52 protein-coding genes (2 of these 52 running past the window's edge) are annotated in these 55,390 nt (G+C 72.3%); 25 read left to right on the top strand and 27 right to left on the bottom strand.

Annotated elements, in window-relative coordinates:
* Positions 1–169: the final stretch of a DUF4239 domain-containing protein gene (locus ACIOC1_RS10230; RefSeq protein WP_401853209.1), read on the top strand. The gene continues 590 nt to the left of window position 1, outside the view; 169 of the gene's 759 nt are visible here — the last part of the coding sequence; its start codon lies beyond the left edge, outside the window; the stop codon is at positions 167–169.
* 137 nt (positions 170–306) lie between these two features.
* On the opposite strand, the gene ACIOC1_RS10225 is transcribed toward ACIOC1_RS10230, so the two are convergent.
* Positions 307–1,728 carry a family 2B encapsulin nanocompartment shell protein gene (locus ACIOC1_RS10225; protein WP_355349985.1) on the bottom strand — a complete coding sequence of 474 codons (1,422 nt, stop codon included), beginning with the start codon at positions 1,726–1,728 and terminating at the stop codon, positions 307–309.
* Between the two features lie 267 nt (positions 1,729–1,995).
* Here ACIOC1_RS10225 and ACIOC1_RS10220 point away from each other — a divergent pair, with 267 nt between their 5' ends.
* Positions 1,996–2,181 carry a hypothetical protein gene (locus ACIOC1_RS10220; protein ID WP_188285091.1) on the top strand — a complete coding sequence of 62 codons (186 nt, stop codon included), beginning with the start codon at positions 1,996–1,998 and terminating at the stop codon, positions 2,179–2,181.
* Between the two features lie 78 nt (positions 2,182–2,259).
* On the opposite strand, the gene ACIOC1_RS10215 is transcribed toward ACIOC1_RS10220, so the two are convergent.
* Entirely contained in the window at positions 2,260–2,940 is a 681-nt protein-coding gene (locus tag ACIOC1_RS10215) for a VTT domain-containing protein (RefSeq protein WP_355349989.1), read from the bottom strand.
* A 401-nt stretch (positions 2,941–3,341) separates the two neighbouring features.
* On the opposite strand from ACIOC1_RS10215, the gene ACIOC1_RS10210 reads away from it, so the two are divergent.
* Positions 3,342–4,115: an ABC transporter permease gene (locus ACIOC1_RS10210; protein WP_355350004.1), complete on the top strand. Its 774-nt coding sequence runs from the start codon at positions 3,342–3,344 to the stop codon at positions 4,113–4,115.
* A 314-nt stretch (positions 4,116–4,429) separates the two neighbouring features.
* Positions 4,430–5,011 (top strand): TMEM165/GDT1 family protein, encoded by a 582-nt coding sequence (locus ACIOC1_RS10205; protein ID WP_355349992.1) that lies wholly within the window; start codon positions 4,430–4,432, stop codon positions 5,009–5,011.
* A 154-nt stretch (positions 5,012–5,165) separates the two neighbouring features.
* Here ACIOC1_RS10205 and ACIOC1_RS10200 read toward each other — a convergent pair whose 3' ends face one another.
* The 3 genes from ACIOC1_RS10200 to ACIOC1_RS10190 all read right to left on the bottom strand — a co-directional run bounded on the left by ACIOC1_RS10200 (position 5,166) and on the right by ACIOC1_RS10190 (position 8,227).
* Positions 5,166–5,816, bottom strand: coding sequence for an HAD-IA family hydrolase (locus ACIOC1_RS10200; protein ID WP_401853207.1), 651 nt, complete (start codon positions 5,814–5,816; stop codon positions 5,166–5,168).
* A 109-nt stretch (positions 5,817–5,925) separates the two neighbouring features.
* On the bottom strand, positions 5,926–6,504 hold the full coding sequence (locus ACIOC1_RS10195; RefSeq protein WP_401853205.1) for a hypothetical protein: 579 nt from the start codon (positions 6,502–6,504) through the stop codon (positions 5,926–5,928).
* A 556-nt stretch (positions 6,505–7,060) separates the two neighbouring features.
* Complete coding sequence (locus ACIOC1_RS10190; protein ID WP_401853203.1) at positions 7,061–8,227, bottom strand: peptidoglycan-binding protein; 1,167 nt, start codon at positions 8,225–8,227, stop codon at positions 7,061–7,063.
* A gap of 183 nt (positions 8,228–8,410) precedes the next feature.
* Here ACIOC1_RS10190 and ACIOC1_RS10185 point away from each other — a divergent pair, with 183 nt between their 5' ends.
* The 3 genes from ACIOC1_RS10185 to ACIOC1_RS10175 all read left to right on the top strand — a co-directional run bounded on the left by ACIOC1_RS10185 (position 8,411) and on the right by ACIOC1_RS10175 (position 12,492).
* The gene (locus tag ACIOC1_RS10185) at positions 8,411–10,477 is read left to right on the top strand and encodes a DHA2 family efflux MFS transporter permease subunit (protein WP_391047316.1); all 2,067 of its coding nucleotides are present in this window, start codon (positions 8,411–8,413) and stop codon (positions 10,475–10,477) included.
* A gap of 110 nt (positions 10,478–10,587) precedes the next feature.
* The gene (locus ACIOC1_RS10180) at positions 10,588–11,340 is read left to right on the top strand and encodes a hypothetical protein (protein ID WP_355345432.1); all 753 of its coding nucleotides are present in this window, start codon (positions 10,588–10,590) and stop codon (positions 11,338–11,340) included.
* Positions 11,341–11,439: 99 nt separating this feature from the next.
* Positions 11,440–12,492 carry a hypothetical protein gene (locus ACIOC1_RS10175; protein WP_401853200.1) on the top strand — a complete coding sequence of 351 codons (1,053 nt, stop codon included), beginning with the start codon at positions 11,440–11,442 and terminating at the stop codon, positions 12,490–12,492.
* 76 nt (positions 12,493–12,568) lie between these two features.
* Here ACIOC1_RS10175 and ACIOC1_RS10170 read toward each other — a convergent pair whose 3' ends face one another.
* Entirely contained in the window at positions 12,569–13,816 is a 1,248-nt protein-coding gene (locus ACIOC1_RS10170; RefSeq protein ID WP_391116527.1) for a cytochrome P450, read from the bottom strand.
* Positions 13,817–14,038: 222 nt separating this feature from the next.
* Between ACIOC1_RS10170 and ACIOC1_RS10165 the strand changes: the two genes are divergently transcribed.
* A complete protein-coding gene (locus ACIOC1_RS10165; RefSeq protein WP_355345423.1) occupies positions 14,039–15,208 on the top strand; it encodes a steroid 3-ketoacyl-CoA thiolase in 1,170 nt (389 codons plus the stop codon).
* Positions 15,209–15,238: 30 nt separating this feature from the next.
* Here ACIOC1_RS10165 and ACIOC1_RS10160 read toward each other — a convergent pair whose 3' ends face one another.
* Together ACIOC1_RS10160 and ACIOC1_RS10155 are read right to left on the bottom strand one after the other, a co-directional pair.
* Positions 15,239–15,514, bottom strand: a complete 276-nt coding sequence (locus ACIOC1_RS10160) for a hypothetical protein (protein ID WP_355345420.1) — start codon at positions 15,512–15,514, stop codon at positions 15,239–15,241.
* Positions 15,515–15,543: 29 nt separating this feature from the next.
* Positions 15,544–16,584, bottom strand: coding sequence for an MBL fold metallo-hydrolase (locus tag ACIOC1_RS10155; RefSeq protein WP_401853195.1), 1,041 nt, complete (start codon positions 16,582–16,584; stop codon positions 15,544–15,546).
* A gap of 132 nt (positions 16,585–16,716) precedes the next feature.
* Here ACIOC1_RS10155 and ACIOC1_RS10150 point away from each other — a divergent pair, with 132 nt between their 5' ends.
* Both ACIOC1_RS10150 and ACIOC1_RS10145 read left to right on the top strand, forming a co-directional pair.
* On the top strand, positions 16,717–18,258 hold the full coding sequence (locus ACIOC1_RS10150) for an aldehyde dehydrogenase (protein ID WP_401853193.1): 1,542 nt from the start codon (positions 16,717–16,719) through the stop codon (positions 18,256–18,258).
* The gene (locus ACIOC1_RS10145; RefSeq protein ID WP_355345411.1) at positions 18,258–18,494 is read left to right on the top strand and encodes a ferredoxin; all 237 of its coding nucleotides are present in this window, start codon (positions 18,258–18,260) and stop codon (positions 18,492–18,494) included. Before ACIOC1_RS10150 ends, ACIOC1_RS10145 begins: the two co-directional genes overlap by 1 nt.
* A gap of 138 nt (positions 18,495–18,632) precedes the next feature.
* On the opposite strand, the gene ACIOC1_RS10140 is transcribed toward ACIOC1_RS10145, so the two are convergent.
* From ACIOC1_RS10140 to ACIOC1_RS10130, 3 genes are all read right to left on the bottom strand, one after another.
* Positions 18,633–18,818: a DUF397 domain-containing protein gene (locus tag ACIOC1_RS10140; protein WP_188285067.1), complete on the bottom strand. Its 186-nt coding sequence runs from the start codon at positions 18,816–18,818 to the stop codon at positions 18,633–18,635.
* A gap of 11 nt (positions 18,819–18,829) precedes the next feature.
* Complete coding sequence (locus tag ACIOC1_RS10135; protein ID WP_188285066.1) at positions 18,830–19,684, bottom strand: helix-turn-helix transcriptional regulator; 855 nt, start codon at positions 19,682–19,684, stop codon at positions 18,830–18,832.
* Between the two features lie 394 nt (positions 19,685–20,078).
* Positions 20,079–20,729: a TetR family transcriptional regulator gene (locus ACIOC1_RS10130; RefSeq protein ID WP_188285065.1), complete on the bottom strand. Its 651-nt coding sequence runs from the start codon at positions 20,727–20,729 to the stop codon at positions 20,079–20,081.
* Positions 20,730–21,005: 276 nt separating this feature from the next.
* Between ACIOC1_RS10130 and ACIOC1_RS10125 the strand changes: the two genes are divergently transcribed.
* From ACIOC1_RS10125 to ACIOC1_RS10115, 3 genes are read left to right on the top strand one after another with little or no spacing between them, the layout of a single operon-like run.
* Positions 21,006–22,505 carry a glycosyltransferase gene (locus tag ACIOC1_RS10125; RefSeq protein WP_401853190.1) on the top strand — a complete coding sequence of 500 codons (1,500 nt, stop codon included), beginning with the start codon at positions 21,006–21,008 and terminating at the stop codon, positions 22,503–22,505.
* Positions 22,505–23,287 carry a class I SAM-dependent methyltransferase gene (locus ACIOC1_RS10120; protein ID WP_355345403.1) on the top strand — a complete coding sequence of 261 codons (783 nt, stop codon included), beginning with the start codon at positions 22,505–22,507 and terminating at the stop codon, positions 23,285–23,287. The genes ACIOC1_RS10125 and ACIOC1_RS10120 overlap by 1 nt, the downstream gene beginning before the upstream one ends.
* Complete coding sequence (locus tag ACIOC1_RS10115) at positions 23,284–24,390, top strand: prenyltransferase (RefSeq protein ID WP_401853188.1); 1,107 nt, start codon at positions 23,284–23,286, stop codon at positions 24,388–24,390. Before ACIOC1_RS10120 ends, ACIOC1_RS10115 begins: the two co-directional genes overlap by 4 nt.
* Before the next feature lie 15 nt (positions 24,391–24,405).
* Here the strand turns inward: ACIOC1_RS10115 and ACIOC1_RS10110 are convergent, their stop codons facing one another.
* Positions 24,406–24,693, bottom strand: coding sequence for a hypothetical protein (locus ACIOC1_RS10110; protein WP_188285062.1), 288 nt, complete (start codon positions 24,691–24,693; stop codon positions 24,406–24,408).
* Positions 24,694–24,877: 184 nt separating this feature from the next.
* On the opposite strand from ACIOC1_RS10110, the gene ACIOC1_RS10105 reads away from it, so the two are divergent.
* A complete protein-coding gene (locus ACIOC1_RS10105) occupies positions 24,878–25,432 on the top strand; it encodes a hypothetical protein (protein ID WP_401853186.1) in 555 nt (184 codons plus the stop codon).
* Positions 25,433–25,542: 110 nt separating this feature from the next.
* Here the strand turns inward: ACIOC1_RS10105 and ACIOC1_RS10100 are convergent, their stop codons facing one another.
* The 5 genes from ACIOC1_RS10100 to ACIOC1_RS10080 form a co-directional block, all read right to left on the bottom strand.
* Entirely contained in the window at positions 25,543–26,553 is a 1,011-nt protein-coding gene (locus tag ACIOC1_RS10100; RefSeq protein ID WP_355345394.1) for an LLM class F420-dependent oxidoreductase, read from the bottom strand.
* Positions 26,554–26,790: 237 nt separating this feature from the next.
* On the bottom strand, positions 26,791–27,630 hold the full coding sequence (locus ACIOC1_RS10095) for a hypothetical protein (protein ID WP_355345391.1): 840 nt from the start codon (positions 27,628–27,630) through the stop codon (positions 26,791–26,793).
* Positions 27,631–27,768: 138 nt separating this feature from the next.
* Complete coding sequence (locus ACIOC1_RS10090; RefSeq protein ID WP_355345388.1) at positions 27,769–28,752, bottom strand: N-acetylmuramoyl-L-alanine amidase; 984 nt, start codon at positions 28,750–28,752, stop codon at positions 27,769–27,771.
* Positions 28,753–28,978: 226 nt separating this feature from the next.
* The gene (locus ACIOC1_RS10085) at positions 28,979–29,629 is read right to left on the bottom strand and encodes a class I SAM-dependent methyltransferase (RefSeq protein WP_401853184.1); all 651 of its coding nucleotides are present in this window, start codon (positions 29,627–29,629) and stop codon (positions 28,979–28,981) included.
* Between the two features lie 87 nt (positions 29,630–29,716).
* Positions 29,717–30,304, bottom strand: a complete 588-nt coding sequence (locus ACIOC1_RS10080; protein WP_401853182.1) for a hypothetical protein — start codon at positions 30,302–30,304, stop codon at positions 29,717–29,719.
* Positions 30,305–30,442: 138 nt separating this feature from the next.
* Between ACIOC1_RS10080 and ACIOC1_RS10075 the strand changes: the two genes are divergently transcribed.
* Entirely contained in the window at positions 30,443–31,897 is a 1,455-nt protein-coding gene (locus tag ACIOC1_RS10075; RefSeq protein WP_401304208.1) for an MFS transporter, read from the top strand.
* Here the strand turns inward: ACIOC1_RS10075 and ACIOC1_RS10070 are convergent.
* From ACIOC1_RS10070 to ACIOC1_RS10055, 4 genes are all read right to left on the bottom strand, one after another.
* Positions 31,848–32,807, bottom strand: a complete 960-nt coding sequence (locus ACIOC1_RS10070) for a helix-turn-helix transcriptional regulator (protein WP_401853179.1) — start codon at positions 32,805–32,807, stop codon at positions 31,848–31,850. The two genes, ACIOC1_RS10075 and ACIOC1_RS10070, sit on opposite strands and share 50 nt — an antisense overlap.
* Before the next feature lie 53 nt (positions 32,808–32,860).
* On the bottom strand, positions 32,861–33,433 hold the full coding sequence (locus tag ACIOC1_RS10065) for a hypothetical protein (RefSeq protein WP_401853177.1): 573 nt from the start codon (positions 33,431–33,433) through the stop codon (positions 32,861–32,863).
* An 87-nt stretch (positions 33,434–33,520) separates the two neighbouring features.
* On the bottom strand, positions 33,521–34,003 hold the full coding sequence (locus ACIOC1_RS10060; RefSeq protein WP_401853175.1) for an SRPBCC family protein: 483 nt from the start codon (positions 34,001–34,003) through the stop codon (positions 33,521–33,523).
* 70 nt (positions 34,004–34,073) lie between these two features.
* A complete protein-coding gene (locus ACIOC1_RS10055) occupies positions 34,074–35,072 on the bottom strand; it encodes an SDR family oxidoreductase (protein ID WP_401853173.1) in 999 nt (332 codons plus the stop codon).
* A 206-nt stretch (positions 35,073–35,278) separates the two neighbouring features.
* On the opposite strand from ACIOC1_RS10055, the gene ACIOC1_RS10050 reads away from it, so the two are divergent.
* Positions 35,279–35,878 (top strand): TetR/AcrR family transcriptional regulator, encoded by a 600-nt coding sequence (locus ACIOC1_RS10050; RefSeq protein ID WP_401853172.1) that lies wholly within the window; start codon positions 35,279–35,281, stop codon positions 35,876–35,878.
* 4 nt (positions 35,879–35,882) lie between these two features.
* Here the strand turns inward: ACIOC1_RS10050 and ACIOC1_RS10045 are convergent, their stop codons facing one another.
* The gene (locus ACIOC1_RS10045; RefSeq protein WP_355345359.1) at positions 35,883–36,557 is read right to left on the bottom strand and encodes a response regulator transcription factor; all 675 of its coding nucleotides are present in this window, start codon (positions 36,555–36,557) and stop codon (positions 35,883–35,885) included.
* A 134-nt stretch (positions 36,558–36,691) separates the two neighbouring features.
* Here ACIOC1_RS10045 and ACIOC1_RS10040 point away from each other — a divergent pair, with 134 nt between their 5' ends.
* From ACIOC1_RS10040 to ACIOC1_RS10030, 3 genes are all read left to right on the top strand, one after another.
* On the top strand, positions 36,692–37,057 hold the full coding sequence (locus tag ACIOC1_RS10040) for a nuclear transport factor 2 family protein (protein ID WP_355345356.1): 366 nt from the start codon (positions 36,692–36,694) through the stop codon (positions 37,055–37,057).
* A 591-nt stretch (positions 37,058–37,648) separates the two neighbouring features.
* Positions 37,649–38,317, top strand: a complete 669-nt coding sequence (locus tag ACIOC1_RS10035; RefSeq protein ID WP_401853168.1) for a hypothetical protein — start codon at positions 37,649–37,651, stop codon at positions 38,315–38,317.
* A gap of 360 nt (positions 38,318–38,677) precedes the next feature.
* Positions 38,678–42,385 (top strand): LamG-like jellyroll fold domain-containing protein, encoded by a 3,708-nt coding sequence (locus ACIOC1_RS10030; RefSeq protein WP_401853166.1) that lies wholly within the window; start codon positions 38,678–38,680, stop codon positions 42,383–42,385.
* Between the two features lie 27 nt (positions 42,386–42,412).
* Here the strand turns inward: ACIOC1_RS10030 and ACIOC1_RS10025 are convergent, their stop codons facing one another.
* The 3 genes from ACIOC1_RS10025 to ACIOC1_RS10015 are packed head-to-tail and all read right to left on the bottom strand — an operon-like array spanning position 42,413 to position 45,560.
* Entirely contained in the window at positions 42,413–43,780 is a 1,368-nt protein-coding gene (locus ACIOC1_RS10025) for a sensor histidine kinase (RefSeq protein ID WP_401853164.1), read from the bottom strand.
* On the bottom strand, positions 43,777–44,508 hold the full coding sequence (locus ACIOC1_RS10020; RefSeq protein ID WP_401853163.1) for an ABC transporter permease: 732 nt from the start codon (positions 44,506–44,508) through the stop codon (positions 43,777–43,779). The genes ACIOC1_RS10025 and ACIOC1_RS10020 overlap by 4 nt, the downstream gene beginning before the upstream one ends.
* Positions 44,505–45,560 (bottom strand): ATP-binding cassette domain-containing protein, encoded by a 1,056-nt coding sequence (locus tag ACIOC1_RS10015; protein WP_401853161.1) that lies wholly within the window; start codon positions 45,558–45,560, stop codon positions 44,505–44,507. The genes ACIOC1_RS10020 and ACIOC1_RS10015 overlap by 4 nt, the downstream gene beginning before the upstream one ends.
* A 318-nt stretch (positions 45,561–45,878) precedes the next feature.
* Between ACIOC1_RS10015 and ACIOC1_RS10010 the strand changes: the two genes are divergently transcribed.
* From ACIOC1_RS10010 to ACIOC1_RS10000, 3 genes are all read left to right on the top strand, one after another.
* Complete coding sequence (locus tag ACIOC1_RS10010; protein ID WP_401853159.1) at positions 45,879–46,754, top strand: MaoC/PaaZ C-terminal domain-containing protein; 876 nt, start codon at positions 45,879–45,881, stop codon at positions 46,752–46,754.
* Between the two features lie 120 nt (positions 46,755–46,874).
* Positions 46,875–47,960, top strand: a complete 1,086-nt coding sequence (locus tag ACIOC1_RS10005) for a Zn-dependent alcohol dehydrogenase (protein ID WP_401853156.1) — start codon at positions 46,875–46,877, stop codon at positions 47,958–47,960.
* Positions 47,961–47,974: 14 nt separating this feature from the next.
* The gene (locus ACIOC1_RS10000) at positions 47,975–48,913 is read left to right on the top strand and encodes a 3-oxoacyl-ACP reductase (RefSeq protein ID WP_401853153.1); all 939 of its coding nucleotides are present in this window, start codon (positions 47,975–47,977) and stop codon (positions 48,911–48,913) included.
* A 413-nt stretch (positions 48,914–49,326) separates the two neighbouring features.
* On the opposite strand, the gene ACIOC1_RS09995 is transcribed toward ACIOC1_RS10000, so the two are convergent.
* Positions 49,327–50,796, bottom strand: coding sequence for an MFS transporter (locus ACIOC1_RS09995; protein ID WP_401853151.1), 1,470 nt, complete (start codon positions 50,794–50,796; stop codon positions 49,327–49,329).
* A gap of 157 nt (positions 50,797–50,953) precedes the next feature.
* Between ACIOC1_RS09995 and ACIOC1_RS09990 the strand changes: the two genes are divergently transcribed.
* Positions 50,954–51,613 (top strand): TetR/AcrR family transcriptional regulator, encoded by a 660-nt coding sequence (locus ACIOC1_RS09990; RefSeq protein WP_401853639.1) that lies wholly within the window; start codon positions 50,954–50,956, stop codon positions 51,611–51,613.
* A gap of 853 nt (positions 51,614–52,466) precedes the next feature.
* Here the strand turns inward: ACIOC1_RS09990 and ACIOC1_RS09985 are convergent.
* Positions 52,467–53,888 carry a hypothetical protein gene (locus ACIOC1_RS09985; protein ID WP_401853637.1) on the bottom strand — a complete coding sequence of 474 codons (1,422 nt, stop codon included), beginning with the start codon at positions 53,886–53,888 and terminating at the stop codon, positions 52,467–52,469.
* Between the two features lie 359 nt (positions 53,889–54,247).
* Between ACIOC1_RS09985 and ACIOC1_RS09980 the strand changes: the two genes are divergently transcribed.
* Positions 54,248–55,171 (top strand): Nif3-like dinuclear metal center hexameric protein, encoded by a 924-nt coding sequence (locus ACIOC1_RS09980; protein ID WP_401853148.1) that lies wholly within the window; start codon positions 54,248–54,250, stop codon positions 55,169–55,171.
* Positions 55,168–55,390: the start of a C4-type zinc ribbon domain-containing protein gene (locus ACIOC1_RS09975; protein ID WP_355345447.1), read on the top strand. Its footprint extends 521 nt past the window's final position; the window shows 223 of its 744 coding nt (coding positions 1–223); its start codon is at positions 55,168–55,170; its stop codon lies off the right edge, out of view. The genes ACIOC1_RS09980 and ACIOC1_RS09975 overlap by 4 nt, the downstream gene beginning before the upstream one ends.

Genomic DNA, 55,390 nt, shown 5'->3' with positions numbered 1-55,390 from the left:
GATCTTCACCCTCCAGATCCGGCGCTCACCGAAGGAGTTGCTGCTCGCCGGTCTGTTCAGCGCGCTCATCGCCTTCCTGCTGTTCCTGATCTGGGACCTCGACGATCCCTTCGGCGGCGGACTCGCCGTCTCCGCCGACGTCTTCCGGGACCTCGTACTGCGCCGCTGACCAGGGCGCGCGCCCCGGCGGACACGGCCGGGAACGCGCACGGCGGACGCGGCCGGGAACGCGACCGGCGGACACAACGAAGCGGCTCCCCTGCCAGGCCGGGCAGGGGAGCCGCTTTCAGGAGAACCGCCGTGCGGTCAGCGCCAGTTGGACACGTTCACGTTCTCCAGGATGCCGAGCGCGTCGGGCACCAGGACGGCCGCGGAGAAGTACGTGCTGACGAGGTAGCTGATGATCGCCTTGTCGTCGATACCCATGAAACGGACGTTGAGCCCCGGCTCGTACTCGTCGGGCAGCCCGGTCTGGTTGAGACCGATGACGCCCTGGTTGTCCTCGCCGCTGCGGACCGCGATGATCGCGCTGGTACGGGCGGTGCTGACCGGGATCTTGTTGCAGCTCAGGATGGGCACACCGCGCCAGCCGGGAACGGTGTGGCCGTGCACCTCCACCGGGTCGGGGTAGAGGCCCGCCCTGGTGCACTCGCGGCCGAAGGCGGCGATGGCCCGCGGGTGGGCGAGGAAGAACTTGGTGCCGCGGCGCCTGCTGAGCAGCTCGTCGAGGTCGTCGGGGAGCGGCGGGCCCGCGTGCGGCTGGATGCGCTGGTCGTAGTCCGCGTTGTGCAGCAGCCCGAACTCGGGGTTGTTGATCAGCTCGTGTTCCTGGCGCTCGCGCAACGCCTCGACGGTGAGCTTGAGTTGCTGCTCGGTCTGGTTCATCGGCTCGTTGTAGAGGTCCGCGACACGGCTGTGGACGCGCAGCACGGTCTGGGCGACGCTCAGCTCGTACTCGCGCGGCTTGACCTCGTAGTCGACGTAGGTGCCGGGCAGCGCTTCCTCGCCCTTGTGGCCCGACGCCAGCTCGATCGCGGCCTCACCGCGCTTGTTGACCCGCTGCCGCGGGATCGCGCGGTGCGCCTCCAGGTGCGTGCGCAGCGCCTCTGACTGTCCGAGCAGCGGTTCGAGCTCCTGCCGGGGCAGGGCCAGCACCGTGGTGACGGTGGCCGCGCGGGCCGTGTACTCCCACTCGCCGTCGGCGCCGAGCAGCGCCTGGTCGCCGAAGTGGTCGCCGTCGGCGAGGACTCCGAGCCGGGTCGGCTCGCCGTACGACCCCTCGCCGAGCTTCTCGACCTTGCCGTGCGCCAGCAGATAGACGGTGTCCGCGGGCGTCCCGGCTTCGGCGATGACCTCGCCCGGCGCGAATTCACGCTGGACGAAACGGTCCGCCAGCGCGGTCAGCGCGCCGACGTCGTTGAACGAGCGCAGCGCGGCCAGCTCGCCCAGCTCCTGCGGGATCACCCGGACCTCGGACCCCGTCTTCACGAAGGTCACGCGCCCGTCGCCGACCGAGTAGCTCAGCCGGCGGTTCACCCGGTACGTGCCCGCGTTGACCTGCACCCAGGGCAGTACGCGCAGCAGCCACCGGGAGGAAATGCCCTGCATCTGCGGGGCGGACTTGGTGGTCGTCGCCAGATTCCTGGCGGCCGACGTGTCCAGACTCGTACGCGCCTGGTCGTCGTGCGGATTGCCGAGTGCGGTGTCCTGGCCCGCATCAACCGACATGTGCTGTCCTTCCCGTAAGCGGGTGATACGGCCTCATTCTTTCCGTGACGCAGAGTGCTGCCTATTGCCGAAACGAGTGAGAATACTTTCCGAAAATCCGGATCGCGGCTTTTGGTGGGGCGCACGGGGCGCGCGACCCCGCGCGCGCTCGAACCCGTGTGCGTCAGGGGGGAGTTCGGGGGCAACCGGTGGGTGGGGACGCCACCCGGCGCCGCCGCACCGCACGAGCACCGCCGGCCCCGAGGGCCGGCTTACAGGAGGTCCGGGATGTTCGCCGCAATCGGGGCAGTCATCTTCGCCATCGCGTACATCATCAACGCCACGAGCACGAGCACGGACGCGGGCTTCACGCCGATCAGTCTGCTGCTCGCGGGACTGGTCTTCGTCGCACTGCACCTGGCGGGCGTCGGATCGGGCTGGGCGGTCCCCAGCAGACGGCGTCGTCGCCGCTGACCGGGTGCGGGACCGCACCCGAGGTGAGGCGGCGGCCACGCGGCGGTCAGGAACCACCGCTCGCGGAGGCCGCGGCGGCTACAGCGCCTCGACGACCGAGCCGCGGTCCGGGGGCGTCACCTGCGGCGGGATGGTGAGCGGCACGGCGGCCAGCGCCGCGGCCAGCGCGCTGCGGCGCTCCCGGCGGAAGACGTACGCGGCGAAGGCGCCGGCGCCCAGCAGCGCGACGAACGACATCAGGGTGCCGAGCCAGCTCGCGCCCAGCCACTTGCCGCCGATCCAGCCGAGTCCGACGCTGTACGTCGCCCAGGCGACCCCGGCCAGCGCCGACCAGGGCAGGAACTCGCGCGGGCTGCGGCGGGCGGCGCCCGCGCCCAGGCTGACCACACTGCGGCCGGCCGGTGCGAAGCGGGCGAGGATCACCAGGGCGCCGCCGCCCTGGTGCAGTACCTGTCCGAGCCGTTCGTGCGCGCCCGCCAGGCGCCGCGAGGACGCCACTCTCCGGTCGAACCAGTCCCCGCCGCGGAAGGCCAGCCGGTACGCCAGCAGGTCGCCGAGGCAGGACGCGACGGCGGCGCACACCAGCAGCGCGAAGACGTCGAGCATGTCGTCGCGTGAGCTGGCGGTCCCGGCGGTGGCGGCACTGATCACCAGCACACCGCTCGGCAGCACCGGCACGAAGACGTCGAGGATCACGGAACTCGCCACGAGCACGTAGATCCAGGGCCAGTCGAAAAGGGAGCCCAGGCCTTGCAGCACCGCGCCTCCTCGTCCTTGGCCGAATTCGTACCCGTGGAGCGCCCGTCTGATGCCGGGCACCTCGTACTTGCCGTGCTGTCCGGCTCTCCGTCGGCGTTCCGCCTCGTCGAACCGGGTCCTGAAGGGGTGCTGTCCGGTGGTCGAAGATCTTCATCCACCGTCAGCCGTACAGCGTACGCCAAGGGGCACCGCCGGAACCGGCGAGGGCACGTGACGTAGTAGACATCACTACGAGAATACTTTCCGCCGGGACCGTTCATCGCTGATCAGAGAACTGATCGGAAATCCGTACGATCCGCGCGGGAATCGGCGGGGGCGCCGGGCGGGCGCCCGCCTACAGTGACGCTGTGGCTTCCGCACCCGCTTCTCCAGTGTCCACCCACGAGACGCTGTCCACGTCGCTGGCCTCGAATTCGTCCCTGCTGCCGGTCGACAAGACCCTCGGCTTCGTTCTCGCCGCGCTGCTCGTGGCGGCCGCCGGGGTCGCCGCGTACGCCAGGCTCGCCGACGAGCACGACAACTACGCGCGCGGCATCGCCCTGGCGGGCCTCAGGGCGGCCGTACAGCTCGCGGTGGTCGCCGCCCTCATCGGCTGGGTCGTCAAGCACCAGGCGGCGCTGCTGGGCTTCGTGGCGCTGATGTTCGCGGTCGCGTCGCGGACCGCGGGGCGCCGGATCACCCGCAACCGCACCTGGTGGTGGGCCGCGGTGCCCGTCGCGGCGGGCGCGCTGCCGGTGGTCGTCGTGCTCGTGCTGACCGGCCTGGTGCCGATCGACGGGATCGCGCTCATCCCCGTGGCCGGAATCCTCATCGGCGGCGCGCTCACCGCCACCGTGCTCGGCGGGCGGCGCGCCCTGGAGGAGCTGAAGCTGCGCGCGGGCGAGGTGGAGGCCGCGATGGCGCTGGGCTTCTCCGACCGCGACGCGCGCCTGGAGATCGCCAGACCGGCCGCCTCCGGGGCGCTGGTCCCCGGACTCGACCAGACCAGGACGGTGGGCCTGGTGACCCTGCCCGGTGCCTTCGTGGGCATGCTGCTGGGCGGCGCGAGCCCCGTGTCGGCCGGGGCCGTGCAGTTCTTCGTCCTCATCGCGCTGATGGCCGTCCAGGCGGTCGCGGTCTCCGTCGTCCTGGAACTGGTCGCGCGGGGCCGCATCACCCGCGTTCCGGCCCTGTGACCGGGCCTTCGGACCGGGGGACCTGACTCCGCGACCGCGCGGTGCGGTACCCCGTTCGGGCGTCGCGTAGACTCGTCGGAGCAGAAGGGGAGTAGCTCTTCGCCGGACCGTCGACATACTGCTCAGTTCAGCCGCAGTTCGCTGTTCTGAGCCGGCGCCCGGAGGCGGATGTGCCGCGCGATGCGCGTACAGCCCGCCAGCGAGACCTTCGGCCGCAGTGTTCCGACGCTGCCGTGCCGAAGCGATCTCAGATACGGCTTGACGTTCCCCTGGATCTCTCGGTGCGGCGCCCGACCGATTGAGGACCAGACCCCGTGCTCAGCCTGACCGTCATCGCCGTCGTCTTCGGCGTGATCTTCCTTGCCGAACTCCCCGACAAGACCGCGCTCGCCGGGCTCATGCTCGGCACCCGCTACCGCGCCTCGTACGTCTTCGTGGGCGTCGCCGCCGCCTTCGTCGTCCACGTCGCCCTCGCCATCGCCGCGGGCAGTCTGCTCACCCTGCTGCCGCACCGCTGGGTCCAGGGCGTGGTCGGACTGCTCTTCCTCGGCGGCGCGGCCATGCTGCTCTTCTCCAAGGGCGACGACGAGGAGGAGGTGCGCGAGCCCGCCAACCAGAGCTTCTGGAAGGTCTCGGGCACCGGCTTCATGCTCATCCTGGTCGCCGAATTCGGTGACCTCACGCAGATCATGACCGCCAATCTCGCCGCCCGCTACGACGACCCGGTCTCGGTCGGCATCGGCGCCGTCCTCGGCCTGTGGGCGGTCGCGGCCCTGGGCATCTTCGGCGGGCGGCTGCTCATGAAGCGGGTGCCGCTGGCGCTGATCACGAAGATCGCGGCAGCTGTGATGGTGGTGCTCGCCGGATTCAGCCTGTACGAGGCCGCCGCGGGCTGACGTTCCGCGGGTCCGTACGGCACGGCGGGCCGGACCCTGACGAGGGTCCGGCCCGTTCGTTCTCACGCGTCCCCGTACGGCCCTACGGCTCGTGCGTGCGTCGCGTGCGTGCGTCTCGGCTGTACGTCCTGTCCGTACGACGCGTCCGTACGTCTCAGTCGACGACGATACGGAGGCCGCCGTCCGCGACGGCCTCGACCCGCACCCGCTCCAGCGAGTCGACGTGCGCGGTGGGCGCGTGGACCGCGGCGCGCGGGCCGACGCCGATCACGCGCATTCCGGCGGCCCGCGCCGCCGCGATGCCGACCTCGGCGTCCTCGAACACCACGCAGTCCTCGGGCGCGAAGCCCAGCTCCGCCGCGCCCTTCAGAAAGCCCTCGGGGTCCGGCTTGCTCGCGCTCACCCGCTCCGCGGTCACCATGACGGGCGGCAGCGGCAGGCCCGCGGCGGCCATCCTGGTCGTGGCCAGTTCCTCGCTCGCCGAGGTCACCAGCGCGTGCGGGTGGCCGTCGAGCGAGGCCAGGAAGGCGGTGGCACCGGGCACCTGCACGACACCGTCGGTGTCGGCGGTCTCCTCGGCGAGCATCAGCGCGTTCTCCGCGTAGTTCTCTGCCATCGGGCGGTCGGGGAGCAGGACGGCCATCGTCGCGTGGCCCTGGCGGCCGTGCACGACCTTCAGCACCGCGTCGGCGTCCAGGCCGTGGCGGCCGGCCCAGGCGCGCCAGCAGCGCTCCACGACGGCGTCCGAATTCACCAGCGTTCCGTCCATGTCCAGCAGCAGGGCTTTCGCGGAGAGGACGGGCATGTTCTGGGGCTCCTCGGCACATCGGTGATCAACGGCAACGTGGTTCCGCCCGCCGGTCAGGGAAGCGGGCGGAACCACTTTGTTCCCTCACGGTACAAAAGTGGGGCGCTCAGCGCCAGTCCCCCTGGTCCACGTACTGCAACAGGCCCCATGTGAAGTGCGCGACCACCCTCGCGCCGCCGCCGGGCGGTGTCAGCGCCACGCGGGTACGGCTCGGCGCGTCCGGCGGCAGCGGTTCCGCGGGCGGGAAGGCCCTGGCCGCGTCGTCCACCGTGCACGACCACGGCGTCAGGTCGGCCACCTCCCGCAGCCTTGGCGCGGGCGCTTCCGGGGCCCGTACGAGCCACTCGTTCCACACCGCCGAGCCGCCGCCGGGTGCGCACAGCACCTCGAATCTCAGGTCCGGCCACAGAGGTGTCGGCCAGCGCAGGGCCCGGCACGTCAGGTCGCCGATCCGCCGCTCCTCCTCCGTCTCCGGAGGGCCCAGCGCCGTCCTGTACCTCCGCTCACCGGTCGGGAACGTGCGCGAGTGGGCTCTCGCCTGCCACCTCTTGTGCGCCTCGCGCGCCTGGGCGTGTGTCGCTCCCAGCGACCGGAGCGCCTCGTCCACCAATTCCGGTTGGTGGTCCGCCATTCTTCGCAGCAGCACCAGTTGGAACTCCGCGACCCCGAACGCCTGCGTGACCATCCCTCGACCCTAGAACCTCCACCCTCCCGGCGGGGCGCCGCCCGCGCGGGCTTGCGCGGGTAACCCATCACCGGCCGGTGGTCCGGGGACAACCGATCTGCCCCGCCGGGGCGGGTGGTGACGTGCGGGGGCGTCGTGGCTGGTGGCGCAGTTCCCCGCGCCCCTTTAAAGATCGGCTCGCCGCCTGGGCGGAAGTGGGTGTGCCCCGTCAGGGGCGCGGGGAACGGCGCGGCCAGCCCTCACCGGCCGGTGGTCCGGGGACTACCGGATTGCCCCGCTGGGGCGGGTGGTGAGGTGCGGGAGCGCTTCGGCTGAGCGCGCCCACGCGGCGGCAGCCGCAGATTAAACACAGTCCCGCGCCCCTTGAAAGATCGGCTTGCCGTCCGGGCGAAAGGGGGTGGGCCCCGTTAGGGGCGCGGGGAACTGCGCGGCCGGCCCCCACCGGCCGGTGGTCCGGGGACAACCGGTCTGCCCCGCCGGGGCGGGTGGTGAGGTGCGGGAGCGTCGGGGCGGAGCCCGGGGTCTTGCGGGGGCGCCCACGCTTCGGAAAGCGGCGCTAGCTGGTTTGGTGTTCGAGGGTGGTGCGGGTTTGGGGGCCGTAGACGCCGATGGGGTCGCCGCGGACGCCGTACCAGATCTGGAACATGGCGACGGCCTCGCGAACCCCTTGGTCGTAGGAGCCGTTGACGTGGCCGTGGTAGACCCACACGTCGCGGAGCCGCTGCTGGAGATCGGAGACGGCGGCGCCGGTGTCGCCGAGCTGGAGGATCTTGGAGGCGGGGGAGGTCGGGGTGACGGGGGGCGTGGTGGGGGCCGGGTCGGCCGGCGCGGTGGGGGCGGACGGCGTGGAGCCGGTGGTGGCGGGCGCGGCGGGGGCCGACGGCGTGGAGCCGGTGGCGGCGGGAGCCGTCGTAGATGGGGACGGCGGCGCCGTGGCGGCCTCGGGCACCACCGGCGCGGCGGAGGTCGTGGTCGGCGCGGGCGTGTGGCGCGGGGCGCCGACGGCCACGGTGCCCACGACGGCGGTGGACTCCGTCGGCAGCTCGACGTCCGGCATCGAGGACGTCCGGTCCGGCGGCAGCGCCCGGTCGGTGCGCGGCTCGTCGCCCATGACCTGTCCGGTGACGGCGACGGCGCCCGCGGCCAGCGCGGAGGCCGCGACCGCGGCCGCGGCCACCACCAGGCCCCGTCTGCGGCGCCGGTGCCTGCCCCGGTCCTGGTACAGCCCCGTCCCGGCCGCCGCCCCGGCGAACGCGGCCGGGGTCCCGGCCTCGGCGTCCCCCCGCGGCGCGTACTCCACGCCGGAGTACAGCGCGGCGAACAGCCCGACATCGGCGGTCTCGGGACCGCTGTCGCCGGGCGCCAGCAGTGGCCGTACGGTCGTCTCGCCCGCCTCGCCGTCCGGCTCGGCGACGTAGGGGCGCATCCGAAGCGGGTGGAAGCCCTCGGTGGCGGCGAGCGCGGCGGCCCGCGCGGCGGAACGCTCCGCCGCCCGCGTCTCCCCGCCCTCGTCCTGCTCGCCGGGGAGGCCGGGCGGGCCCGGCTCGGCCGAGTCGTCCCAGGTGACCAGGGCCCCCGGCGGCACCAGCGCGCTCGGCGGCGGCGTCGGCGGCCGCGGGGCGGTCACCTCGGACGAAGCGTGCGGCACCCCGGGCACGACCGGTATCCCCGCCGAGGACGCCTCGGCGTCCACCTCGCGGGCAGCGTCCGGCTGCGGCGCCACTGGTTCCCCTCCCGGCCGTCGTTCGCATTTCGCATATTCGCAAAGACGTGCCGATTATGCCGACCTCCGGCGGCGAGCGCAGCCCGCTGACCGCACAAGTGGGCGAGTATCGGAGGCCAAAGTCGTACAAATGGTGGGAATATAAGGTTCCGACCGTCGGGGGATGACGCGAGGAGCCGTTCCATGGCCCAGGACACCACGACCGCCGCGGGCCCGGCGGCGGCAGAGCCGGGGCAGCACCAGGACAAGCGAGCGGTGCGGATCGCGATCAGCGCCCTGGCGCTCGGCATGCTGCTGGCCGCCCTCGACCAGACCATCGTGTCCACCGCGCTGCCCACGATCGTCAGCGAACTGGGCGGCATCGACCACCTGTCGTGGGTGGTGACGGCCTATCTGCTGGCGTCGACCGCGGCCACCCCGCTGTGGGGCAAGCTCGGCGACATGTACGGCAGGAAGCGGCTCTTCCAGACCGTCATCGTGATCTTCCTGATCGGCTCCGTGCTCTGCGGAATCGCCCAGAACATGGGCGAGTTGATCGCCTTCCGGGCCCTCCAGGGCCTGGGCGGCGGCGGGTTGATCGTGCTGTCGATGGCCATCGTCGGCGACATCGTGCCGCCGCGCGACCGCGGTCGCTACCAGGGCGTGTTCGGCGGGGTGTTCGGCGCGGCGAGCGTCCTCGGGCCGCTGCTGGGCGGGGTGTTCACCGAGCAGCTCTCCTGGCGCTGGGTGTTCTACATCAACCTCCCCATCGGGATCATCGCGCTCGCCGTGATCGCCGCGGTGCTGCACATCCCGGTCCGCCGTACGGCCCACCGGATCGACTACCTCGGCATGGCGGTGATCGCCGCAGCGGCGACCTGCCTGGTGCTGATGACCTCGCTCGGCGGCACCACATGGGCGTGGAGTTCGGCCGGGATCATCGGCCTCGCGGTCGCCGGAGTCGTCCTCATCGCGCTGTTCGTGGCGATCGAGCGCCGCGCGCAGGAGCCGGTGCTGCCGCCGAAGCTGTTCCGCAACCGTACGTTCCTGCTCTGCTCGGTGATCTCCTTCATCATCGGCTTCGCGATGTTCGGCGCGATGACGTTCCTGCCGACCTTCCTCCAGGTCGTGCACGGCTTCTCGCCCACGCTGTCCGGCGTGCACATGATCCCGATGGTGATCGGCATGCTGCTGTCGTCCACGGTGTCGGGGCAGATCGTCAGCCGCACCGGCCACTACAAGGTCTTCCCGATCGCGGGCACCGGCGTCATCGCCGTCGGACTCGTCCTGCTGCACACCCTGGACGAGACGACCAGCACCTGGGTGATGAGCCTGTACTTCCTGGTCTTCGGCCTCGGTCTCGGCCTGGTGATGCAGGTGCTGGTGCTGGCCGTGCAGAACGCCGTCGGGTACGAGGACCTGGGCTCGGCCACCTCGGGCGCCACCTTCTTCCGCTCCATCGGCGCGTCCTTCGGCGTCTCGCTGTTCGGCACGATCTTCGCCAACCGCCTTTCCGACGAGCTGACATCGGCCTTCGCGGGCAAGTCGCTGCCCGCCGGGGTCAATCCGGCGCAGTTCCAGGCCGACCCGACGGCGGTCGGCAAGCTGCCCGCGGCCGTCAAGGGGCCCGTGCTGCACGCGTATTCGAACTCGATCACCACCGTCTTCCTGTGGGCGGTGCCGATCGTGCTGGTCGGCTTCCTGCTGGCGTGGCTGCTCAAGGAGCAGCCGCTGCGGGGCACGGTGACCGTGCCGGACGCCAGCGAGACGCTCGGCACCAACCCGGTGGAGCGGTCCTCGCTCGACGAGATCGCCCGCTGCCTTTCGCTGCTCGGCAGCCGGGAAGCCCGCCGCGACCTCTACACCCGGATCACCGGTCTGGCCGGGCTCGACATCCACCCCGCCACGAGCTGGCTGCTGTTGCGGCTGGCCCACGACGGCGAGGGCGACCCGGTCGAGCTGGCCGCCCGTACCACCGTGCCCGCCGAGGTCATCGAGGCGGCGGCCGACGAGTCGCTGTCCCGCGGCTTCGCCGTACGCGACGGCGGTCCGCTGGTCCTCACCGCGTCCGGACACGCGCTGGCCGGACGCCTGACCGAGGCGCGGCGCACGGTCCTCGCCGATCTGCTCGGCGACTGGGACCCGGCCGCCCACGCCGACCTGGCCGCCCTGGTCACGAAGCTGAGCGGCGAACTGTGCGGCGGCGACGGGGACCGCCCCGAGGGCCGTACGCGGCACCAGCCGGCGGCCGGCCGTACGCCTCCGGCCTGAGGGTTCGAGCCCGTCGTCCTGAAGCCGTCCGTTTGCGGTGCCTGGCAGTGGCAAGCCGAGCAGGGAGAGAACGTCACTGTCTGACGACCCGTAGGAACGGGAGGCACGCCATGTCCACCGGAGCGACTGTAGCCATCGTCGTAGTGGCGCTGATTGTCCTGGCGCTGATCGCGACCCTGGTGATGAGGGGCGACGGTACGGGAGGTGTGGGTTCGGGAGCGCGGCTGAAGCATCGCTTCGGACCCGAGTACGACCGCGTGCTCGAACGGCACGACGGCGATGTGAAGGCCACCCGGGCGGAACTCGCCGAGCGGGTCAAGCGCCACGGCGACCTCGAACTGCGACCCGTCTCCGAGCAGGAGCGGGAGCGGTACACCGCCGCTTGGACCGCCCTCCAGGCGCGATTCGTGGACGAGCCCGTCGCGGCGGTCGGCCAGGCCGACGCGCTGATCGGCGAGATCGCCGCCGACCGGGGCTTCCCGGCCGCGCGGGAGCCGGAGCACTTCGACGCGCTGTCCGTCCACCACCCGCACGCGGTGCACGGTTACCGCCAGGCCCACACGCTGGTCGACTCCGTAGGGGCCCCCGGTTCCGCGGCGCCGCAGAAGCGGCAGTCCACGGAAGACCTGCGCAAGGCGCTGCTGGGCGCGCGAGGGCTCTTCGACGAGCTGATGACCGAGAGCGCGCGCGGAACGAAGAACACCACGGAGCGGGCTGACGAGGCCGACGAGCCCGTCGTGGAGCACGACGCCGCGGCCGACGAGGACGCGAAGGCGGGCGGTCGGCGCGGTGCGCTCGGCGGCCGGTTCGCGGCCCTTAGCGGCGGGCGGCGGGAGCACGACGACGCGGACGAACGTCTGTGACGTTCGGCTGGGCGCCGCTCGACCCCCCAAGCGGGGTGCACCACCCTGCGCCGGCCGGACGAGTCGGCTCAGCAGGACCACGGACAGGGAGATGAAGCGATGAGTGACCGCGACACCGAGAAGACCGGTACCGACCGGGCCGAGGCCGAGAAGACCGAGGCGGAGAAGGCCGCGACCGGCACCGACAGGACCGGCACGGACCGCAGCAGCGCGGACCGGACCGGCACGGAGCGCAACGGCACGGACAGGATCGGGTCCGGCAAGACCCGGACGACCACGTACGGGAGCGGGACCGGCACTGGGACCGGGTCCGAGTCCGAGGCCGACAAGGCCGAGACCGGCACCGGGAGCCGGGCCGCCTCCAAGGCGTCGTCCGGGACCGACCGGCCCGGCAGACTGGACAGGTCCGAGTTCTCCGAACAGCGGGAGAAGGAGCCCGAAGCGGCTTCCTCCACCGGCTCGGACACATCGGCCCGTTGGACCTCGGGGGCCTCCAAGTCCTCCGAGACCGCTGAGGCCGCCGAAACCGCTGAGGCTGCCGGGACCTCCGGCTCCGACACCGGGCGGGCGACGACCGGCACGGGTACCAGCGCGAGCACGTCCGTACCGGCGCCGCGTACGCCCGCCGAGTCGACGACCGGGACCACCGCGACCGAGCCGGAGGCCGAGCGCACGTCCGGTCCCGGCACCGGGACCTCGGCGTTCGCCACCAAGCCCGGCACCGCCTCCGAGACGGAGACCACGGCCACGCGTACGGACACATCCACGCCCGCGTCCATACGTACGGACACCTCCACGTCTGAGTCCGCACGTACGGACACGTCCGCGCACACGGACACGTCCACGACCGCGACGGACGGCACGTCCGGTGCGGCCGACGGCGGGGCCGAGGAAGTGGACCGGCTGAGCCGGCGGATGGACCGCGCGGTCGGCGGCTTCGTGGACGACCCGAAGCGCGCCGTGCGCGAGGCGGACGCCGTACTGGACGAGGCCGCGGCGCGGCTGACCCGGTTGCTGGAGGAGCGGCGCACCGCGCTGCGCGGGTCGTGGCACGGTGACGACGGAAGCGACGGCACCGGGACCGAGGAGTTGCGGATCGCGCTCACCAAGTACCGTGACATGACACGGCAGTTGCTGACGACCGGCATCTGACGTCGCAGCCGGACCGGACCGCGCGCGGGCGCAGGCGCGCGGCCGACGGCTGACGACAGCGGACGGACGGGGGCTCTCACCTACGGTGAGGGCCCCCGTAGTCGACGCGCAGTTCCTTGACCCCGTTGATCCACGCCGAGCGCAGCCGCCGCGGGTCGCCGAGCAGCCGGATGTCCGGCAGATTGTCGGCGATGGCGTTGAACATCAGGTTGATCTCCAGCTTGGCGAGATTCGCGCCGAGGCAGTAGTGCGGGCCCCCGCCGCCGTACCCGAGGTGCGGGTTGGGATCGCGCAGGATGTCGAACGTGCCCGGGTCGTCGAAGACTTCGGGGTCGTTGTTGGCGGAGGAGTAGAACATCCCCACCCGGTCGCCCGCCTTGATCTTCGCGCCGCCGAGTTCGGTGTCCCGGGTGGCGGTGCGCTGGAAGGACACGATCGGGGTGGCCCAGCGGACGATCTCGTCCGATGTCGTGTCCGGGCGCCGCTCCTTGAACAGCTCCCACTGCTCGGGGTGGGTCAGGAACGCGTGCATGCCGTGGGTGATGGCGTTGCGCGTCGTCTCGTTGCCCGCGACGGTCAGCACGAGCACGAAGAAGCCGAACTCGTCGGAGGTCAGGCTGCCTTCGTCGGACGCGGCGACGAGTTTGCTGACGATGTCGGCGGCCGGGCACTGCTTGCGGGCGGCGGCCATGTTCATCGCGTACGAGATCAGCTCCATCGCCGACTCGGCGCCGATCTCCTCGGTGATGGCGAGTTCCGGGTCGTCGTACGCGGCCATCTTGTTCGACCAGTCGAAGAGCTTGAGCCGGTCGTCCTGCGGCACGCCGATGAGTTCGGCGATGGCCTGGAGCGGGAGTTCGCACGCGACGTCGGTGACGAAGTTCCCCCGGCCCGCCTCCGCCGCGCCGGTCACGATCCGCTGGGCGCGGGCCCGCAGCGCGTCCTCCAGGGCCCGTATCGCCCGCGGGGTGAAGCCGCGCTGGACGATCTGCCGCAGCCGGGTGTGCTCGGGCGGGTCCATGTTGAGCATGATGAAGCGCTGCACGTCGATCTGGTCGCGGCTGATCCGGTCGTTGAAGCGGATGATCGCGGTGTTGGTGTACGAGGAGAAGACCTCCGGGTTGGTCGACACCGCCTTGACGTCCGCGTGCCGGGTCACCACCCAGTAGCCGTCGTCTCCGAAACCCGCGGTGTTGTGCGGCTGGGCGTTCCACCACACCGGGGCGGTCCGCCGGAGTTCGGCCAGTTCCGGGAGGGGGACGCGGTCCTGGTAGACGTCCGGATCGGTGAAGTCGAAGCCTTCGGGAAGCGCGGGACAGGGCATCGGCACTCCAGGTCTGACGTGTCATAAGTTGTCTGACGGTCCATCAGATATACGACCGAAGGTAGTAACGAGTTCCACAAGTCGCAAGGGCCGCGGGCGTGTGGATCACGTACGGGAACGACGTGGGCCGTGCGCGACTCTTGCGCGCGCCGTACCGCGGGTAATAAGACTGCGGGAAGAACTAGAACGCGTACTAGTTTAGTTGAGAAGAGGACGAGCTTCATGGCCGCTGAACCCGTCATCGTCGAAGCCGTACGCACCCCGATCGGCAAGCGCGGCGGCGCGCTCGCCAACCTCCACCCCGCCTATCTGCTCGGCGAGACCTACCGCGAACTGCTCGGCCGCACCGGCATCCAGGCCGACGCCGTCGAGCAGATCGTCGGCGGCACCGTCACCCACGCCGGGGAACAGTCCATGAACCCCGCGCGCAACGCCTGGCTCGCCGTCGGCCTGCCCTACGAGACCGCCGCGACCACCGTCGACTGCCAGTGCGGGTCCTCGCAGCAGGCCAACCACATGGTGGCCAACATGGTCGCCGCGGGCGTCATCGACATCGGCATCGGCTGCGGAGTCGAGGCCATGTCGCGGGTGCCGCTGGGCAGCGGTTCCAAGCACGGGCCCGGCAAGCCGTTCCCCGACGAGTGGAACGTCGACCTGCCCAACCAGTTCGAGGCCGCCGAACGGATCGCCCGCCGCCGCGGACTCACCCGCGAGCACGTCGACCGGCTCGGCCTCATCTCGCAGGAACGCGCCGCCCGCGCCTGGGCCGAGGAGCGCTTCAAGCGCGAGACCTTCGCCGTCCAGGTGCCCACCACCGAGGACGAGCAGCACGCCGGGCTCGGCATGTGGCGGCTGGTCGACCGCGACCAGGGCCCGCGCGACACCACCATGGACGGGCTCGCCGGGCTCAAGCCCGTCATGCCCACCGCCGTCCACACCGCGGGGAACTCCTCGCAGATCTCCGACGGCGCCTCCGCCGTGATGTGGGCCTCCAAGAAGATGGCCCGCGCCCTGCACCTGCGCCCCCGCGCCCGGATCGTCGCCCAGGCCCTGGTCGGCTCCGACCCGCACTTCCACCTCGACGGACCCGTCGACGCCACTCGCGCCGTCCTCGGCAAGGCCGGGATGACGCTGCGGGACATCGACGTCGTCGAGATCAACGAAGCCTTCGCCTCCGTCGTCCTGTCCTGGGCCCAGGTCTTCGACCAGGACCTCGAAAAGGTCAACGTCAACGGCGGCGCCATCGCGCTCGGCCACCCCGTCGGCGCCACCGGCGCCCGGCTGATCACCACCGCGCTGCACGAACTGGAGCGCGCCGACAAGGAGTTCGCCCTGATCACGATGTGCGCGGGCGGCGCGCTCGCCACGGGCACGATCATCCAGCGGCTGTGAGGCACCGCCCGGACGAGCCCCGCGCGGGGGTCAGCGCTGCCTGCGGCCCTTGCGGCCGCTGAGCAGGAAGCCCACGCCGACGCTCGCGACGAAGAAGATGCTGACGATCAGCCACGTACTGGTGCCCGCCGATCCGCCGTCCTTCTTCGTGTCGCCGGTCGGGCTGGGCGAGGCCGTCGCGCTCGCCGCCGTCACGCGCGACCGCGTGTCGTGCGACGCGGCGACGGCGGACGGCGCCGCCGTCAGGGCGGCCAGTGCCAGGACGGCGACGGTGGCCACGGTGGTGGCGCGGCGGCGCAGGAGCATGAGGAACACCCTAACGTCCCGGTGCCGCGCTATACGGCCCGGTACGTCACCGGGTCGGACCCCGGCACGGGCTCGGCGCGCCCCGCCTTGGTCAGCCGCCGCAGATGCGCCTCGGTCTCGGAGACGGCGATGGTCCGCGAGGACGTGGGGATGCGCGACCAGGGACGGTTCCAGGGCAGCGCCTCGGCGAGCTGCCAGGGGGTGCGGGGGCCGGGGGTGATGAGGGCGAGGAGCTCGGCCAGGCGCGCGGCGTGGTGCTCCAGGAGCTCGCCGACCCGGCCGGCGGCGCCCGCGAAGGCGTACTGGTGCGCCGGGAGCACCTGGGCGGGGGCCAGGCGGGCGATGCGTTCGAGCGAGTCGAGGTAGTCGCCGAGCGGGTCGGTCTCGACGACGGCGTCCGGGTCCTCGTACAGGCCGATGTGCGGCGAGATCTCCGGCAGGAGGTGGTCACCGGAGAACAGCCGGCGACTCTCCTCCAGATACAGGCAGACGTGCCCCGGCGTGTGTCCTGGTGTCCACACCGCGCGCAGCCGACGGCCCGCCAGCGGCAGCCGCTCGCCGGGGACGATCTCGCGGTCCGGCAGCGCGGGCGGCCGTCCCGGCAGCGCCTGCCCGCCGTACTCGCGCAGCGGCGCCAGGTGCTCCTCGGGCGCGCCCGCCGCCGCCAGCCGCGCCAGCAGGTACTCCACCCACACACCCGGCTCGGCCTCCCGCGTGCGCCGCACCACGTCGATGTCGGCCGCGTGCATCGCGATCCACGCCCCCGACGCCTCCCGCACCCGCGCGCTCAGCCCGTGGTGGTCCGGATGGTGGTGCGTCACCAGCACCCCCAGGATGTCACCCACCGACGTGCCCGCCTCCCGCAGCCCGCGCTCCAGCGCCGCGAACGAGTCCGGATGGTCCCACCCGCTGTCCACCAGCACCGGCCCGTCGTCGGTGTCGAGCAGGTGCACCAGCGTGTACCCGAGCGGGTTGTCGGGAATCGGCACCGGCACGCTCCACACCCCGCCGCCGTGGTCGACCACCCGACCCCGGTCCTCCCGCCGGCCGGCCGTGCCGTGGTCCGCCATGGGATGGCTCCTCTCCGGCCGCCGCCGGGCGTGCCGCGTCCATTGCCCACTATAACGAGAACTGGTATCAGTTCTGACTGAGCGTCAGAAATGGTTCGAGCGGAGACAGCGAGAGCGGCGGAGGCGACAGCGATGAACGATCCCGGTCCTGGTTCCGACTTCATCGAGCACGGAAAGCTGTTCATCGGAGGGGCGTTCGTCGATCCGGCGGGGGACGGGGGGACGATCGAGGTCGTGTCGCCGCACACGGAGCGGGTGTTCGGACGGGTGCCGCACGCGTCGCGGGCGGATGTGGACCGGGCGGTGGCGGCGGCCCGCACCGCGTTCGACGAAGGGCCCTGGCCCCGCTCGACGTTGGCGGAACGGATCGAGGTCGTCGGCCGGATCAAGGACGCCGTCCTGGTCAGGCACGAGGAGATAGCCCGGCTGATCAGCCGGGAGAACGGCTCACCGGTCTCCTGGAGCGTCCTGGCCCAGGCGCTCGGCGCGATGATGGTCTGGGACGCCGCGATCACCGTGGCGCGCGACTTCCGTTACGAGGAGCGGCGGGCCGGAGCGCTCGGGCCGATCCTGGTACGGCGCGAGCCGGTCGGCGTCGTCGCGGCCGTGGTGCCGTGGAACGTACCGCAGTTCACGGCGGCGGCGAAGCTCGGGCCCGCGCTGCTCGCCGGGTGCACGGCGGTGCTCAAGCCGTCGCCGGAGTCGCCGCTCGACGCCTATCTGCTGGCGGAGATCGCGCGGGAGGCCGGGCTGCCGGACGGGGTGCTGAACATCGTGCCCGCCGGACGCGAGGTCAGCGAGTACCTGGTCGGCCACCCCGGCGTGGACAAGGTGTCGTTCACCGGCTCGGTCGCGGCGGGCAAGCGGGTGATGGAGGTGGCCGCGCGCCATCTCACGCGCGTGACACTGGAGTTGGGCGGCAAGTCGGCGGCCGTGATCCTGCCGGACGCGGACCTGACGGCGGCCGTCGCCGGGATCGTGCCCAACGCGTGGATGAACAACGGCCAGGCGTGCGTGGCCCAGACCCGCGTCCTGGCCCCCCGTACCCACTACGACGAGATCGCCGAGCGGCTGGCGGCGGCGGCCTCCGCGCTGGTGGTCGGCGACCCGCTGGACCCGGCCACCGAGGTCGGCCCGCTGGTCGCGGAACGCCAGCGGCAGCGCTCCCTGGACTACATCGCGATCGGCCAGCGCGAGGGCGCCAAGGTGCTGACCGGCGGCGGCCGGCCGAGCGGCCTGGACACCGGCTGGTACGTCGAGCCGACGCTGTTCGGCGACGTCGCGCCGGGGATGCGGATCGCCCGCGAGGAGATCTTCGGCCCGGTGATCTGCCTGCTGCCGTACGACGACGAGGCCGACGCCGTACGCATCGCCAACGACTCCGACTACGGCCTGTCCGGCAGCGTGTGGACCTCCGACACCGAGCACGGCATCGACATCGCGCGCCAGGTGCGTACCGGCACGTACTCCGTCAACACCTTCAGCCTCGACATGCTCGGCCCCTTCGGCGGCTACAAGGACTCAGGTCTCGGGCGGGAGTTCGGGCCCGAGGGGTTCAGCGAGTACCTGGAGCACAAGATGATCCACCTCCCGGCCGACTACCCGGCCGCCCCGGCGCGGGAGGCCGCCGGGGCAGCGGGCACGGCGGGCGGCACGGCGGAGGGCACCGACTGATGGGCGACCGCTGGCACGTGGACGTGGACCGCTCCGTCTGCATCGGCTCGGGACTGTGCGCGATCGGCGCCCCCGGCGCCTTCGTGCTGGGCGGCGTGCCCCGCCAGTCCCGCGCGGTGGAGGCGGAGGCGGACGCCTCGGAGGGCCTCCTCGCGGCGGCCGAGAGCTGCCCGGTGGAGGCCATCACCCTGACCGTGCAGGGGTCGGGAGAGCCGGTCTTCCCGCCGGAGGAGTGACCGGACGGACGGTGTGAACAGCCCGCCCGGCCGGAATCACCCGGCCGGGCTACCCGTCGTCACCCTTGCGGGCCGGGCCGGGCCGGGCCGGTCCGGACTGGGTCGGACCGGGCGCGGGGGCCCGGGGCCGTCCCCGCCTCACCCGCCGCGTTTGATGGCCCGCAGAAAGCGGGCCAGCGCGGTCGGCGTCGTACACAGCACGACCCCTGGGTCGTCGCTCTCGCGGAGCAGGACCGCGCCGCCGTCCTCGGCCAGCTCGACGCACTCGCCCTGTTCCTGCGAGTACGTGGACTTCTGCCAAACGAGCGGCGCGGGCGCGATCATCGGCGGGCCTTTCAGAGGTCTTGGGAGATGTCGCGGATGAAGTCCCGTGACCGGGACTGATCCAGCGCAACCTCCGCGAGAGTGTTGTAGAGCACGCGGTAATTGGACAGATGCGGTGCCGCGTGCAGAAAGCTGATGCCGTGTGCGGAGTCGATCTGAACGGTGTCGAGCGGCCGTACCGGACCGCTCGCGTAGAGCATCGCGTGGCCGGAACCTATGTGACCGTCCACCGCGAAGGGGATCACCCGCACGCTGATGTGCGGCAGATGGCTCAGCTCCTGGATGTGTTCGAGCTGGGCGCGCGCCACCTTCCCGCCGCCGAACCGCATGCGCAGCGCGGCCTCGTGGATCAGCGCCTCGTACGGCGGCGCCGTCTCCCGGTAGAGCACTCCCGAACGCTCCATGCGCTGGGCCACCCGCGCCTCCAGCTCGTTGTCCGGCAACGGCGGGATGGCGTAGCCGAAGACTGTGCGGGTGTAGTCCTCGGTCTGGAACACACCCGGAATGTGGGTGATCTGGATGGTACGGAGCCGGGTGGCGTGGTGTTCGAGCTCGGCGATGTCCAGCAGCCCGGCCGGTACGACGCCGCGGTAGGTCTCCCACCAGCCCTTGCGGCCCTGGCTGTTGGCCATGACCACGAGCGCGTCGATCAGCGCGGTGTCGCCGCACTCGTAGAACGCCGCGAGTCTGCGTAACCGCTCCTCGCTCACGCCGAGCCGCCCGGCCTCGATGTGGCTCACCTTCGCCGGGTCGGTGCCGAGCAGCCGCGCGGTGTCCCGCGCGGTGATCGCTGCGGCTTCCCGCATTTTCCGTAGCTCCGCACCGAGGCGCTCCTGGCGGGCGGTTGCGGTGCTTCTGAGCGGCATGGTGTCCCTTCTGAATGGTGGTTCCGAGTCTGCCGTTCCGCTCACGCGGGGTCCAGATCGTTTCTGGAAATTTCGGAGACAAGGTTGCAGTGGGGCATTATTGCCCCATATGCTGCGCGCGCTTACGCGCACGCGGACAGTCAACTCCCTTGAGGTGTAAGTGTGTTGACCGGGTATCCGGTTACCGGCGATCCCGCTCCGACGGTACGACGGGCGACGGGTCGGCGAGGGCCCGGTGAAGTTCCCGTGAAGGGGTCGTGGGTCCCCGGTCGCCGGGCGGTGGCGGCCAGCCACGGTCGTGATCTTCGCCCGTGATCTTCGCCCGTGATCTTCATCCGTGATCTTCGCCCGTGACCCTCGGCCGGGAGCGCGCCGGGCAGCGCCCGCGCGGGCGCTACTCGGGGGACGTCAGGTCGATCAGACGGCAGACCGTCTGGATGTCGATCTTCACCTGGGCGATCGAGGCCCGGCCGGAGAGCCAGGTGACCAGCGCGGAGTGCCAGGTGTGCTCGATGACCCGGACGGCCGAGAGCTGCTCGGCCGTGGGGGGCGCGTCCAGGCCCATCGCGTCCAGGATGATCGCCGTGGTCAGCCGCGAGACGGTGTCGACCTCGGCGCTGACCGAACGGTCGGCGAAGGTGAGGGCGCGCACCATCGCGTCGGCCAGATGCGGCTCGCGCTGCATCGCGCGGAAGGCCCGCATCAAGGTCTCCGCGACCCGGTCGGCCGGCTCGGCCGCCACCGGGGGCCGCTTGCGCAGCGTCCCGTGCAACTGCCCGAGCTGGTCCTGCATGGTCGCGACCAGCAGATGGATCTTGGAGGGGAAGTAGCGGTAGAGCGTGCCGAGCGCGACGCCCGAGGTCTCGGCGACCTCCCGCATCTGCACGGCGTCGAAACCGCCCCGGCAGGCGAGCTGCGCGCTGGTGTGCAGGATGCGGCGGCGCCGGGCCTCCTGCCGCTCCGTCAGCGGCGGCGAGTGCGGCGCGGGGGAGTGCGACGGTACGCGCGGGAGCGGCGGGCTGGACGGCTTGGAGTCAGTGCTCATGTGTCCCATCCCATGCCGTTCCCGTACCCGTTTGCGTGCCGGTCCGCGGGCCGGTCGGCCCGTGCCGCCGGTGTCCCGCGCTGCGTGCATGATGGCAGGGCGGGTGACGTGGTGCGAGTCACCCTCGGCCCGCACCGGGCCCCGCCCCCGGCGGCGTGATCCGACCGTCCGGCGGCCGGTGGACTGGCTTTCTGTACCATCAAGTCTGAAACTTGTTCTAGATTAGCGCGACAGCGGTTACGCTCCGGCTCAATCGCGACCGAGAAGGGGGCCGGAGTGACCTCACAGGCCAGGCCGCTGCGGATTGCCCTGCTCAGCTACAAGGGAAATCCCTTCTGCGGCGGCCAGGGCGTGTACGTCCGGCACCTGTCCCGCGAGCTGGCCGCGCTCGGCCACAGCGTCGAGGTGATCGGCGCGCAGCCCTACCCCGTGCTGGACGCGGTCGGCGAGGGCGTCACCCTCACCGAGCTGCCCAGCCTCGACCTGTACCGGCAGCCGGACCCGTTCCGCACCCCCAAGCGCGGCGAGTACCGCGACTGGGTCGACGCCCTCGAGGTCGCCACCATGTGGACCGGCGGCTTCCCTGAACCGCTCACTTTCAGCCTGCGTGCCCGGCGCCATCTCGCCGCCCGCCGCGCCGAGTTCGACGTCGTCCACGACAATCAGACGCTCGGCTACGGGCTGCTCGGCCTCGGCCTGCCGCTGGTCACCACGATCCACCACCCCATCACCGTGGACCGCCGCCTGGACCTGGCCGCGGCGCAGGGCTGGAAGCGACGGCTGTCGGTACGCCGCTGGTACGGCTTCACGCAGATGCAGAAGCGGGTGGCCCGCCGCCTGCCGTCCGTGGTGACCGTCTCCGGTTCCTCGCGCGACGAGATCATCGAGGACCTGGGCGTACGGCCGGACCGCATCCGCGCTGTCCCGATCGGCGCCGACGCCCGGCTCTTCTCGCCCGACCCCTCCGTGGCCGAGGTGCCCGGCCGGATCGTCACCACATCGAGCGCCGACGTGCCTCTCAAGGGCCTGGTCTTCCTGATCGAGGCGCTCGCCAAGGTACGGGCGCAGCGGCCGTACGCCCATCTCGTCGTCGTCGGCAAACGGCCGGAGAAGGGGCCCGTGGCCGAGGCCATCGCCGACTTCGGCCTCGCGGACGCCGTCGAATTCGTCAAGGGCATCAGCGACGCCGAGCTGGTCGACCTGCTGCGCGGCGCCGAGGTCGCCTGCGTGCCGTCGCTCTACGAGGGCTTCTCCCTGCCCGCCGCCGAGGCGATGGCCACCGGCACCGCGCTGGTCGCCACCACCGGCGGCGCCATCCCCGAGGTCGCCGGGCCCGACGGCGAGACCTGCCTCGCCGTGCCCCCGGGCGACGCCGGTGCGCTTGCCGCTGGGCTTGAACGTGTCTTCGACGACGCCGGCCTTCGCAAGCGGCTCGCCGCCGCCGGCCGCGCCCGCGTCCTGGCCCACTTCACGTGGGAGCGGGCCGCCGAGGCGACGGTGGCCCTGTACCGCGAAGCGATCGCCTCCGCCCCGCGGGCTCGCGGGCCTGTGTCCGATGTGCGGCTGCCGCCGCGTGGGCGCGAGCAAGCCGCCACCGGGCCGGTGGTCGCGGAACCGACCGCGTCCGCCCCGCTGGGGCGGTCGGTGAGCCGCGGCGCCGCACCGGCCGAGCGCGCGGTGCCCCGCGCCCCTGAAGGGCGCGCCCTCGCGCAAGGTGAACGTATGGGGGACGTGCCCCCCGAGACCGAGTCCGGCCCGGTAGGGAGCAACCGCTGATGCTGACCGTCGACTTCACCCGTTTCCCGCTCGCCGCAGGCGACCGCGTGCTGGACCTCGGATGCGGCGCCGGGCGCCACGCCTTCGAGTGCTACCGGCGCGGAGCGCACGTGGTGGCGCTGGACAGGAACGGCGAGGAGATCCGCGAAGTCGCCCGCTGGTTCGCGGCGATGAAGGAGGAGGGCGAGGCGCCGGAGGGCGCGTCGGCGGTGGCGATGGAGGGCGACGCCCTCCAACTCCCGTTCCCCGACGAGAGTTTCGACGTCGTCATCATCTCCGAGGTGATGGAGCACATCCCCGACGACAAGGGCGTCCTCGCCGAGATGGTGCGGGTGCTGCGCCCCGGCGGCCGGATCGCGGTCACGGTGCCGCGCTACGGCCCGGAGAAGGTCTGCTGGGCGCTGTCGGACGCCTACCACGAGGTCGAGGGCGGCCACATCCGCATCTACAAGGCCGACGAACTGCTCGGCAGGATGCGGGAGGCGGGCCTGCGCCCGTACGGCACGCACCACGCGCACGGGCTGCACGCGCCGTACTGGTGGATCAAGTGCGCGGTCGGCGTGGACAACGACAAGGCGCTGCCGGTGAAGCTGTACCACAAGCTGCTGGTCTGGGACATCATGAAGAAACCGCTGGCCACAAGGGTCGCCGAACAGGCGCTCAACCCGCTGATCGGCAAGAGCTTCGTGGCCTACGCGACCAAGCCGCACCTGCCGGTGGACGCCGTCTCGCCGTCCGCGGACGACACCGACGTCACAGCCGCCCCGGGCGCCGCCAAGTGACGTATCCCAGCCGGAGGCCGGACCGCACGGAGCGGCTGGCGCTGCCCGGTGTGCTCACCGCCGAGCAGGCCGCGGAGACGGTGGACGCCGTCGCGGCGGTCCAGCGCGAGGACGGCGCGATCCCCTGGTTCCGCGGCCACCACCTCGACCCCTGGGACCACGTCGAGGCGGCGATGGCGCTGGACGCGGCGGGCGAGCACGAGCGCGCGCGGGCCGCGTACGACTGGCTGGCCAGGCACCAGAACGAGGACGGGTCCTGGTACGCCGCCTACCAGGACGGCGACCCGCAGCGGCCGACCGACCGCGGCCAGGAGTCCAACTTCTGCGCGTACGTCGCCGTCGGCGTGTGGCACCACTATCTGTCCACCGGGGACGACGCGTTCGTGGACCGGCTGTGGCCGACGGTCTACGCGGCGGTGGAGTTCGTGCTGGGGCTCCAGCAGCCCGGCGGCCAGGTCGGCTGGAAGCGGGAGGCGGCCGAGCACGGCGGGGGAGTCGTCACCGACGCGCTGCTGACCGGGAGTTCGTCGATCCACCAGGCGCTGCGCTGCGCGCTGGCCATCGCCGAGCACCGCGAAGAGCCGCAGCCGGACTGGGAGTTGGCGACCGGCGCGCTGGGGCACGCGATCCGCAGCCACCCGGAGCGGTTCCTGGACAAGAGCCGCTACTCCATGGACTGGTACTACCCGGTGCTGTCCGGCGCGCTGCGCGGGCCGCGCGCGCTGGAGCGGATCGAGGAGGGCTGGTCCCGCTTCGTGGTGCCGGGCCTCGGCGTCCGCTGCGTGGTGCCCAACCCGTGGGTGACCGGCGGCGAGACCGCCGAACTGGCCCTGGCGCTCTGGGCGGTGGGCGAGTCCGACCGCGCCGTACAGTTGCTGGCCGACATGCGGCACCTGCGCGCGGACGACGGCCTGTACTGGACGGGGTACGTCTACGACGACGACGCCGTCTGGCCGGTGGAGCGCACCGCGTGGACCGCCGCCGCCGTGCTGCTGGCGGTGGCCGCGCTCGGGGGGGACGAGGCGACCACCGCCGTATTCAGCGGGGAACGGCTGCCGGTCGGGCTGGAACCCGAGGCGTCCGGCAGGACGGGCTGCTGCTGAGACGCGTGCCGTACGTCAGGCGCGGTTGACCCGGCCTGCCACCGCGTGCGCGACCAGCAGGTAGACGGCTGCGGGCAGACCGTAGTTGAGCACGGTGCGCCACTTGGCGTTGTCCACCGTGAACAGGTCCTTCGACCAGCCCGCGAGCCAATTCGCCGAGTGATGGACCCAGTTGACCAGGTCGTTCGCCCGGTTGGCGTCGAACACGAAGAAGAAGATCCACAGGATCAGGATCAGTGCAGCGATGTCTGCGACGATGAGGATGATCGCCGCGGCGGGGTTACCGCCATACCGTCTGGCCATGACAACCGCATTGCCCGGCTCCGGCGATTGAAACTCCTTTCGATTCCGCGGTGACGGCGCGCCCTCGCGAAGCGTGAGGATCTGGCCAGAACTCCCGAGTGGCGGGCGGACCGGGGCCGGGTGATGCTGCCAAAGATCACGCACGCCCCGCACCCGTAGCCCGTATGCCACCCCGGAGGTCCCCGTGCCGACACGCATCCCGTTGCGCCGGACGATCGTCGCGCTCCTGCTCGCCGTCACCTTCTTCACGGCGACCGCCTGCGGCAAGTCCACGGACTCCATGTCGACCGGCAGTTCGGACCCGAGCGCGTCGCCGACCAGCACCGTCGAGAAGCAGAAGCTGGCCAAGACGCGCTTCGTCGCCAACGCGGGCCTCGCGGCCGGGGCCACGTACCAGTGGATCGTGAAGCCGTACAAGGCGGGCAAGTTCAAGAAGGGCGCGAGCGGCCGGACCTTCGCGCTGGTCAAGGCCGGTCTCGCGGGCACCTTCGCCTACAACAGGCTGAAGGCGGCGGCCGGGAACGCCAAGGCCGACCCCACGCTGAGCAAGGCGGTGGCACCGCTGACGGCGGGCATCGACGCGCTCAAGGACCTGCCGGCCAAGCTCCGCAAGGGCGACTCCGCCGACCAGGCGGCGAACAACTTCGACGACGTGATCAACAAGGTCAAGGAAGCGGGCAAGAGCGCGGGGGCGGACGTCACCGACAACGTGCCGTCGCTCAAGGACATCGGCGGCTGAGGGCAGGGGCGGCTCAGGGCGGCGGCGGCTGAGGGCGGCGGCGACTCAGGACATCGTCGGCTGAGGACATCGTCGGCTGACGCGTTCGGAGCCCACCGCCGGGCCGCCCGCTAGGCGTTCAGCTCCGCCAGCACCCGCAGCGTCTCCCGGTCGGGCGCGGTCACCAGCAGGTCGGTGACCGGGCCCGACCGCCAGGCCGCGAGCCGGTCGGCGATCCGTTCACGCGGCCCGACCAGCGAGATCTCGTCGGCGAAGGCGTCCGGCACGGCGTGCACCGCCTCCTCCCGGCGGCCCTCGGCGAAGAGCCGCTGAATCCGCCCGGCCTCCTCCTCGTACCCCATCCGGCCCATCAGTTCGGCGTGGAAATTACGGCCGCGCGCGCCCATGCCGCCGATGTAGAAGCCGAGCATCGCCTTGACCGGGAGCAGCCCGTCGGCCGGGTCCGCGCAGACCTGCGCGCGGACCAGGGGGGCGACCATGAAGTCCTTCGACGCCTCGCCGAGTGGCGCGTCGTAGGCGTCGGTACGGAACGGCGACCAGTAAAGGGGCAGCCAGCCGTCGGCGATCCGTACCGTCTGGGCGATGTTCCTGGGACCCTCGGCGCCCAGCAGCACCGGCAGGGCGGCGCGCAGCGGGTGGGTGATGGGCTTCAGCGGGCGGCCGAGCCCGGTGCCGTCGGGACCGGCGTACGGCAGCGCGTGGAAACGGCCGTCCAGCCGTACCGGCGCCTCGCGGCGCAGCACCTGGCGGATCACGTCCACGTACTCGCGGGTCGCGGTCAGCGGGCTGCTCGGGAACGGGCGGCCGTACCAGCCCTCCACCACCTGCGGTCCCGACAGGCCGAGGCCGAGCAGCATCCGCCCGCCGGAGAGGTGGTCGAGGGTGAGCGCCTGCATCGCGGTGGCGGCGGGGGAGCGGGCCGCCATCTGCGCGATACCCGTGCCCAGCCTGATCCGGCTGGTGTGCGCGGCGATCCAGGTGAGCGGGGTGAAGGCGTCCGAGCCCCACGCCTCCGCGGTCCACACCGAGTCGTAGCCCAGCCGTTCCGCTTCCTGTGCCAGCCCCACATGGCCGGGGTCCGGGCCGCGGCCCCAGTAACCGAGCGCGAGTCCGAGCCGCATGAACGCCTCCTGGGGGCAAGTGATCTGACGGTGTGTCAGGAATAGTGGGAGGGTACGCGCGCCCGCCGCGGGCCGGAAGACCGGCGGCCGGGCGCGGGGCCGTACACAGGCAGCGGGGGGCGGGCTGGGGGGCAGGCGGGCGGGCAGGCGGGCGGGCGGAAAAGAACGGCGGCCGGTCCCGGCGTCCGGAGGTCCGGAGCGGGACCGGCCGCTGTCGCGTACCGGAAGGAGAAACGATCAGCCGCGCTGGATGCCGCTGCTGTCCTGGAGCACACCGCGCCGCCCGTCCTGGGTCTGCGCGATCAGCGCGGAGCCGCGCTGGTCCACGGCCAAGTACCAGGTACCCGGCGTCAGTTCGGCGATCTGCGCACCCGGGTTGTCCTCCGCGAACAACGGGCGCGGGACCGGCACCGCGAACCAGAAAGCGGTGAAGTCCGACGACGGACCCTGCGCGGCGGCCGGCTGCGGCGCCGACTGCTGCGCACCGTACGGCTGCTGGGCCTGCTGCGGCTGACCGTACGGCGTCTCGACGGACTGCGCGCCGCCCGGGTACCCGTAACCGGCCTGCGGCGGACCCGCCGCGTACGGCTGCTGGCCGGGGCCGACACCGTACGGCTGGGCCGCGGGCCGCGGAGCGCCGAGCAGCGGGGCCTTCAGCGCGGGAAGACGGTTGGACAGCGGGGCCGCCACCGCGATGACGACGCCGAACAGCAGCGTCAGCCAGTTGCCCGCGCCCTTGTCGACGCCGTCCGGGTTGTCGAACAGCGTCGCCCACAGGGCGGTCCAGCCCACGAACAGCGAGATCGCGACGGCCCACTGCTCAAGCGAGAGCCCCAGGATCTGCCGCCCGACGAGCGGACCGGTACGCGCCAGCACCACCGCGGCGGCGGCGATCAGCGCGGCCAGCGTCACCGAAGGCAGGATCGGGAAGTAGTCCGAGTGCCACAGGTTCCGCGAACTTTCCGCGCCGTTGAACGGCGACTTGAAGCTGAAGAACGGCAGGAACGAGGCGATCAGCAGCAGCACCGCTGCTCCGATCACCGCGCCGTCTCCTCGGGTCAGGGAGCGGATGTTCACGTCAGGTCCTGTCCTTTGTCAGTTCGGTTAACTCGGCCGTACTCAATCGGGCGGTGCCCCATCGTACGGGTGTGATCATGTCCGGACAGCCAGGTATGACCATTGGTGCACGATCCATACCGGACTGCTACAGCCCTGTCACCTCTTCCCTTCGAGGAAGGCGGTGAGGCCGTCGGCGATCCCCTGGGCAGCGTGCTGCCGCCACGCGGAGTCCGTCAACGACTTGGCGTCATGAGCGTTGCGCATGTTCCCGCACTCGATGAACACCTTCGGAACGGTGGACAGGTTGAGCCCGCCGAGGTCGTCGCGGACCGTCATCCCCGTACCGCCGCCGAGGTAGTCGGCGAAGTGCTCGCCGGTCGCCGCGGCGAAACGCGAACGCAGCGTCGTGGCCAGCAGATACGAGGGCGCCGCGATCTTACGGGTGTCCGCGATGCCCACGTGCACCGACGTGGGCGCGATCACATGGAAGCCGGACGCCGACGCGGGCGCGCCGTCCGCGTGGATCGACAGGGCCGCGTCCGCGTGCGCCGCGTTCCCGATCCGGGCCCGCTCGTCCACGCACGGGCCGAACGCCCGGTCGCCGTCGTACGTCAGCTTCACCTGCGCGCCGCGCGCCAGCAGGATCGCCCGCACCCGGTGCGCGACGTCCAGGGTGTACGTCGCCTCCGCGTAACCGGAGTTGGTCTCCGTCCCCGTGGTGTCGCACTCCTTGCGGGCGGTGCCGATGTTCACCAGCTTGTTGATCTCCGCCGTGTGCTTGGCGTTGTTGAGATTGTGGCCGGGGTCGAGGACGACGACCTTTCCCGCCAACGGCCTCATCGCGCCTGCGGTGTTGAGCGGTCGGGGGGAGGCCGTCGCCTGCGCGGTCGGGGCCGTGCCCGCCAGGTCCGCCTGGGGCGCCGAGCCCTTCTGGCCGTCGTCGCCGGTACCCGCCGAGGTCGGTGAGGCCGACGGCGAGGACGTCGGCGCGGCCCGTACCGCGCTGTCCTGCTCCGAGCCCCCGGAATCGCCCACCGCGTGGTACACCAGACCGCCTGCCAGGCACGCCGGTACGACCACGGCGACGGCGATGATCAGAGAGCGGCGCTTGCCGCCCCCGTACGACTCGTTCCTGAACACGCCAGCGACTCTATCGGCCTCGCGGACATCCCTGAAGGGCGGTCGCGCGGCGCGGCCGGGGAGCTACGGAGGGCGAGGTGGTCGTGACGGCGACGGGTGGCGTGGGCCGCTCGGCCGTATGCCGCGCGGGTTGTGCGGGGCGCGGCGGGATGGGGCCGCGGTTCGCGCGGGGCGCGGCGGGAAGGGGCCGCGGTTCGTGCGGCTGCCCGGCCGTAGGACGCGCGGGCTACGGTTCGAACGGGCCCGGCAGCCTGCGCAGCACATGCAGTGACCCCGTCGCCGAGACCTCGGCGAAGGCGCCGGAGTCCAGCGCGCGCCGGTACACCCGGTACGGCGCCTGCCCTCCGTCGGCCGGGTCCGCGAACACGTCGTGGATCACCAGCAGCCCGCCCTCGGCGACCAGCGGCCCCCACCCCTCGTAGTCGCCGCCCGCGTGCTCGTCGGTGTGCCCACCGTCGATGAACACCAGCCCGAGCGGCTGCCGCCACACCTTCGCGACCTGCGGTGACCTCCCGACCACCGCGATCACGTGCTCTTCGAGGCCCGCCTCGTACAGCGTCCTGCGGAAGGCCGGGAGCGTGTCCATCAGCCCCGTCGCCTCCTCCACCACCAGTTCCGGGTCGTGGTACTCGCCGTTGCCCCAGTCCCGCTGCTGCTCCTCGCTGCCCCGGTGGTGGTCGACGGTCACCGCCACCGTGCCCGCGCCCCTGGCCGCGTCCGCCAGCAGGATCGTCGACCGCCCGCAGTACGTGCCCACCTCCAGCAGCGGCAGCCCGAGTCCGGCCGCGGCCTCCTTCGCCGCCGCGTACAGGGCCAGGCCCTCGTCCCGTGGCATGAACCCCTTCGCGGCCTCGAACGCCGCCACCACATCCGTCATGGGGTTCACCTTATTTCCGCCGGGACGCGGGCCGGGACCTGGGCCGGGCCGGGGCTGGGGTGCCGGGATGGGGGCCGGGCCGGGGCCTTATGCGCCGGTGCCCGAGGCCGCGAGGCCGATGCGCAGCACGGCGGCCCTGCCCACGACGCCGAGCAGCTGGAGACTCAGCTTGTTCACCCTCCCCTTGGTGCCCGCCTCGCAGGTCAGGTCGGTGGAGCCGGAGTCCTCGTCCGACGGGCCGGTGACGCTCATCTGGCAGCCGCCGTCGGAGTCGAACTGCGACTGGATCAGCGGTGCGGTCAGCATGACCGTGTGACCCCCGACCGAGGTCACCGTGAGCCGTCCGACACCGGATCGCGCGGGCACCGGAATCGTGTCGCCCTCGGTCACCCGGACCTCGCAGCGCCCGTCCCTGCACAGCTCCGTGTCCGTGCCGTCCGACGGCACGGGCAGCGTCGGGGCGGGCGACGGGCTGGCGGTCGTGGGACTCGGGGATGTCGTGGCGGTCGTCGGTGTGCGGGACGCCGGTACGGCCCGGCCCGCGCCGTCGGAGCGGCCGGAGCCGCCCGCGCCGCCGTCGCCGCACGATACGAGGACGGCGGCCACGGCCGCGAACAGCACGGCGCGCACGAGCGGACGGAAACGGGCCGGGCCCGCGGAAGGCTGATGGTTCATGCGTACAGCCAAACCCACCTGTCCCGGGACCGGTCCCGAAGCACGTACCCCCCGGAAGATGTCCTAGGCCCCGGCGGGGGTGGACGTAGGCCAAAATCCCGATGCTTTCGTGACAGGCGGGACGGCAGCATGGTCCCCATGAGCGATCTCCTCGGACAGCGCGAACGAACCCCCCGCCGTACCGGGCGCCCGGCGCCGCCCGCATGGGCGGTGCTGGTCGCGGTGTGCGCGGGCCAGTTCCTCGTGGTGCTCGACGTGTCCGTCGTGAACGTGGCGCTGCCGTCGATGCGTACGGACCTGGCGCTGAGCCAGGCCGGTCAGCAGTGGGTGGTGAACGCGTACGCGATCACCTTCGCCGGCCTGCTGATGCTCGGCGGCCGGGCCGCCGACCTCTTCGGCCGCAAGCGCGTCTTCCTCGTCGGCCTCGGCCTGTTCACGGCCGCGAGCCTCGCGGGCGGCCTCGCCCAGTCCTCGGGGCTGCTGATCGCCGCCCGCACTCTCCAGGGCATCGGCGCCGCCGTACTGGCGCCCACCACGCTCGCCATCCTCACCACGTCCTTCCCCGAGGGCCCCGAGCGGACGAGGGCGATCGGCACCTGGACGGCGGTCGGCGCGGGCGGCGGCGCGGCGGGCGGCCTGGTCGGCGGCCTGCTGACCGACTACCTGTCGTGGCGCTGGGTGCTGCTGGTCAACGTGCCGATCGGCGCGCTGGTGATCGTCGGCGCGGCGCTGTGGCTCACCGAGAGCCGGGGCGGTACGAGCCGCCGTCTCGACGTACCCGGCGCCGTCCTGGTCACCGGCGGTGTCGCCGCCCTCGCGTACGGCATCGCCGAGAGCGAGTCGCACGGCTGGACGTCCGCCACCGCGCTGCTGCCGATCGTCGGGGGCGCCGTCCTGCTCGGCGGCTTCGTCGCCGTCGAGGCCAGGACCGCCCAGCCGCTGATGCCGTTGCGCCTGTTCCGTATCCGTTCGGTGTCCGCGGCCAACACCGTCCTGCTCGCGGCCGGGGCCGCGACCTTCGCCACCTGGTACTTCCTGTCGCTGTACATGCAGAATGTGCTGCACTACAGCCCGGTGCGGGCCGGTCTGTCCTTCCTGCCGCACACCGTCAGCATCATCGTCGGCTCCAAGCTGGCGCCCCGGCTGATGAGTTACGTGGACAGCCGGATCGTCGGCGCGGCGGGCGGGCTCATCTCGGCGGCGGGCCTGGCCTGGCAGAGCCGGCTCACCGTGGACGGGGCCTTCCTCACCTCGATCCTCGGGCCCGGCGTCCTCACCATGTTCGGCGCGGGCCTGATGATGACCCCGATCGCGGCGGCGGCCACCTCCGGTGTCGGCATGAGCGAACAGGGGCTCGTCTCCGGCCTCCTCAACACCTCCCGCCAGCTCGGCGGGGCACTCGGGCTCACGATCCTCGCGACCGCCGCCGCCAGCCGTATCTCCTCCCGCGGTCACGCGGGAGCGTCGGCGGCCCGCGCGCTGACCTCGGGTTACTCCCTGGCCTTCCTGATCAGCGCGGCCTTCCTGGTCGTGGGCACCGCGCTCACGGCGCTGTTGCCGAAGCCGACTCCGAAGATCGTTCCGGTGTCGTAGCCGTAGCCGTAGCCGGTGCCGGTGCCGGTGCCGGTGCCGTAGCCGGGCCTGTGGCCGGGGCCGGGTCTGTGGTCGCGGCCGGGGCCGCCGTCGCGTCGTCGCGGAGCAGCGCGAGCTTCTCCGCGGCGTCGGTGCCCTCGACCGGGAACGACGCCAGCATCCGTACGTCGTCCTCGGGCGTGAGCAGCACCTCGCAGCGCAGCCGGACCAGCCCGACCCGCGGGTGCAGCACGTTCTTGCGGTCCGCGCGGCGCACCGCGACCTCGTGCCGCTCCCACAGCGCGCGGAATTCGGCGCTGCTGTCGAGCAGATCCCGCACCAGGTCGGCGAGGCCCCGGTGCCCGGCGCGGCGGGAGTACGTCGAGCGGAGGTCGCCGACGTGCGCCGCCGACATCCGCGGCCAGTCCTCCTCCGGCACCCGCGCGCGCCAGGCCGGATCGGTGAACCACTGCCAGAAGATGTTGTTCTCGCGGCCGGGGCCCATGATGTCCCGGCCGGTGAGCGCGTCCTGGAGCGCGTTCGTCCACACCACCTCGCCGAGGTCGGTGTAGATGCACACCGGCACGTCCACCAGACGGCTCGCGAGGCTGATCAGCCCCGGACGGATCCGGTTCCCGGCCAGGCGCGGCGGCGCCGACAGCCCGACGAGGTGGAACAGGTGGTCCCGCTCGTCCGGGTCGCAGCGCAGCGCACGCGCGAGCGCCGCCACGACGGACTCGGACGGCGCCGAGCCGCGCGCCTGCTCCAGCCGCGTGTAGTGATCCGTCGACACCCCCGCCAGCTGCGCCACCTCCTCGCGCCGCAGCCCCGGCGTCCGCCGCCGTACCCCCTCGGCCAGGCCGACGTCCGCGGGCCGCAGCGCCTCCCGCCTCCGGCGGAGGAAGTCGGCCAGCCCTGTCCTGTCGATCACCCTCCCATCCTCCGAGCCCGCCGCCCTTTTAGCCAGGGAGAACCTGTCCCTGGCTACCGCCCGCGGGCGGACGTCTTGTGCGGGAGGCCGCGGATGTAGGGGGCGAAGAGCAGGGACCAGTTGCCCACGGCGTGGTGGGCGCGCAGTGTCTGTTCGGCCTCTTCCGCGTCGGCGGGGAGGTCGGCGGGGAGGTCGGCGGGGACATCGGCCGGGAGGCCGGCTGCTGGGAGGTCCGCGGGGGCGTGGCCGTCCCATTCGGTGGCCGCGTCGAGCAGGTACAGCAGGTGTCCGGCCGCCGGGCCCGCGTCCCCGGCCTCCAACGCGCTCGTGGTGAAGGCGCGCTGTTCGTCGCGCCACACCAGGTCCGAGCTGTCGACGGCGGACGCGACCAGCTCCGCCCAGTACGCCTCGTCGTGGGCGCCGGTGCGCTGCCGCATGTGCCGCGCGGCGAACCGCGCCATGGCTCCCGCGTCGTCGATCAGCGGGGAGAGCACCTGGTCGGAGGTGAAGTCGAAGCCGAACCAGAGGCGGCGGCCGTCGAGGACCAGCGATTCGATCCCGCCGACCACCTCGGTACGCCCGGCCAGCCCGGCCTCCGTATCCGCCGCCGCGTCCTCGACCGCCATGGTGGCCCCCTCATCGCTCGTTCCCGCTACCGCCGGAGTCTGTGAGGAGTTGTCTATCGCACGGCACTGACACCCGCGGGGGCGCCTTTACGGCCGTCCGGCCGCTTCGAGCAGGCTCTTGAGCCGGGCCAGGTCGGCGGTGACGGACTCGGCGTCGCGCCGGAAGTCGTCGTCGCTCGTCTCCGGCTGTCGCCGAAGCGTGAAGACGACCTCGCTGGCCGGGCCGTCCGCGACCACCCGGACCGGGTTGGAGACGGTCTGCCCGGAGGGCAACGTGACGTCGTGGTCGAGCACGCCCCACTCGTTGGCGGGCGAGAAGGCGACGGTCACCCGCCCCAAGGGGGCGGATCGCGCGACCCATTGACCGTCGATCTCCTCGATCGAGCCGCCCAGCCCGTGCGCCCACTCCGGCAGATTCGCCGGGTCCGAGGCGTAGTCGTAGACGTCCTTGACGGGACGGTCGATACGGATGCCGAGGTGCCGGGATTCCCTGCCTGCGCCCTTCCTGCTTGAGCCGTCCCTGCCTGCGCTTTCCGTGCCTGCGCTGTCCGTGCCGTTGCTGTTGTCCATGACCGCGACGCTACGGCCGACCGGCGCCGTTTTCTTGAACGAATCGGACATCGCGGGAATCCCGCGGCGCTCAGCGGAAGTAGTGGCCGTCCTTCAGGTCCGCGAGCAGGCCGGGGCGGGTCGGCTGCCAGTCGAGCAGATCGCGCGTGATCCGCGCGGAGGCGGGGCCGTCGACGGCCCAGAAGCGGCCGAGCCAGCCGACGTACTCCCCGGCCTGCTCGGCCGTGACGGAGACGGCGGGGACGCCGAGGTGCGCGGCGAAGATCTCGGCGACCTCGCGGATCGGTACGCCCTCGTCGGCGACCGCGTGCAGCACGGAACCGGCGGGCGCGGATTCGAGCGCGAGGCGGAACAGCCGGGCGGCGTCGTCGCGGTGGACGGACGGCCAGCGGTTGGCGCCGTCGCCGACGTAGGCCGCGGCGCCCTTCTCGCGCGCGAAGCCGATCGCGACCGGCACGAACCCGTTGTCGCCGGTGCCGTGCGTGGCGGGCGGGAGGCGTACGACGCTGGAACGGACGCCGTGGCCGGCGAGGGCCTGGACGTAGTGGGCGTTGCCGATCCGGCCGCCGGAGCCGCTGATCGGGGCGTCGGTGCTGTCGGTGGCACCGGTGCCGTCAGTGCCGTCACCGCCGTCGGCGCTATCGGTGTCGCCCTCCGTGCTCGCGGCCCGCGCGAGACCGTCGCGTTCGGTGGCGACGACGCCGGGCGCCAGCCCGAGCACGCCGAGGATGCCGGAGGCGATGACGAAAGGCTTGTCCGTACCGGTCAGGGCCTCGCCGAAGGTCTCGATCGCCGCGCGGTCGGCGTCGGTGGCACCGGCGAAGTCGCCCGCGAAGGCGATGTCGTGCTTGAACGCCAGGTGGACGACCCCGTCGGACGACGCGGCGGCATCCCGCAGTGTGCCGAGGTCGTCGAGCGACCCCGGCAGGACCTCGGCGCCCGCGGCCCGCAGGGTCCGGGCGGCGGCATCGGAGCGGGCGAGCCCGACGACCGAGTGACCCGCGGTGATCAGCTCGGGTACGAGCCCGCGGCCGACCCAGCCCGACGCTCCTGTGACGAAAACGCGCATGGGGAACCTCCAGAAAGGGGCGCGCCCGTCCGGCGGATCCGTAGCGGGCGGCCTTGCGGTCACCCTCTATTCTTTGTACGGTCGTGCAAGAAAAGTCAAGCGGTGACGGCGGCCGGTGCGCGAGGGAGGATGGACGACGGCGGACCGCGACGAACAGGACGGACCGCGACGAACAGGACGGACCGTGACGGTCGCGACGGACCGTGATGATCACGAACGACCGCGACGATCAACCGGAGGCAGCGATGGCGGGGCGCCCCGTCGACCACCAGCGGCGCGCGGAACTGCTCGACGCGGTGGTCGACTACACGGTCGAGCACGGCTTCTCCGAGGTGTCGTGGCGGCCGGTCGCCGCCGCCCTCGGGGTGTCGCCCACGACCCTCGTCTACCGCTTCGGCACCAAGGAGCAGATGCTCCAGGCCGTCCTCGGGCGCCTGCGCGAGCGCATCTTCCAGGCCACCAACGAGACGGCCGGACACCAGCCCGATCTGGCGACGTCCGTACGCGCCGTCTGGCGACGCGCCTCGGACCCGCGCCAAGGCGCCGAGTTCCGGCTCTTCTTCGCCGTCTACGGGCGGGCGCTCCAGGCGCCCGAGCAGTTCTCCGACTTCCTCGACCACGTCGTCACCGACTGGATGAACGCCCTGTGCGCCGCCCAAGGACCCGACGTATCACCCGAGTCGGCAGTGCGTACGGCCACCCTCGTCATCGCCACCGTTCGCGGCCTGCTCCTCGACCTCCTCGCCACCGGCGACCGCGCCCGCGTCGACGACGCGGCCGAAGCGTTCCTCGCCTCGCTGGCGTGAGGGGTCAGAGCCAGCCGTTCTGGCGCGCGTGGCGTACGGCTTCGATGCGGTTACGGGTGCCGGTCTTGCCGATGGCCGCGGAGAGGTAATTGCGCACGGTGGACTCGGAGAGGAAGACGCGGGCCGCGATGTCGGCGACGGTGGAGCCGTCCGCGGCGGCGTTGAGCACGTCGCGCTCACGCGGGGTGAGCGGGCTGGGTCCCGCGCTGAGCGCGGCCGCGGCCAGCGCCGGGTCGATGACGCGTTCGCCGCGCAGGACACGGCGGATGGCGTGGGCCAGTTCCTCGACGGGCCCGTCCTTGACCAGGAATCCGGCCGCGCCCGCTTCCATGGCGCGCCGCAGATACCCCGGCCGGCCGAACGTGGTGAGGATGAGCACCTGGCACGACGGCAGCCGCTCGCGCAGCTCCGCCGCCGCGTCGAGGCCGCTGCGCCCCGGCAGTTCGATGTCCAGCAGCGCGATGTCCGGCCGCGCCTCCAGCGCCTCCGCCACGATCCGGTCCCCGGCGGCCACCTGCGCGACGACCTCCAGGTCGTCCTCCAGATTCAGCAACAACGCGAGCGCGCCCCGCATCATCCCCTGGTCCTCCGCGAGCAGCACCCGCGTGAGCGCCCCGTCCCGCCGGTCGCCGTGCTCGCCGCCCCGCTCCCCGCCCTGCCCTGTCTCCCCGTCGGTCATCCCCCCACCCTAGACAGCCGTCGCCCTAGGCAGCCGCCACCCTAGACAGCCCCCGCCCGCGCGGTCCGCCCGCCGTGTCCGGGACATGGCTCGCACGGCGACTATTGCCGCGAGTGGGCTGGTACTACTGGTACATGCATGAAGAGACCGCGCAGTCCGCGATCGACACGTTCATCTCCGCGTTCAACGCGTCGGACGACACCTATGTGACCGGGCTGCTCTCCCAGGCCCTGACCTCGGATGTCCTCTTCTGGGGGCCGTTGGGACGCAGCGAGGGGATCGAGGCGGTCGAGCGCTTCGTGCTGGACATCCGGCGCCATCCGGCGGGGGCCGGCACGATGGAGCGCTGCTCGGCGGTGGACATGCCCGACGAGTGGGCCCGGTACGAGTGGGTCTTCACCACTCCCGACGGAGGCCCCCGCCTGACGGGAACCGACGTCGTCCATCTGCGGCGGAGCCTCATCGACCAGGTCATCGTCTTCGCCGGAGAGATCAAGTAGGCCGATTCCCCCCGCCGCCCCCGAGTTCCCCACGACGTGACCTCGGCGAGGACGTCGTGCCAGGGGAGGGCACCGGGATCGGCCGCCTCGCCGGAAGAAGCCGCCTCGCCGGAAGCCGCCTTGGCGGGGCGCCCGGACCAGAGCCGTACTCCCGTACCGCGCCTCGGACGCGAGCCGTACTCCCGACCGCGCCTCGGACGCGCGGACCGGCTCCCAGGAGCCCGCCGAGAACACTCCGGCGAGCTCGTGCACGGCGATGAAGCCGGCCACACCGCCCTCGGGGTCCGTGCGGTCCGGGCGCTCGGTGAGGGCTTGCCACAGGATGTACACGTTCGGCAGCCGCACCTCGGGCCGGAACCGGTACGCGAGGCGTTCCCGCCTGATCGAGCCGATGCGCGGCAGCCGCACCCGGGCGAGCGGGACGACCTCGCGCGCAGATCCGATGATCTGAAAGAAAAGCCCTAGGTGTCCCGCCACGGGGTAGCGGTCGGGATGGGAGAAGGTGGCCTCGTCGGGCACGCGGTTCGCGGGAGGACGGTGCCGCACCTTTTCCGGTTGGGCCGCAGGCACGTCGTAGAGGAGTGAATTCGTATGACGGATGACGTCTTCGGGAGTTCCGAGGCATTGAGGGAACTGACGATCCACGACCGGCACGGGCAATTCATCGGCCGGGTCAGCCATGTGTACGTGGACGACTGGGACCGTCGGCCGCAGTGGGTGACGGTGAGGACCGGGATGCACGGCTTCGAGGAGACGTTCGTCCCCTTGGCAGGCGCCGAGCACGAGATCGGGCGCGACACGGGCGGCGGTGTGCTGCGGGTGGCGTACGACCTCGACACGATCAAGGCCGCGCCGCGCGAGGACGCCGAGCAGCACCTCGGACTCGACCAGGAGCAGGAGTTGTACGTCCACTACGGGCTCCTCCCGCCGGAGGGCCAGGCGTCCGGCGCCCCGGGCGTGGGCGCCGACCGCCCCACCGCCCCCCTCACCGGCCACGACGAGGGCATGGACGACATCCAGGAACTCTCCGACGACCCGGCCCCCGCCCCCACCCGCTCCCGTCTCCGCAAGGCCACCCCCGCCGAAACCACCCCACCCGCATCCACCCCCTCCGAGCCCCCCACCCCTGCGGAGCCCGCCGCCTCCTCCGAGACCCCCACCCCCTCGGAGCCCGCCGCCTCCTCCGAGACCCCCACCCCGACGCCCGAGGCGACCCCCTCCACCCCTCCGCCCCCTCCCGCCCCCGACGACAGGTCCTAGAGATCGACCCCGTTCTTCACCGGCGGCGGCTACGAGTCCGGGGTCGGGGCGCGGGGTGGGCTGGACTGGGCGGGGGTTGTGGCGGCGGACTGACCGGAGGAAAAGCGGATAAAGGGGCTGCGGGGGGAATTCGTCCCGGAATCCGGCCGGCGGAAAGGGTGGCGGGAAAAGGCTGTACGTACCTCGGGGTTCGTGAACCCCGAGGTACGTATCGGAGCAGGTGGCGGCAGGTGCAGAAGGCGGGATTCCACTTAATTTTTTCCTGAAAGGATTGACGCGCTTCGTTAGATGGACACAGAATCCACTTCGCTCATAGGGGAGTTCGGTGGAACGGGGTGGGGGCGGACTGTGAATATTCGTATGCGGCGCAGAGCGCGGAAGCTGGCGTGGCGGGGGGTCGCGGTGGGGGCGGCGGCCACGGTGGCGTGGGCGGGGCTGACGCCCCTGGACGCGACGGCGGACCCCGCGCCCGGCCCGCAGACCGAGGCGCAGCGGGACCTGGACCAGGCGCAGGCGTCCGGGCAGCCGGTGGAGGTGGTGGGGGCGCGTACGGAGAACACGACGACGTACGCGAATCCCGACGGAATCACCATGCGGCTCGACCAGTTCACGGCCCCGGTACGGGTCGCGCGGGCGGACGGCTCCTGGGCCGAGCCGGACGCGACCCTGGCCAGGAAGGCCGACGGGAGCCTGGCTCCGAAGGCTGCCGTGGTGGATCTGGCATTCTCCGGCGGCGGCACCGCCCCGTTGGTGACGATCGGGCGCAACGGCCGCACGCTGGCCTTCAGTTGGCCCGGCACGCTGCCCGCCCCGACGCTGGACGGCGAGAGCGCCGTGTACGCCGACGTGCTGCCGGGCGTGGACCTGCGCATGACGGCGACCACGCAGGGCTACCGCGAGGTGCTGGTGGTCAAGACGCCGACCGCGGCGGCCAATCCGGCGCTGAAGCGGATCGAGTTCGGGATGCGCGCCTCCGGCCTGGACGTCAGCGACACCGCGAGCGGCGGCCTGAGCGCGGTCGGCCCCGACGGGCAGGAGCTGTTCACGTCCTCGGCCGCCCAGATGTGGGACTCGCTCGGTACGGCGTCCGCCCCGGTCGACAACCCGGCCGCGCCCACGGCGAAGACGGCGCCCACCACAAAGGCCGCGCCCAGCGCCAAGACCGCGCCCACCACCAAGGCCGCGCCCACCACAAAGGCCGCGCCCAGCGCCGAGGCCGCCGAGGCCCTCGCCCCCGAAGACGGCCCGGCCCCCGGCGCCACCACCGCCACCACCCCGCTGGACGTCACCGGCACCTCCGTCGCCGTCGTGCCCGACCCCCACCTCCTCGCGGCCAAGGACACCGCCGCGTACCCGCTGTACATCGACCCCGACGTGTCGCTCGCCTCGGGCGCCCCGCAGCGCACGCTCCTGCGCAGCGACGGCTACAGCAGCTACGGCTGGGGCAACGGCACCAACGGCGAGGGCGACGGCCACTGCGGCTCCTGGAACGGCTACTACTGCGGTCCCGGCTACACGCAGCGGCTCTACTTCCAGTTCACCCCCGGCGCCCTCAAGGGCAAGAAGGTCCTGAAGGCGACCTTCCGCGTCACCTCGCCCTGGGCGTTCCAGTGCGACGCGCGCTGGACGGACCTGGAGCGCACGAACAACTTCTCGTCGTCCACGACCTGGTCGTCACGTCCCAAGGAGCTCGACCTGATGGTCGACCGTTCCTTCTCGGCCGGCCGCGGCTCGACCTGCGACCCCAACTCCCCTGACGCGCCGATCGAATTCGCCGACAACCCGGACGAGACGAATGAGAATCTGACGCCCACGGTCGCGGACTTCGCCGCGGGCAAATTCGCCAAGCTCACCCTCGAACTGCGCGCGCACGACGAGTCCGACACCTCCGCGTGGAAGCGGTTCAAGAACAACGCGGCGCTGTCCGTCAACTACGTGGCCAACCCCGCGCTCCCGACGAAGATCGGTCTGGTCACGGGCAGCGGCGTGGTGTGCTCGACCAAGAGCGCCGACCCGTCGGTGATCTCCGACCCGACGCCCGCGCTGTCGTCGGTGCCGCAGACGGCGGCGGGCGGCGAGTCGGGCGCGCGGCTGCGTTCGGTCTTCAGCATGGACAAGTACACGGCGTCCAGCGCCACCTGGTCGAGCGCGTTCAGCGACATCGTGCGGCCCGCGACCGGATTCGTCGGCGACAACGTCTCACCCGGCGTCGCCACCGCACCGACCCTGACCGACGGGACGCTGTACCGGTACCGCACATGGACCCGTTCGTACTACGACAACCAGAGCAGCTATCTGGCGGGACCGTCCAACGGCTCGACCACCGGCTGGTGTTACTTCAAGGTCGACTCCACCGCCCCCAAGGCGCCGACGGTCACCTTCGCGCGAACCTACAGCGAGTGCCTGCCCAACACCTGTGTTCCGGCGGGCGGTCCCGGCGTGGAGGGCAAGGTCGTCTTCGGGCCCGCGTCCGGTGACACCAACACCGCCTACGAGTACAAGCTGTCCTCGTCCGACGCGTGGATCGCGCTCGCGGCCGGGGTCACCAGTGCGACGATCACCCCGCCCGCCTCCGGCACGTACCACCTGGACGTCCGCGCCAAGGACGTCGTCGGGCGCTGGGGAGCGGAGACGGTGAAGGACTTCCTGGTCGCGGCCGGTGCGGGCCCGGTCGGGCAGTGGAGCTTCGACGAGAGCGGCGGCCAGGCCGTCGACACCTCGACCACCGTGGCGGCGCAGCAGCACAACGCGACGCTGTCCGGCACCGGCGCGGTCCGCGACGCCAACGGCCGCCGCGGCGACCTGCCGGACGGCAACGGCGGCAGCACCCCGGACAAGGGCCTGCACCTGGACGGGACGTCGGGGTACGCCTCGACAGCGGGGCCCGTACTGGAGACCCGCTCGGCGTACACCGTCTCGGCGTGGGTGAAGCTGGACACCACCACGCCCAACGGCATCGTGCTCTCCCAGGACGGGGTGACGTACAGCCCGTTCATCCTCGCCTACGACCACGGCCTGGGCACCTGGTTCTTCGGGGTCAAGCAGCAGGACGCCAACACCGGCACGGCGTACTACGGAGTGGCGGCCAAGTCCCCGCCCAGGACCGGGGTGTGGACCCACCTGCTGGGCAGCTACGACCCGGCGACCTCGCAGAGCGCGCTGTACGTGAACGGCGTGCTCCAGGGCACCGCGACCACCACCGGCTCGTGGTCGGCGACCGGCGCCTTCCAGATCGGGCGGTACAAGTGGGGGACGTACCAGTACAACTTCCCCGGCAGCATCGATGAGGTGAAGGTCTGGCAGCGGACGCTGACCTCGCAGGAAGCCTCCGACGAGGCGCGGCTGCTCGGCACCGACGGCAAGGCCCAGGTCGAACTGACCGCGGCCTGGGACCCGTCGGGCGCCTCCGGCACCACCCTCGCCGACACCGCCTCCGGTTACGGCCGCACCCTGACCACCTCGGGCGGCGCCACCCTCGACGGCGACACCATCGCCCTCGACGGCGCCACCGGTTCGGTCTCCACGCCCGGCTCCGTCGTGGACGACACCGGCTCCTTCACGGTCACCACCCGCACCCAGCTCGACGCGGCGGCCCTGGTCACCCACCCCGTCGGCTACACCGAACAGATCGCGGGGCAGCGCTCGGCCGACGGCTCCTCGTGGGGCGTGTGGTTCAAGTACACCGGCACCACCACCACACTGGACGACGACGGCAATGTCATCACCGTCCCCCAGGGCCAGTGGCTCTTCGGCCGGGTCGCCACCGACGGCACCTTCACCGGCGCCGTCTCGCCCAACGACGACCCCAGCGGCGGCAGCGCCGACGGCACCGTCCAGGTCACCGGCGTCCTCGACGCCCAGTCCGGCGCGGTCAGCCTCTACCTCGGCGACAACCTCCAGGACACCCAGCCCTTCACCGCCGTCCAGGGAGCGGGCGACTTCACCGGCGGCCGCGCCTACGTCGGCGCGACCTGGGGGCACTACCTGGCGGGCCAGATCGAGGACATCCGCGTCTGGTCGGGCGCGATGACCGACTCCGACCAGATCACGTCGGTCATCGACGGCTGACCCCGGTCGGACGGCGGCCCCGGCCGGTCAGCGCGCCGACACGGCGTGACCGGCCGGGACCGCGTCCTCCTCCACCGGGAGGGCGGCCGTCAGGCGGAAGCCGCCGTCGGCGGCCGGGCCCGAGGTGAGGGAGCCGCCGGCGGCGGCGAGGCGTTCGGTCAGGCCGCGCAGGCCGGTACCGGTGCGGGTCCTGATGTCGCCGTCCTGACCGGACGGCGGCGGACAGGACCCGCGGCCGTTGTCGCTGATGGTCAGATGGGCCCGGCCGCGCCCGGTGGCGAGTTCGATACGGGTCAGCGTCGCGCCGCTGTGCCGGACGACGTTGGTGACGCCCTCGCGGACGACCCAGCCGAGCAGCGCCTCGGTCTGCGGGGGCAGGGGCGGGCCCGACTCCTGGACGACGACCTCGATGTCGGAGGCGGTCAGGACGGACCGGGCCCGGTCGAGTTCGGTGGACAGGCTGCCCTCGCGGTAGCCGGTGACGGCCTCGCGGATCTCGGTGAGCGCCTGGCGGCCGACCGCCTCGATGTCGGCGACCTGGGCGAGCGCCGCGTCGATGTCGCGCGGCGCGATCCGGCGCGCGGCCTCGGACTTCACCACGACCACCGACAGGGTGTGCCCGAGCAGGTCGTGCAGGTCGCGTGAGAACCGCATCCGCTCCTGGGCGACCGCGCTGCGCGCCAGTTCCTGCCGGGTCTCCCTGAGCTGGGCGACGGCGTAGGAGAGCGTGATGATCACCGAGACGACCAGGCCGGACAGGAAGGTGCCGTACGCCAGGCCCGCCGTGCCCCAGAAGCCCTGGCCGTGCGTGCTCGCGGTGACTCCGGCGGTCGCGCTCAGCGGCGTCAGCATCAGGCCGAGGCCGCGGCGGGTGGAGGCCACGGCCCCGACGCTCAGCGAGACCAGCGTGTACAGCAGCAGGAAATTCCCGCCGTAGGCGATGGCCAGCGTGGCCGTACAGACGGCCAGCGCACCCAGCAGACGGTACGGGACCGGCCCCCCGCGCCACCGCTCGTGGAAAGCCGAACGGACCGTGAACACGTACAGGAGGCAGAACAGCGCGAGGCCGCAGCCCGCGAGCCAGGGGGCGGGGACCTGGCCCTGGGCGATGTCGGTGCCGGGGCCGATGACCATCAGCAGCCAGGGGTAGAGCGCGTTGCCGTCGGGGGACTTGATGTGCTCGATCTCGCGGGCGAAGTCGTGCGGTGTGCCGCGCCGCCACCAGGCCCTGCCGCACGGCTTGTCCGTGCTCTCGGCCGGGTGGTCCGCCCCGCCTGCCGGGCGGTCGGTCACGCCGTCGGCCATGCCGCTGTTCGCCGCCATGGCGGTCACCGTCCCCGTTCGGTACGCGCTGTACGTGTCCCGGCGGGAGGTCGCCTGCCGCGTCGTCGTCATGCGGTCCGCGCACCCCGCCGGTAGGAGAGGACGGCGTAACCGGCGAAGACGACCAGCCATCCGCCGAGCACGGCCACCGTACCCGCGCCGGGCGCGTGCCGGTCAAGCACGCTCCAGCCGAGCTGGCCGAAGCGCTGGGCGGGCGTCCACTGGGAGACCCGGGCGAGCCAGCGCGGGAAGGCGTCGACCGGAATCCACAGGCCGCCGACGATCGACAGGCCCATCATGCAGGCCATGCTCGTGACGCCGGTGGTCTGCGCGGTCAGCCCGTAGCCGTTGCCGAGGCCGAGCAGGGTGAAGGGGATCGTGCCCACCCACAGCAGCAGGGCGGTGGCGACCCACTGCCAGGCGGCCAGGTGCACGCCGTTCACCAGCGCCCCGGCCAGCAGGACGGCGCAGATCGCGGGCAGGACGGTCACCCCGGCGGTCAGCGCCCGGCCGACCACCACACGGAACGGGCTGAGCGGGGTGACGCGGAGCTGCCGCAGCCAGCCCAGACCCTTGTCCTCGGCGACGCCGGTCCCGATGCCCATCGACGCGCCGAGCGCGCCGTACGCCGCCATGCCGACCATGTAGTACCGCGCGTAGTCGATCTTGTCCTGGCCGTCGCCGCCGACCCCGAGGTTGGTGAAGAGCAGGTACATCAGCACGGGCATGGCGAAGCCCATGACGATGAAGCCGGGGTCGCGCAGGGCGCGCCGGACTTCGAGCTTCACGTACTCGGTCATCGGACGGCTTCCTTCTGGAGGGGATGGGCGGGGGTGGAGCGCGGCGCCGGGGATTCGGCGGCCGGGGTCCCGGTCGCCGGGTGAGGTGCGGTCAGGGTCAGGAAGGCGTCCTCCAGGCTGGCCGGGACGACCTCCAGACGGCGGACGCGGTCGCTCGCCGCGAGGGCGACGACGGTGGCGTCGGAGTCGGAGGTACGCAGCAGGGCCCGGTCGCCGCGGATCTCGACGGCGGTCACACCGGGCAGCGTGCGCAGGCCCGCGGAGCCGGACCCGGCGAGGTCGAACGAGACGAGCGTGCCGCCGACGGCCTGCTTGATCTGCTCGCCGGTGCCGTCGGCGACGGTACGGCCCTGGTCGATCACCAGGATGCGGTCGGCGTGCTCGTCGGCCTCCTCCAGGTAGTGCGTGGAGAACAGCACGGTGTTGCCGCGCGCCGCGTAACCGCGCATCGACCGCCAGAACACCCGCCGCGCCTCCACGTCGAGGGCGGCCGTCGGCTCGTCCAGCACGATCAGCTCGGGGTTGCCCGCGACGGCCAGAGCGAAGCGGAGCCGTTGCGTCTGGCCGCCGGACAGCTTGTCCACGCGGCGGCCCGCCAGCTCCGTGATCCCGGCCAGCGACAGCGCCTCGGCGACGGGCATCGGCCGCGGATACGTGGCCGCCACGAACGTCACCAGCTCCTTGACGGTGGCGCGCGGGATCGGCCGCCCGTCCTGGAGCATCGCGCCGACCCGCCCGGCCCTGACCGCCTCCTGCGGCGGGCCGCCGAACAGCCGCACCTCGCCCGCGTCCGGCCGGTCCAGGCCGAGCAGCAGGCTGATGGTGGTCGACTTCCCTGCTCCGTTACGGCCGAGCAGTGCCATCGTGCCGCCGCGCGCGATCTCCAGGTCGATCCCGGCCACGGCCCTGACCGGTCCGAAGCTCTTGTGGACGGCGGTGAAGCGGACGGCGGGCGAGGTGTCGGGCCGGGCGCCGGACGAGGTGTCGGACGAGGTGTCGGACGAGGTGTCGGGCGGGGTGTCGGGCCGGGGCGTGGACGGGGTTTTCTCCATGGCCACGACGCTACGGAGGGGGGAGGGGTGGCGGGCAGAGGGGAATGTCCGCAGGGGGGCAGGACAAATGTCACGGGTGCGGTGCCCCGGCGGGCGGGGCGGCCGGGAATCCGCCGCGTCGGCGGGCGGGAAGGGCCGGGAATCCCTCCAGCTGACGATGTGTCAGCTCTTCTCACTTCCTGGGCTTTGCGTTATACAGGGGCCATCTCTAGAACATGTTCTAGCCAGCGCCCCGGAAGTACCCGTCACCGGAAGTACCCGTCACCGGAAGTACCCGTCACCGGAAGTAGCCGCCACCGGAAGTGCCCCGGAGGGACCATGCCCATCGACGTCGCCAAGGCCCTCGCGGCCGAGCCGCGCCGCACCGAAATCGCCTGGAACCACAAGGACGTTCTCCTCTACCACCTGGGGATCGGCGCCGGGCGCCCGGCCACCGACGCGGACGAACTGCGCTACACGCTGGAGAGCCGGCTGCACGTCCTGCCGAGCTTCGCCACCGTCGCGGGCGGCGGGCCCGGTTCGGTGGACGGCTCGATCGGCCCCGGCATCGACGTGGACCTCGCCGCCGTCCTGCACGGCGGCCAACGCCTCGTACTCCACCGGCCGTTGCCGGTGAGCGGGCGTGCCGTACGGACCGGATCGGTCGCCGCCGTATACGACAAGGGCAAGGCCGCCGTCATCGTGCTGCGCTCCGAAGTGGCCGACGAGGACGGCCCGTTGTGGTCCTCCGACAACGAGATCTTCGTCCGCGGCGAAGGCGGCTTCGGCGGCGAACGCGGTCCCTCCCGCCGTCCGGAACCGCCAACCCGCGCCCCCGACAAGGCCGTTGACGTACCCGTCCGCGAGGACCAGGCGCTGCTCTACCGGCTGTCGGGCGACTGGAACCCGCTGCACGCCGACCCCGAATTCGCCGCCACCGCCGGATTCGACCGCCCGATCCTGCACGGACTGTGCTCGTACGGCGCCACGCTCAAGGCCGTCACCGACACGCTGCTCGGCGGCGACGTCGCCCGGATCCGTTCGTACGCGACGCGCTTCGCGGGCGTCGTCTACCCCGGCGAGACGCTGCGGGTACGGATGTGGGCGGACGGGGACGGCGGCGGCGCGGGTTCCGGCCGGATCGTGGCCGCGGTGTCGGCCGTGGAGCGGGACGAGGCGCCGGTCCTGGCGGACACCGTCATCGAGCACACCTGAGCCCGTGGGGCACACCGAGCCGCGCGCCCGGCGGCTCTCGGCTCAGCAGCTTTCGGCCCGGTCGTCGGCCGGGCCTCCGTAGCGACCACCGTCTTCGCACCATCCGAGGGGAGCCGTACCGTGCGCGCAGCCATCCAGCAGGAGACCGGCCAGGACAAGCTCGAAGTCGTCGACGACATCGAGACCGCGGGCTTCGGGCCCGGCAAGGTACGTATCCGCGTCAAGGCCACCGGACTGTGCCACTCCGACCTGTCCGCGATGAGCGGCGTCCTGCCGCAGCCCGCGCCCTTCGTGCCGGGCCACGAGGGCGCGGGCGAGGTCGCCGAGGTCGGCGAGGGCGTCACGTCCGTCACGGCGGGCGACCGCGTCCTGGTCTGCTGGCTGCCCGCGTGCGGCGAGTGCGCGTCCTGCAAGCGCGGCCAGACCGAGCTGTGCATCGCCGGATTCCTCAACGCGGGCACCGCCAACTACCGCCGCCCCGGCGCCGCTTCACCCGACGTCTTCGGTTTCGCCGGGACCGGCACCTTCGCCGAGGAGGTCGTGGTCGACGCCAGATGCGCGGTGCCGATCCCCGACGACGTGCCGTACGAGATCGCCGCGCTGATCGGCTGCGGGGTCACCACCGGTATCGGCGCCGCCCTCAACACTGCCCAGGTGGAGGCGGGTTCGTCGGTCGCCGTGATCGGCTGCGGCGGCGTCGGGATCAGCGTCATCCAGGGCGCGCGGGCCTCGGGCGCCGCCGAGATCGTCGCCGTCGACCCGGTCGGGTCCCGCCGCGAGGCCGCCGTCCGCTTCGGCGCCACCGAGTCCGTCGACCCCGACGGCCTCGCCGACGCCAAGAACCGGCTCACCGCGGGCGAGGGCTTCGACTACGTCTTCGAGGTGGTCGGCAAGTCCGCGACCGCGCGTGCCGCGTACGACGCCACCCGGCGCGGCGGCACCCTGTGCATCGTCGGCGCGGGCGCCATGGACGACAACCTCCAGATCAACATGTTCGAGCTGTTCTTCGACGAGAAGCGCATCCTGCCGTCCCTCTACGGCGGCGGCGACGTCCTGCGCTCCTACGACCGCGTCATCCGGCTCTGGCGCGCCGGGCGCATCGACCTCGAAGGGCTGATCACGCACCGCGTGCGCCTGGAGGACATCAACGAGGCGATCGACCAGATGCGGACGGGCGTCGCGCTGCGTACGAGCATCACGATCTGATGGGGGATCAGCCAATGCCGAACGGTGAACTCCCGCTCGCCGGACGGACCGCCGTCGTCACCGGGGCCGGGCGCGGACTCGGGCGCGCCGAAGCGCTCGAACTCGCCCGGCTCGGGGCGCACGTCGTCGTCAACGACTTCGGCCAGCCCGGCCGTGACGGCTCCGGCGCCTCCTCCGCCACCCCGGCGCAGGAGGTCGTCACCGAGATCGCCGCCGCCGGCGGCAGCGCCGTCGCCCACCACGGCGATGTCGCCGACCACGAACAGGCGTCGGAACTCGTCCAGTTGGCCGTCGAGCACAACGGGCAGCTCGACATCCTCGTCAACAACGCCGGGATTCTCCGCGACCGCATGGTCTTCTCCATGACCGAGGACGAGTGGGACTCCGTCATCCGGGTGCACCTCAAAGGCCACTTCAACACCATTCGGTTCGCCGCCGCGCATTGGCGCTCGCGCGCCAAGTCCTCCGGGGCTCCGGTCTTCGGGCGCATCGTCAACACCGCGTCCGAGGCGTTTCTCGCCGGGTCGGCCGGACAGCCGAATTACGCCGCCGCCAAGGGGGGCATCGTCGGGCTCACGACGTCCACGGCGGAGGCGCTTCGGCGGTACGGGGTCACCGCCAACGCCATTTGTCCGCGGGCGCGGACGCGGATGACTCTTGATGTGTTCGGCTCTGCCGAGCCCGGGGGGCTCGATCCGCTGGCCCCCGAGCATGTCGCTCCGCTGGTCGGGTACCTTGCCGGGCCCGCTGCCGCGGGGGTGTCCGGGCAGGTTTTCGTTGTGCACGGGGGGATGGTGGCCGTTCTGCAACGGCCGGTGGTGGCGGCGCGGTTCGAGACGGCGAAGTCGGTGTTTTCGTATGGGGAGCTTGATGGGGTGTTGACGCCGTATTTCGAAGGGGGGGAGCGGGGGTCTTTCGCTGCCGTTGAGGTGTTGGGGCTGCGTCGCTCGTAGTTTTTCTTTGCCCGCCCGCCCGCCCACCCGTGCGGGTGTTTTCTTCGTCTGCGGGTGCCGCTTGTGCCTGGTCGGTGCCGGGCCGGGGTACCTCCTCGAAATCCGTCTCTCCTGGTCCTGTGTATCCGGTGCCGTTCTTGTCGACGTATTTCTGCGGGGGCACCCCGGCCCGTCCCCTTCCGGTACGTCGGCGTCCGCCTGTCCGGTGGGGGTGGCCGGAGGGGGGTGGGTGGGCTGAGGTGCGGGGGCGGCCGACGGTCCGCTGCGGTGCCGGGGCGGGGGTGGGTGGGGGTGAGGGCGTCGGCGTCCGGCCGCCGGTGGGGTGGGTGGGGGGTCGGCTCGGGTGCGGGGGCGTTCGACGGGCCGCTGTGGTGCTGGTTGCTGCTGGTTGCTGTCGGTAGGGGGCTGGGGGGTCAGGCGGGGGAATCGGTGGGGGGGTCTTCGAGGGTGTGGGAGTTGGTGAGGGTGAGGGCGCCGCCGGCGGCGATGAGGCCGACGAGGAGGGAGAGGAGGGCGTAGGTGACGCGTTCGCCGTGGAAGAAGGAGGCGACGAGGTCGCTGCTCCAGGTGCCGGGCGGGAGTTGGGTGGTGACGAGGGCGGCGATGAGGGTGCCGACCATGGCGGTGCCGACGCTGGAGCCGACTTCTTGGGCGGTGTCGTTGAGGGCGGCGCCGATGGAGGTGCGGTTGCTGGGCATGGCGTCGACGAGGGCGACGGCGCAGATCGTCATGACGGTGCGCAATCCGATGGTCATGATCACCATGCAGACGGCGATGGCGGCGTAGCCGTGGTCGACGCTCCAGGAGAGACCGGCGAGGGCGCCGGCCAGGCAGGCAGCGCCGACGAGGCAGGCGATGCGGTGGCCGAACCGGCGGGCGAGCCATTCGGACAAGGGGGTCGCGGCGAGCATGGTCACGATGATCGGCAGGTTGGCGAGTCCGGCGCGTACCGGGCTCCAGCCGTAGGCGTACTGGAAGTGGAGGATCAGCCCGAACATCACGCTGGCCATCGCGATGGACGTGCCGATCTGGGCGATGGCGGCGCCGCGGACGGTGCCGTTGGAGAAGAGGCTGAGGTCCAGCATGGGCGCCGGGGTGCCGCGCTCGTGGCGGACGAAGGCGATCGCGGCTACGACGGCGCCCGCGATCGACGCGAGAGTGATCGCGGAGAGCCAGCCGTGCTCGACACCGCTGGTCAGGGAGTAGCAGGCGAGCCCGATGGCGGCGACGCTCAGGACGGCGCCCGGCAGGTCGAGCTTGTCGTGGGTCAGGTCCTCCGGCCGGTCGGCCGGGACGCCGAGCCGGACGCCGACGCACGCGATGACGGCGATGGGGGCGTTGACGACCAGCAGCCATTCCCAGCGCACATGCGCCAGCGCGGTGCCGCCGAGCAGCGGTCCGAGGACGAAGCCGGACATGCCCACGACGATCATCACCGTCATCGCGCGCATGCGCAGGGCCTTGTCGTCGAACAGCCGGAAGACCAGTGAGTTCGTGATCGGCGCCATCGCCGCGGCGGCGACGCCGAGCGCGGCCCGCAGGGCGATGAGTTGGCCTGCGGTGGTGACGAGGACGACGCACAGGCTCAGCGAGCCGAACACGGCGAGTCCGACCAGCAGCACCCGGCGGCGCCCGAGCCGGTCGGCCATCGACCCCGCCGTGAGCAGCAGGCCGCCGAAGGTCAACGAGTACGCCCCGGTGACCCACTGAAGCGCGGTCGTCCCGCTGCCGAGGTCGCGGCCGATCGTCGGCAGCGCGATCGACAGCAGCGTGTTGTCGACCATCTCGACGAAGAAGGCCAGGCAGAGGGCGGCCAGCGGAATCCACGCCGCGCTCAGGGACGGGTAGGTATGTGACGTTTTCTCAAGCGTGGGAGTGGTCATGGCAGTCCTCCAATCGAACGTCATTCGGTTATCGAACAACGTACGATCCGCTACGATAGAACAACGTTCGATACGACGCAAGATCGCGATGGGGATGTGAGCCATGGCACGCCTGCAAGACCGCTCGACCCAGGGACGCCGACGGGCTTCCCACTCGATGGAGTCCGTCCTCACGGAGGCCGTGGCCCTCCTGGACGAGGCCGGTGCGCCCGGCCTGACCTTCCGCGCCCTCGCGCAGCGCCTCGGCGGCGGCGTCGCCAGCATCTACTGGTACGTCGAGAGCAAGGACGAACTACTCGACCGCGCCACCGACCACGCGATGGGCGCGATCCTCGCCGACGTCGAGGCCCTTCCGCGGAGCGACGACCCGATCGACGACCTTCGCGCCATGGCCCTGCGCCTCTTCGACGCGATCGTCCGCCGGCCCTGGCTCGGCGCCTACTTCATGCGCAACACCGACGTGCAGGCCAACTCCCTGCTCGTCTACGAGAAGCTCGGCGAACAGACCCTCCGCCTCGACCTCACGGCCCGGCAGCGCTTCCACGCCGTCTCCGCGATCGTCGGCGTCGTCGTCGGCTCCGCCGTCGACCTCGGCCAGGAGCCCCCGCCGGAAGTCCTCAACGGCGCCGTCAACCGCGACGAATTCCTCGGCCGCTTCGCCAAGACCTGGCGCGAACTCGACCCCGCCGACTTCCCCTTCGTCCACGAAATCGTCGACGAATTCGACGGCCACGACGACATCGACCAATTCCGCGCCGCCCTAGACCTCACCCTGACCGGCCTCCGCCTCCAAGCCAAAGCCAAAGCCAAAGCCTGAGTCGGCGACCTGAGTCGGCCCCGCCCCCGCGCGCCGAGGACGGGGCTCCCATAAGCCTGCGGCGCCCCCACCCCCGACCGCCGACGCACCCGAGCCCCTCTCCCGCCTACGCAGGCGGGTCGACGGCGGACAGGCGGACCGGAGCCCAACCCCCTCCCGGCACCCCCACCGGACAGCAGGCCGCCGACGTACCGGAGCCCACCCACCCCCGTCCCGGCAGCACAGCGGACCGCCAGACGCCCCCGTACCGGAGCCCACCCACCCCCGCCCCGGCACCACAACGGACCGTCGGCCGCCCCCGCACCCCAGCCCACCCTCCCCCCTCCTGGCACCCCCACCGGACAGGCGGACGCCGACGTACCGGGAGGGGACGGTCCGGGGTGCCCCCGCAGAAATACGTCAACAGGAACGGCACCGGATACACAGGACCAGGTGAGACGGATTTCGAGGAGGTACCCCGGACCGGCACCGACCAGGCACAAGCGGCACCCGCAGCCGAAGAAAACACCCGCACGGGTGGGCGGGCGGGAAAGAAAAACCCGCTAATCGTCCGAAGGACGCCGATGCTTCCCCTGAGGCTGAGCCTCCCCCTCCTCAGAGGAAGAAGCAGGCCCCCGGTGGCGCCCCGAGCTGTCCCCGGACCCCCCGTGGTCGTGAGAGGAACGCGCGTCGGACGACATCTTCTTGAATCTCCCCGAAATCCCCGTGGAACAACGAACCGGCCTACGCCGAAAGCGCGCGAACAAACTCGACCCGGACTGCGGCGAAGCCGCCCCGCGGTGGTCACGCGGAGTGCCCGGATGCGCGGCTTCGGGTGAGTCTACTGGCGGGGCCGACGTCACGGTCATGGGGGTCACCCCGCCTTGGCGGCAGCCAGCGGCGCCTGCTGAAGCGGCAGCACCCGCCAGGGCAGCCGCGTCGGCGCGGGCAGAGCCGCACCGGAAGAGCCGAGGCCACCGGAAGAGCCGCGAGCACCGGAAGAGCCGAGGCCGGCGGAAGAACCGAGGCCGCCGGAAGAGCCGCGGGCACCGGAAGAGCCGAGGCCGGCGGAAGAACCAGGCCCGGGCAGAGCGGCGGGCACCGCACCCCGCCCACGCCGGGACCCCGAAGCCCCGGCCGCAGGCCGCACCCGTGGCGCCTCGTACGGCGCCACCCCGCAAGGCCACTCCGGCACCGAACACGGCAGCCGCAGCAAATCGTCGGCCCCCCAGTACCCCGTCGCCCCCAGCCACCCCGGAGGGGACGCCCGCCAGTGCAGCCGCCGCTCACCCGGCCGCCACAGCGCCAGCGACTCCGCCCCGCCGGGCGCCTCCGCGCGGAGCGCGACCACCGCCGCCTCGGGCATCAGGATCTGCCCCGGTTGCGCGGCGACCGGCGTGAGCAGGATGCCCGGCACCTGGAGCGCGTCGGGGAAACGTACCGGCCGACGGCTGCCGAGGACGCCCCAGCCGAGCCGCGCCTCCCCGGTGGCGTCGCTGCGCAGGAGCAGCAGCCCGCTGTCGGGTTCCGCGAGGACGAGCCGGTCGTCGCTGTCCTCGGTGATCTGGAGGAGCGGGCTGGCCTCGCCGAGTCGCAGGTCGACGGCGACGGCCTTGGTGCGGCCGGCGAGCGTACGGTCGACGGCGAGCAGCCGCCCCGTACGGTCGAGCCAGACGCCGCCGGTGCAGCGGCCGGGCACGCGCATGACGGCGACGGGCCCGTCCTTCCCGGCGCCGTACACCTGCCAGACGGTCGTGACCCCGTCCCCCTCAGCAGAGTCCCCCTCGCCGGAACCCCCATCGGCGGAGCCCCCCTCGCCAGAGCCCCCACCAGCGGAGCCCCTCTCGCCGGAGCCCCTCTCGCCGGAACCCCCCTCGTACACGAGCGCGAAAGCCGCCCCGCCCAAGGGGCACGGGGGAAGAAGCGTTACTGCATCCCCGCCGAGCGACCCGATCGGCACCTCCCCCGTACCGGCCCCCGCCGGATACAGCAGCGCCAGGTCGTGGCGGTCGGCGACCCGTCGCCGGATCAGGACGCGCCCGTCGGGCAGCGGTACGACCTGCGTCCCGGCCTCCTCCGGCTGGGCGCCGGGCAGCGGCACCGCGTACGGCTCGGGCCCGAGCGTCCACCGCTCGGGGAACCAGCCGCTGACGCCGCCCCCGCCGTACTCGTCCACGTCCCCGTCCCCCTCCGGCGCGGGTACGCGAGCCTCGGCGAGGCAGGCCGCGTACGACCCGTCCGCGGCGATCGTGAAGCCCGACCGGCGCAGTACGCGGACGGCCGGGGGGATCTCCATGGCACGGGCACTGGCATCTGTACTGGCGCTCATATGACTCACCCACCTCCGGCACAGGACCGTAGTTTTCCTTTTTCCGGACGATCAACGCGACTCGGTGCGGTTCACACGTAAGAGTGCGGGTTTTCCCGTTCTGCTCCGCGCGAAGGGGCAGATGTGCTCCGCCCGGCGAGCGGTCGCGCTCCCCTCGGACATCGGATGCGCCCCGCGCGCCCTTGACTCACGGGTGCCGAACGAGTGCCGAACGGGTGCCGCACGGGTGCCGCACGACCCCGCGCACCCGTCGTGGCACCCCCCGCCGCCCGCGGTCACGACGTACGGCATCCGGCGGACACGGGCGGCCAGGTAACCTTCCTACCGTGCCCACACTGTCCGACGTCATCGCCGAGCTCGACGCCCTCTGGCCCCCGGAGCTGGCCGAGGCGTGGGACGCCGTCGGCCTGGTCTGCGGCGAGCCCGAGGCCGAGGTCGGACGCGTGCTGTTCGCCGTCGACCCGGTACGGGAAGTCGTCGACGAGGCGGTACGGATCGGCGCGGACTTGCTGGTCACGCACCACCCGCTCTATCTGCGCGGTACGACGACGGTGGCGCCGACCGGCCCGGCCGGTTTCAAGGGCCGCGCCGTCCACGACCTGATCAGGAACGGGGTCGCGCTGCACGTCGCGCACACCAACGCCGACCGCGCCGACCGCGGCGTCTCGGACGCCCTGGCCGCCGCGCTCGGCCTGCGGATCACCGGCCCGCTCGTACCCGACCCCACCGACCCCGCGGGCCGCCGCGGCCTCGGCCGGATCGGCGAGACCGCCGTACCCCTGACGTTGGCCGAATTCGCGCAGCGGGCGGCGCGAGGGCTGCCGCGTACCGCCACCGGGCTGCGGATCGCCGGCGACCCGCAGGCCACGGTCCGTACCGTCGCGGTCTGCGGCGGCTCGGGCGACAGCCTCTTCGCCGAGGTCCGCGCGGCGGGCGTCGACGCGTACGTCACCGCCGACCTGCGCCATCACCCGGTCTCCGAGGCGCGCGAGTCCGGCCCGCCCGCGTTGGTCGACGCCGCGCACTGGGCCACCGAGTGGCCGTGGTGCGAGCAGGCCGCCGCTCAGCTCGACGAGATCTCCGACCGGCACGGCTGGGCGCTGCGCACCCATGTCTCGTACGCGGTCACCGACCCGTGGACAGCGCACGCTGTCGCCCCGGAGCGCTCGGACACCCCGGAATTCCGGGGCGGCCGGGAACTCCCGCAATCCACTTCCCGCCCTTCCAGCCGCACAGGAGCCCCCCGCTGAACGCCGAGCCCGCCGACCAGATCCGACTTCTCGAAGTCCAGGCCCTCGATTCGCGTATCGCGCAACTCGACCACAAGCGCAAGACCCTGCCCGAGCACGCCGAGCTGGAGCGGCTCGGCGCCGACCTCGCGCAGCTCCGTGACCTGCTGGTCGCCGCGCAGACCGAGGAGAGCGACACCGCGCGCGAGCAGACCAAGGCCGAGCAGGACGTCGACCAGG

The organism is Streptomyces sp. NPDC088197, from assembly GCF_044741185.1.
In the GTDB taxonomy this organism is placed as follows: domain Bacteria; phylum Actinomycetota; class Actinomycetes; order Streptomycetales; family Streptomycetaceae; genus Actinacidiphila.
Note: the sequence above shows the minus strand (reverse complement) of the source record. Positions and strands in the feature narration are given on the sequence as shown.

What these genes read in the sequence shown, in the direction of transcription:
- ACIOC1_RS10225 (WP_355349985.1), bottom strand. Translation starts at nt 1,728, where the DNA reads ATGTCGGTTGATGCGGGCCAGGACACCGCACTCGGCAATCCGCACGAC.
- ACIOC1_RS10220 (WP_188285091.1), top strand. Translation starts at nt 1,996, where the DNA reads ATGTTCGCCGCAATCGGGGCAGTCATCTTCGCCATCGCGTACATCATC.
- ACIOC1_RS10200 (WP_401853207.1), bottom strand. Translation starts at nt 5,816, where the DNA reads ATGCCCGTCCTCTCCGCGAAAGCCCTGCTGCTGGACATGGACGGAACG.
- ACIOC1_RS10195 (WP_401853205.1), bottom strand. Translation starts at nt 6,504, where the DNA reads ATGGTCACGCAGGCGTTCGGGGTCGCGGAGTTCCAACTGGTGCTGCTG.
- ACIOC1_RS10185 (WP_391047316.1), top strand. Translation starts at nt 8,411, where the DNA reads ATGGCCCAGGACACCACGACCGCCGCGGGCCCGGCGGCGGCAGAGCCG.
- ACIOC1_RS10180 (WP_355345432.1), top strand. Translation starts at nt 10,588, where the DNA reads ATGTCCACCGGAGCGACTGTAGCCATCGTCGTAGTGGCGCTGATTGTC.
- ACIOC1_RS10175 (WP_401853200.1), top strand. Translation starts at nt 11,440, where the DNA reads ATGAGTGACCGCGACACCGAGAAGACCGGTACCGACCGGGCCGAGGCC.
- ACIOC1_RS10170 (WP_391116527.1), bottom strand. Translation starts at nt 13,816, where the DNA reads ATGCCCTGTCCCGCGCTTCCCGAAGGCTTCGACTTCACCGATCCGGAC.
- ACIOC1_RS10165 (WP_355345423.1), top strand. Translation starts at nt 14,039, where the DNA reads ATGGCCGCTGAACCCGTCATCGTCGAAGCCGTACGCACCCCGATCGGC.
- ACIOC1_RS10160 (WP_355345420.1), bottom strand. Translation starts at nt 15,514, where the DNA reads ATGCTCCTGCGCCGCCGCGCCACCACCGTGGCCACCGTCGCCGTCCTG.
- ACIOC1_RS10155 (WP_401853195.1), bottom strand. Translation starts at nt 16,584, where the DNA reads ATGGCGGACCACGGCACGGCCGGCCGGCGGGAGGACCGGGGTCGGGTG.
- ACIOC1_RS10150 (WP_401853193.1), top strand. Translation starts at nt 16,717, where the DNA reads ATGAACGATCCCGGTCCTGGTTCCGACTTCATCGAGCACGGAAAGCTG.
- ACIOC1_RS10145 (WP_355345411.1), top strand. Translation starts at nt 18,258, where the DNA reads ATGGGCGACCGCTGGCACGTGGACGTGGACCGCTCCGTCTGCATCGGC.
- ACIOC1_RS10140 (WP_188285067.1), bottom strand. Translation starts at nt 18,818, where the DNA reads ATGATCGCGCCCGCGCCGCTCGTTTGGCAGAAGTCCACGTACTCGCAG.
- ACIOC1_RS10135 (WP_188285066.1), bottom strand. Translation starts at nt 19,684, where the DNA reads ATGCCGCTCAGAAGCACCGCAACCGCCCGCCAGGAGCGCCTCGGTGCG.
- ACIOC1_RS10130 (WP_188285065.1), bottom strand. Translation starts at nt 20,729, where the DNA reads ATGAGCACTGACTCCAAGCCGTCCAGCCCGCCGCTCCCGCGCGTACCG.
- ACIOC1_RS10120 (WP_355345403.1), top strand. Translation starts at nt 22,505, where the DNA reads ATGCTGACCGTCGACTTCACCCGTTTCCCGCTCGCCGCAGGCGACCGC.
- ACIOC1_RS10110 (WP_188285062.1), bottom strand. Translation starts at nt 24,693, where the DNA reads ATGGCCAGACGGTATGGCGGTAACCCCGCCGCGGCGATCATCCTCATC.
- ACIOC1_RS10100 (WP_355345394.1), bottom strand. Translation starts at nt 26,553, where the DNA reads ATGCGGCTCGGACTCGCGCTCGGTTACTGGGGCCGCGGCCCGGACCCC.
- ACIOC1_RS10085 (WP_401853184.1), bottom strand. Translation starts at nt 29,629, where the DNA reads ATGACGGATGTGGTGGCGGCGTTCGAGGCCGCGAAGGGGTTCATGCCA.
- ACIOC1_RS10080 (WP_401853182.1), bottom strand. Translation starts at nt 30,304, where the DNA reads ATGAACCATCAGCCTTCCGCGGGCCCGGCCCGTTTCCGTCCGCTCGTG.
- ACIOC1_RS10075 (WP_401304208.1), top strand. Translation starts at nt 30,443, where the DNA reads ATGAGCGATCTCCTCGGACAGCGCGAACGAACCCCCCGCCGTACCGGG.
- ACIOC1_RS10065 (WP_401853177.1), bottom strand. Translation starts at nt 33,433, where the DNA reads ATGGCGGTCGAGGACGCGGCGGCGGATACGGAGGCCGGGCTGGCCGGG.
- ACIOC1_RS10060 (WP_401853175.1), bottom strand. Translation starts at nt 34,003, where the DNA reads ATGGACAACAGCAACGGCACGGACAGCGCAGGCACGGAAAGCGCAGGC.
- ACIOC1_RS10055 (WP_401853173.1), bottom strand. Translation starts at nt 35,072, where the DNA reads ATGCGCGTTTTCGTCACAGGAGCGTCGGGCTGGGTCGGCCGCGGGCTC.
- ACIOC1_RS10050 (WP_401853172.1), top strand. Translation starts at nt 35,279, where the DNA reads ATGATCACGAACGACCGCGACGATCAACCGGAGGCAGCGATGGCGGGG.
- ACIOC1_RS10045 (WP_355345359.1), bottom strand. Translation starts at nt 36,557, where the DNA reads ATGACCGACGGGGAGACAGGGCAGGGCGGGGAGCGGGGCGGCGAGCAC.
- ACIOC1_RS10040 (WP_355345356.1), top strand. Translation starts at nt 36,692, where the DNA reads ATGCATGAAGAGACCGCGCAGTCCGCGATCGACACGTTCATCTCCGCG.
- ACIOC1_RS10035 (WP_401853168.1), top strand. Translation starts at nt 37,649, where the DNA reads ATGACGGATGACGTCTTCGGGAGTTCCGAGGCATTGAGGGAACTGACG.
- ACIOC1_RS10030 (WP_401853166.1), top strand. Translation starts at nt 38,678, where the DNA reads ATGCGGCGCAGAGCGCGGAAGCTGGCGTGGCGGGGGGTCGCGGTGGGG.
- ACIOC1_RS10025 (WP_401853164.1), bottom strand. Translation starts at nt 43,780, where the DNA reads ATGACGACGACGCGGCAGGCGACCTCCCGCCGGGACACGTACAGCGCG.
- ACIOC1_RS10020 (WP_401853163.1), bottom strand. Translation starts at nt 44,508, where the DNA reads ATGACCGAGTACGTGAAGCTCGAAGTCCGGCGCGCCCTGCGCGACCCC.
- ACIOC1_RS10015 (WP_401853161.1), bottom strand. Translation starts at nt 45,560, where the DNA reads ATGGAGAAAACCCCGTCCACGCCCCGGCCCGACACCCCGCCCGACACC.
- ACIOC1_RS10010 (WP_401853159.1), top strand. Translation starts at nt 45,879, where the DNA reads ATGCCCATCGACGTCGCCAAGGCCCTCGCGGCCGAGCCGCGCCGCACC.
- ACIOC1_RS10000 (WP_401853153.1), top strand. Translation starts at nt 47,975, where the DNA reads ATGCCGAACGGTGAACTCCCGCTCGCCGGACGGACCGCCGTCGTCACC.
- ACIOC1_RS09995 (WP_401853151.1), bottom strand. Translation starts at nt 50,796, where the DNA reads ATGACCACTCCCACGCTTGAGAAAACGTCACATACCTACCCGTCCCTG.
- ACIOC1_RS09990 (WP_401853639.1), top strand. Translation starts at nt 50,954, where the DNA reads ATGGAGTCCGTCCTCACGGAGGCCGTGGCCCTCCTGGACGAGGCCGGT.
- ACIOC1_RS09985 (WP_401853637.1), bottom strand. Translation starts at nt 53,888, where the DNA reads ATGGAGATCCCCCCGGCCGTCCGCGTACTGCGCCGGTCGGGCTTCACG.